The organism is Corynebacterium sp. CCUG 51687 (assembly GCF_024453995.1).
Classification (GTDB): domain Bacteria; phylum Actinomycetota; class Actinomycetes; order Mycobacteriales; family Mycobacteriaceae; genus Corynebacterium; species Corynebacterium pseudogenitalium.
This window is the reverse complement of sequence record NZ_JAGPYT010000004.1, coordinates 1-57,671: the sequence shown is the minus strand read 5'-3', so window position 1 is coordinate 57,671 and position 57,671 is coordinate 1. Positions and strand designations below refer to the sequence as shown.

Sequence of the window (57,671 nt, the reverse complement as noted above, 5' to 3'; positions counted from 1 at the left end):
CACCACTGGGCAGCTTGCAGCTGCTCGACCGCCATCATTTGATCCACCGCCTGCTGAATCTCTTCCTTGGACGGCTGCTTCGATTCTTCAGCGGTCAGGGTGCCGTTTGTGGACCTTGCCAGGTAGTCCCACATCTTTGGGGTTGGAAGCATGGCGCGTGTTTCCTGCAGCAGCGGTGACTTTGCTTGCACAGCACCAGGGTTCAGCATGCGGCTGATGACGCCTTCACCTTCGACACGGGTTTTCCCGACTGCCGTCATGGCGTCCGCGCCAGCCTGTCCGGCGAACTCGAGGCCCGCTGGCAGATCACCAACGCGTGCAGGCGGGGGAGTGACAGTTGGGTTGGTGCCAGCTTGTGCACTGACCTTGCGCGACCAGTACTGGTATGCCTTCAGCGGGGTGTTGCCCATGTGATACTTGGCGTCATTGAGTGCTACCCAGGCGAAGTATTCGTTGAGTGCTTTCTCGTATGCTGCCTGTTGGTCGCTCGCGATGCCGTTCCAGGAGCGGGTGGGGTCCATGGCAGAGTCAAGCACTACTTTGTCGGTGTGCTGTGGAAATAGGGTCGCGTACACGGAGCCAAGATAGGTGCCGTAGGAGACACCGAGGATAGAAACCTGCTGGTAGCCCAGAGCGCGTCGAACTTCTTCCCAGTCGCGTGCGGTGTTCTCCGTGGTGATGGTTTCGGGGTAGCCAGGCTTGTTACCCTGGCAAGCCGAGCGGTTGAAACCTCCCGCGTTGAACAGGCTGTCAGCAGTGAGCTTGGCTATCTGGCCAGGATCGCTCACATCGGGAATTGCGCACTCGAGTGCCGTGGAGCCGGGCAGGCCACGGGGTTGCACACCGATGATGTCCCACTCGTTGTTGAGCTCTTTCGGAAACTCGAGGATATTGCCGGCGGCGTAAGCGTAGGCGTCGCCACCTGGGCCACCGGGGTTGGTAAACAGTGCACCACGACGAGCTTGGGTTTTGGCAGGCACGCGTACGAACCCGACCTGGATCTTCGCGCCATTCGGCTGGTTGTAGCGCATTGGGACGTCGACTTGCCCACATTGCGCTGTCGGATCTTTCACTTCTTTCGGGCACTTGGTCCACTGCACAGCCGGTGCTGGCTGCGCGGCGGCAGGCGTGGCGACGGCCATGCCAAGCAAACTGAGCGCTGCAATTACTGAAGCTGAGATGCGCACTGCATTCCTTCCGTTCATGGGCGAAAATGACTAACCCTACCGATGCGCTGACCGGTAGGGCAAAGTCGATGGTGTGCTGTTACTGCACAACCATCACGATCAGGTCGCGGGGTCCGTGGACGCCTTCGACACGAACGAGTTCGATATCGGAGGTCGCGGAACCACCAGAAATCATGGTAGCGGGTTTCTCCGGATCGATGCGGGCGATCATTTCGGGCACGCCGTAGACCACTGACTCTGGGCGGACGATCACCACGTGGCGGTCGGGGACGAGCGACAGCGCACGGCGTCCGCACAGCTCGCCAGCTTCAAGCACGATCGAGCCGGTCTGAGCTGACGTGACGTGCGAGTCGGTCACCGCGGCACCGATGGGACCGAGTTCCCGCGGGTCACTTGACGGATCGTCAGGGCGGGCACTCCCGTCGAACTTCTCGAACAGCGCGGCGTCAAGACCTGGTGCGTAGACAATGTCGGTTGCCTCGCGCTTCGCCAGAATATCGGCGATGTCTGCGGCAAGGGTCTCCTCGGTTGTCTCTACAACCGTCGCCTTGTAGTCCAGCAGGCGGTCGATGAGAATCTCACGCAGCTGCTCAGGGGTGTGATCGCTGGTCGTGCGGTACTCGCGCACTGGCTCCACGTGCTCAGGGGTATGCGAAAGCTTTTGTGCAGTGCGGATGCGGTCAAGAATCTCGCGCTTCGCGCTTTCATTTCGGGTGCTTGACATTGTTAGCCATCCTTCCTGACATTCGCTGGGATCCCTTCGCGGCGGGCCTCAGCGAGGAGGTCCTTTGCTTCGTCCGTGTTCCACCACTGGCGGAACGACTTCTTCGGTGGCACTGCCACGTCGCGGTAGTCAGTCCAGCCCGCAACGAAGCCTGGCATTGAAGAAATCTCGCCCTTGAAACCGCCGAGTACGCGACCTAGTGAAACAACATGCATAGCAGCGTTCCACAGCGCAGGCTTGCCCCACAGTAGGGAAATAGCGCCGAAGGCTGTGGATTCCAGGAACGGCTTGTGCTCCTTTACCTTTTGGTGGCGAAGCTCAAGCAGGATGTCTGTGATCGGGATCTTCACTGGGCACACTTCGTTGCAGCGCCCACACAGGGAAGATGCGAACGGTAGCGACGCGTTCGGGTCCTCGGCAGACTCGATGCCGGTCAGCTGCGGCGTGATAATCGCGCCGATTGGGCCAGGGTATGTCGAGCCGTAGGAGTGACCACCAGCACGCTCGTAGACCGGGCACACGTTGAGGCATGCGGAGCAGCGAATGCACTTCAGTGCTTCGCGGCCGATCTCGTTCGACATCGCGTGGGTACGACCGTTGTCCAGGAGAACGATGTGGAAGTTCTGCGGGCCATCGCCCTCCGTCACACCTGACCACAGTGAGGTGTACGGGTTCATACGCTCGCCGGTGGAGGAGCGCGGGAGCAACTGCAAGAACGCGCCCAAGTCCTCGAACTTCGGCAGCAACTTCTCGATACCCATGACGGAGATCAGTGTCTCCGGCAGCGTCAGACACATGCGACCGTTGCCCTCGGATTCGACGATGGAGACCGTGCCGGTCTCAGCGATACCGAAGTTGACACCAGAGATAGCCACCTTGGCCTTCATGAACTGCTCGCGGAGGAAAATGCGAGAGGCTTCGGCCAACTCTGCCGGATTGTTCGTCAGCGAGTCGTCGGTGTTGGGCATCTTGTCCACGAAGATGTTTCGGATCTCTTCGCGGTTGCGGTGGATCGCTGGCACCAGGATGTGTGATGGGAAGTCTTCGCCGAGCTGAACGATGAGCTCCGCAAGGTCAGTTTCCTGTGCATGGATGCCGCGCTTCTCCAGCTCCTCGTTGAGCGCGATCTCCTGCGTTGCCATCGACTTAATCTTGACAACTTCAGTCTCGCCAGTCTCCTCAATGAGCGAAGCTATGATGTCGTTGGCTTCCTGGGCGTCGCGCGCCCAGTGAACGTGGCCACCGCGAGCGGTGACGTTGCGCTCGAACTCCTCGAGCAGCTCAGGCATGCGGGCCGCAACATCTTGCTTGATAGTGGAGCCAGCGGTGCGCAGTTCCTGCCAATCGTCGAGCTCGTCGACAACGTTTTGACGCTTTACGCGAATTGCGGTGGTGGCGTAGTTGAGGTTGCGACGCTTCGTAACGTTGTCGAGTTCGTGGTGCGCAGCCTGTCCGAAGCGCTCCGAGCCACGCAGGTGGTTCGGTCCTTGCGCCACTGGGGGCATCGTTGGCTTGCCGAGTGCAACTTTCACAGCATTTTCTCCTTCGAGTACGCAGCGGTCGTTGGCGTCCACGGGTGTTCCTTCGTGGAGGCGAGAATCTCTGCAATGTGCAGCGCGCGGATGCCGTTGTGCTGACGGCTCATCGCGCCTGCGATGTTCATCAAGCACGAGGAGTCACCGGCGGTGACAAACTCCGCCTTTGACTCCTTGATGTGGCGCACCTTGTCGGAAACCATCGCAGCGGAAACCTCGGGCAGCTTCACCGAGAACGTGCCGCCGAATCCGCAGCATTCCTCGACGTTTGGCAGGTCCACAAGCTCGATGCCTTCGACGGCCTCTAGCAACTTGTAGGGGCGGTCGCCGACCTTCAGGAAGCGGCGAGAGTGGCAAGACTCGTGGTAGGTCACCCTGTGTGGGAAGAACGCGCCGAGGTTGGTCACGCCAGCGACGTCCACGATGAACTCCGTGAGCTCGTAGGTTTTCTTCGCTGCCTGCGTAGCGCCGTCGACAAGCGCCTTGTTTCCGTAGCGTTCGGCGAGGCGCACGTGCTGTTCGCGAACTGCACCAGCGCACGAGCCGGAAGGGGCCACAACATAGTCGATGGATGGGTCAGCAAACGCATCGGCATATGTCTGAATGATTGGCACAGCTTGTTCCTGGTAGCCCGTGTTGACGTGCATCTGGCCACAGCAGGTTTGTCCCTCAGGGAAGACTACGTCGTAGCCCAGGCGAGAGAGAACAAGTGCTGAGGCCTTGTGGGCGTCAGGAAACAGGGCGTCACCGATACAAGTAGAAAACAGTGCTACTCGCAATGTGGACTCCTTTGATGGTCGTGAACGATACAGATAATGGTAATACGTCTACGGTACAACAGTTGGAGCTAGAAAACTCAGTAGGTTGGTTTGTAGGAAGACAATCAGGCACACCGCAACCAAGAAGACCACGGAAAAGCCTGCAACTTTCTTAAAGAGTTCGGACTCTTTGCCCTCCAAATTCACAGCTGTCGCGGCAATAGCGAGGGATTGCGGCGAAATCATCTTTCCGACGACACCGCCGGTCGTATTTGCCGCCAGCATCAGGTCTGGGTTCAGCCCCAACTTATTCGCTGCAGTCACTTGCAGATTGGCGAAGAGCGCGTTCGCGGAAGTGTCGGAGCCAGTAACAGCGACGCCGATCCATCCAAGGACTGGAGCTGCGAAAGCAAATACTCCGCCCAAGTTCGCGAAGAACTCGCCGATGGAGACGGTTTGCCCTGAGTAGTTCATCACATAGGCCAACGCGAGCACCAACATGATAGTGGTGGATGACCAACGCATGCGCCAGAAAGTATCGACGAACTCACGTCCCACCTGTGCCCAGTTGAGCTGGTAGAGACCGTTTCCGTCAAAGATCATGTAGGCGATAGCGACGATGAGGCCAGAAATGACCAGGAGCGTGCCGGGGTTGTTGATGTAGGCGAAGGTGTAGTCGGTGTTGATTGGCTCACCCAGCTGGTTGAAGAGCAGTCCGCGCTCGATAACAGGCCATGTCAGGCTGATCTTGAACGAGCTCAGCCACTGCGGGATGGTTGTGCCCAGGTTCGCTAGACCGAAGACGACAACCACGACTGCGTACGGCATCAGCGCCATCCACACGCGGGTGCCAGGCAGTTCAGTATTGTCCTCGTACTCAGGCAAGCCGAGGCGTTCGCGGAGAGCGGCGGTAGTCGAAGGCTTCCAGAAGTGAAGCGCCACGAAGGCAGCCCCAAGGGCAACGATGCAGGCTACGACATCCGTGAGCTGGTAGGCGAAGTGGTTCGATGTCCACCACTGGGCAATGCCGAAGCTCAGTCCGATCGCCACCGCGATAGGCGCGGTTTCTTTGATGCCTCGCCAGCCGTCGATAATTGCTGCGATGATGAAAGGAACAAAGAATGCGAGCAGAGGGGTCTGGTGGCCAACGATCGCGGCGATGTTCTGCGTTTGCTCGAGGGTGCGGCCACCGACCTCGCCCGCGGTGGTGATGGGGATGGCGACGGCGCCGAATGCCACAGGCGCTGTATTTGCAATCAGGACTACCGTTGCGGCTTTCAAAGGCGGGATGCCGAGCGCCAGGATCATCGTCGCGGTAATCGCGACGGGTGCGCCGAATCCAGCGAGGGCCTCGAGTAGGCCACCGAAGCAGAACGCGATCAGCATTGCTTGGATGCGGACGTCGCCGCTGCCCATCTTGTCAAAGACCAGGCGAAGATCTTCAAAGCGACGCGATGCAACCGTAATTTGGTAAAACCAGATCGCGGTCAAGATCACCCACACGATTGGGAAGAGTCCGAACAATCCGCCGCGTAGTGCAGTCGCAAGTGCCATCTCGGTTGGCATGTTGAAGCCGAAGACGGCGACTGCAATAGCTGCGACCAGCGCTACTGCGCCGGATGTGTGCGCGCGGGCCTTGACCGCGAGCAGCATGAAGAAAAATGTGAGAAGGGGAATCGTGGAAACGAGCGCAGAAAGCCCGAGGCTTCCCCCTACTGCGTCGGTAATAATTTGAAACTTGTCCACTGAGACACTCCTTGGAGTCAGAGGGCTACACAAAATACCTCCCCAAAGTACTGTGGTGACATCTGCAATGAGAAAACCAAAAAGTATGCTAGGTCACACAAATGGATGAGGTCTGTAGAAGTTCAAGCTAGTAGCGTTTTCAGTACCTATGGTGGGGGTAGTCAAATGGGGGTCGCGCGGCATTTATGGGGGAATAGGGAGAATGTCCGGCACGTGAATTAGACTGTTTGCCCATGACTCCAGCTGATCTCGCTACAACAGTTCATGAAGCGACCGTCAAGGTGCTTTCCGACCACAATCTCGACGCATCCGTCGTGCCCGATGCAGTGACCGTCGAGCGTCCGCGCAACCCTGAGCACGGCGATTACGCGACGAATATCGCACTGCAGGTGGCGAAGAAAGCCGGTACGAACCCGCGCGAGCTTGCACAGTGGCTTGCCGACGCCCTCCTGGAAAACCCCGCAATCGCAGAAGCTGACGTCGCAGGCCCAGGGTTCTTGAACCTGCGCCTCGCCACGGACGCGCAGGGACAGCTGGTTGCGGACATCCTGGCGGCAGGCGAGACCTTCGGCAATTCATCTCTTCTTGACGGCCAGCGCATCAACCTCGAATTCGTCTCGGCGAACCCAACCGGCCCGATCCACCTTGGCGGGACCCGCTGGGCAGCTGTGGGCGACTCGCTTGGCCGCGTGCTAGAGGCGAGCGGTGCCGAGGTGACCCGCGAGTACTACTTCAACGATCACGGTGGCCAAATTGACCGCTTCGCACGTTCACTAGTAGCAGCGGCAAAGGGGGAGCCGACTCCAGAGGACGGCTACGGCGGCTCCTACATCAATGACATTGCCGCCGACATTGTGGCGAAGCAGCCGAATGCGCTTGATGGCAGCCCCGAAGACGTGCAGGAAACGTTCCGTGCCGCAGGCGTGGAAATGATGTTTGCTCAGATCAAGGAGTCCCTACACGAGTTCGGCGTGGACTTCGACGTGTTCTTCCACGAAAATTCGCTGTTTGAGAGTGGGGCCGTCGATAAGGCGATTGCAACGCTCAAAGACAACGGCAACCTGTACGAAAACGAGGGCGCCTGGTGGTTGCGCTCTTCCCAGTTTGGCGACGACAAGGACCGTGTCGTGCTGAAGTCCGATGGCGACGCCGCCTACATCGCGGGCGACATCGCGTACGTGGCAGACAAGTTTGACCGCGGTCACACACTGGCGATCTACATGCTTGGCGCGGACCACCACGGCTACATTGCGCGCCTCCGCGCGGCAGCGCAGGCTCTTGGCTATGACCCTGAGGCTGTCGAGGTGCTCATTGGTCAGATGGTCAACCTTGTGCGTGATGGCCAGCCAGTCAAGATGTCGAAGCGCGCCGGGACGATCATTACTCTCAACGATCTCGTGGACGCTATCGGCGTTGACGGGGCTCGCTACTCGCTCGTGCGCTCCTCTGTGGATTCCACGTTGGACATTGACCTTGACCTGTGGACTAAGCAGTCCTCCGACAATCCCGTGTACTACGTGCAGTACGGTCACGCGCGTCTGTGCTCCATCGCTCGCAAGGCGAAGGAAGCTGGCGTCACTACCGACGGCGCGGACGTTGCGTTGCTTGAGCATGAAAAGGAGGGCGACCTCATTCGTACCCTGGGTGAGTTCCCAGAGGTAGTGAGCACCGCCGCGCAGCTGCGCGAACCGCACCGAATCGCGCGCTACGCGGAGGAACTAGCTAGCTCCTTCCACAAGTTTTACGACGCCTGCCAGATCCTGCCGAAGCCTGGCGAAGAAGTTGAGCCGTTGCATACCGCCCGCTTCGCACTGGCGATGGCGGCGCGCCAGGTACTTGCAAACGCACTCGGCATGATCGGCGTGAGCACGCCGGAACGGATGTAGGAGGAAGTACATGACCGCAGCGTTTGATGCGCTTCCCGCGCACGTATGGCCACGCAACACCAAACGAGAAGAAGACGGGGTCGTGACTATCGCTGGCGTGCCCCTTCCAGAGATTGCCGAAGAGTACGGTACGCCCGTCATGGTGGTGGATGAGGACGACTTCCGCTCGCGGTGTCGCGATATGGCAAAGGCGTTCGGTGACCCAGCACATGTGCACTACGCGTCGAAGGCGTTCTTGACCACGCACATTGCCCGCTGGGTTGACGAGGAAGGCCTCGCGCTTGATGTTGCGAGCGAAAATGAGCTTCGCATCGCGCTTGCTGCAAACTTTCCGCCAGAGCGGATTACGGTGCACGGGAATAACAAGTCGCGCAGCTTTCTGCAGCTGTGCATCGATTCTGGGGTAGCGCACGTCGTCCTTGATTCGCACCAGGAGCTTCGAGAGCTCAATGAGCTTGCCGGGGAAATGGGGACCACCCAAGAGGTCTTTATCCGCGTGAAGCCAGGCGTAGACGCGCACACACACGAATTCATCGCGACGAGCCACGAGGACCAAAAGTTTGGTATTTCCTTGGCGTCTGGCTCTGCCTATCAGGCGGCGTGTGCCGCGATCGATGCGGAGCATCTGCGCCTGACCGGCCTGCACTGCCACGTAGGCTCCCAGGTCTTTGATGCAGAGGGGTTCAAGCTCGCCGCGGAACGTGTGCTTGCGCTGTATGCGCAGATTTGGGCCGAGCGCGGCGTTGCGCTTGAGTACTTGGACCTTGGCGGCGGATATGGCATCGCGCAGCTTGAGGAAGAAGCGCCATTGGACGTTGCTGCGGTTGCGAAAGATCTGTTGGTTGCCGTCGACGAGGTTGCCGGTGAACTCGGCATCTCGTCGCCGACCGTGGTTGTCGAGCCTGGCCGTGCGATCGCCGGGCCATCCGCCATTACGCTATACAGCGCGGGCGTGGTCAAAGACGTCGAGATTTCGTACACCAAGACGCGTCGCTACATTTCCGTTGACGGTGGCATGAGCGACAACATTCGTCCAGCGCTTTACGACGCCGTCTACGAGGGCCGGGTGGTCAACAGGTTTACAGGCGGCCAGCCGGTGGCAACTCGTGTGGTGGGTTCCCACTGTGAGTCCGGCGATATTCTCATCGAGGATGCTCAGTGGCCGGACGACATCGTCAGCGGCGACCTGATCGCGATGCCTGCGACAGGAGCGTATTGCTACCCGATGAGCTCGAATTACAACTCATTTGGGCGCCCTGCCGTGGTCGCGGTCCGGGCTGGAAAGATCAAGCCGATGGTGCGGCGAGAAACTGTTGAAGACATTCTCTCGCGTGAATATAAATAAGAATGTATTCTGCGCGAAATAGACAAAGCGGTACACTGCGCCGTAGCTGAACGTACCAGTATCGAAGTAGGAGAGAATCTAGAGATGTCGGTCGAATCTGCAGAGAGCCGTAACGGTAATTACCCAGGTAAGGGAATTGGTCAGCCGGTCGGTGTCGCTATTTTGGGGAAAGGCACTGTGGGCAGTGAGGTGCTTCGCCTCATTCGGGAGTTTTCTGACAATCTTGAGCAGCGTATCGGTGGCCCACTTGAGGTGCGCGGTGTTGCGGTCTCCAACGTGGAAAAGCACAAGGATGCGCCTGAGGTGCAAGGCATTGAGCTGACTGATGACGCTCGCTCGCTGATCACTCGCGATGACGTTGATGTTGTAGTCGAGGTCATCGGCGGCATCGACTACCCGCGTGAACTGGTGTTGTCTGCTCTGAAGGCAGGTAAGTCCGTTGTTACGGCAAACAAGGCGCTGGTTGCAGCGCACGGTTCCGAGCTTGCCGACGCCGCGAATGAAGTAGGCGTCGATCTCTATTATGAGGCAGCGGTTGCTGCGGCGATTCCAGTTGTTGGTATGTTGCGTCGCTCGTTGGCCGGTGACCAGGTTCAGCGCATTTCCGGCATTGTGAACGGTACGACTAACTTCATCTTGGACGCCATGGCTTCGACTGGAGCGACCTACGAGGAGGCACTCGCTGAGGCGACCCGTTTGGGGTACGCAGAGGCTGATCCGACTGCCGACGTTGAGGGGCACGACGCGGCTTCCAAGGCAGCGATCCTTGCCTCGATGGGCTTCCACACACGAGTCACGTTCGACGATGTGTCCTGCGAGGGCATCACGAAGATTACTGCTGAGGATATTGCTGCGGCGAAGCAGTCGAACCAGACGATTAAGCTGCTGGCGATCTGTGAGCGCCTCTACGACGAAAACGGTAAGACCACTGCTGTTAATGCTCGCGTTCACCCGACGCTCATCCCGAACGAGCACCCGCTGGCGAGCGTTGATAAGTCGTACAACGCCATCTTCGTCGAGGCTGAGGCTGCTGGCCGCCTGATGTTCTACGGCAACGGTGCTGGTGGCGCTCCTACCGCGTCTGCAGTGCTGGGCGACCTGGTCGGTGCAGCCCGCAACAAGGTGCACGGCGGCCGTGCACCAGCGGAGAACCCGTACGCGAACTACCCAGTGGTCGGCTTCGACGAGGTGGCGACTCGCTACCACGTGAACATGACCGTCAACGACCGCGTTGGTGTGCTGGCGGAGCTGACCCGAAAGTTTGCGGAGGCAAACGTGTCGCTCTCCGCAGTGCGCCAGGAGGAGTCCGGCGATGAGGCGCACCTGATCGTGGTGACGCACAAGGCGCTGGAGAAGGACCTACGTGACATCGTGGAGCGCCTCTCGCAGCACCCGGATGTGCAGCAAATCAACTCGGTGATCCGCCTAGACGCCTAAGCTGAGATACCTACAGACAAGGAGCACATCATGGCGACAGACATTGAAGTAGGCCTAAAGGCGACTGTGACGGTGCCGGGTTCGTCGGCGAACTTAGGACCGGGCTTCGATACGTTGGGGCTCGCTCTCTCCATTTACGACACTGTCGAGGTTGAGGTCATCGAGTCCGGGCTTGAGGTGGAGATCTTCGGCGAAGGCGCCGAGGACCTGCCGCGCGACGGCTCTCACCTCGTAGTCAAAGCGATTCGTTCTGGCCTCAAGGCTGCTGATGTTTCTGTTCCAGGCCTTCGCGTGGTGTGCACGAACAACATCCCGCAGTCTCGTGGGCTTGGTTCGTCGGCCTCTGCGGCTGTCGCAGGCGTTGTGGCGGCAAACACACTGGCTGGTAACCCGCTTTCCACAGAGGAAGTTGTGCAGCTTTCCTCGGCGTTCGAGGGGCATCCTGATAATGCTGCCGCATCTGTGCTCGGCGGGGCGGTTGTCTCCTGGACCGAGATTCCTGTCGATGGTGTATCGCATCCGGTCTACCGGGCTGTCGGGGTCCCCGTGGATCCCTCGATTCGTGCGGTGGCGCTGGTGCCGAACTTCCACGCCTCGACCAACGCGGTGCGGCAGGTGTTGCCGAGCCACGTCACGCACACGGATGCGCGTTTCAACGTGTCGCGTACCGCGGTGATGACGGTTGCCATCCAGTCCCACCCCGAGCTGCTCTGGGAGGGCACCCGCGACCGCCTGCACCAGCCGTACCGTGCTGACGTGCTGCCGGTCACCGCTGAGTGGGTCAACCGCTTGCGCAACCGCGGCTACGCAGCCTTCGTCTCTGGTGCGGGCCCGACCGCCCTGGTTCTGACCACGACGGACGTTGACGAGGAGTTGCTTGACGACGCCCGCGAGGCCGGACTACGCGTCATCGAGCTTGAGGTAGCGGGTCCGGTACGTGGCGAGCTGACCCGCGCTTAATCTGTCCTGGCTGTTACAGGCCTGAAAGGGAGGCGGAACTGTTCGACGCCCCCGCGCAGGCTCGCTGTGCCGGTCACGCCGCGCGCATCGAGCGCTGCAACAGCTTGCGCTGAGCGCGCCCCTCGGGCGCACACCACAATGGTGCCGGGCTGCGCTTCTGGCGGTGTGTAGCCATCGATAATGGTGCCGAGCGGCACGTTGATGGCGCCGTCAAGGTGGAAGTCAGCGAACTCCTCGGGCTCGCGGACGTCGAGAATCGTGGCGCCTTCCGGAATGGTGGTGACCTCCGCCGGTCCTTGTGGAGGTGCGCTCGTACGCACGCGCTCAGTGACCTCTGGGTCTGCGACAAGCGGCACGTACTCCCACATACCTGTGAGTGAGTCGAAGTAGCCAATCTGGCCAATCAGCGGCGAACCGAGTCCGGTGATGAGCTTGATCGTTTCCATTGCCATCGCGGACCCGACAACGCCTACAAGTGGACCGACCACGCCTGCCTGGGAACAAGAGGGCACGCTGCCTGGTGCTGGTGGAGCGGGGAAGAGGTCCTCGTAGATTGGCCCGTGGCCTGCCCAAAACACCGTGAGCTGTGCTTCAAACCCGAGGATTGACCCCCACACGTGCGGCACGCCCAGGCGCGTGGCCGCGTGCGATGCGATGTGGCGAGTCTGGAAGTTGTCGGTGCCGTCGACGATGATGTCAGCGTCACTGAACAGCTGCAGTGCGTTATCCCACGTGAGGCGGTCAGATACAGTGCGGACGTTGATATCCGGGTTCAACGCCAGCATCTGTGTCTTTGCCGACGCCGTCTTTGCGGTACCGATGGCAGCGGTGGTATGGATGACCTGCCGGTGCAGGTTGGACAGATCCACCCGGTCGTCGTCGATGACAGTGATCGTGCCGACGCCGGCACCAGCTAAGTACAGCAGGGTCGGAGACCCCAAGCCTCCGGCGCCAAGAACAACGACGTGGGCGTCGAAAAGCTGTTGCTGCTTCCTCTCGCCGATGAGTGTGGTTTGCCGTAGGTAGCGCTCATCGAGCGTCATCGATACCAACCCACTGCGTTGCGCCGTCCGCCATGGACTGCTCTTTCCATATTGGGACCTGTGATTTCACTCTGTTGGTGACCTCTTCACAGGCGGCGAATGCCTCGGCGCGGTGCGCACTGGCCACGAGGACCAGGAACGCCATCTCGCCGATCGGCACGGAGCCGACTCGGTGGGCGGCCCAGATTCGCACCGGGTGTTGTTGGGCGATGTCTTCGACAATTGCGCGGAGCTCGTCTTGGGCGCTGGGGTGCGATTCGTACGTCAGCGAACGCACTGCCTGCCCGCCGTCGTGGTCGCGGACAACGCCCTCAAAGCGGACGAGCGCACCCATGGAGCGCGTCATTGTAGCCGTGGCCGCATCCGCAGCGAACTGCTCAAGCGGCGTTTCGGTAATGCGTGCGTCGATGACGGTATTGACCTGCTCGGCGACGAACTGTGGGTCCGAAGTAGAGCTTGGTTGTGAACTAGTGCTCATGTGATCCTTCTATGAGTGCAGTGATGTGGTCGAGCAGGGGAGCGAGCACGGCACACCCGTCCTTCACCCCGCCGCGTGAACCTGGCAGTGTCATGACAAACGTGCGACCCGCCACTCCGGCGACAGCACGCGACAGCACTGCCGTTGCGACTTGCTGCTGCCCATAGGCCCAGAACGCGTGCACGATACCTGGCAGCTGCCGGTCCAACAGAGGCTCCACAATATCAACCGTTTGGTCATCCGGTGTAATGCCGGTTCCGCCCGAGGTCAGCAGTACCGACGGGGAAGCACCGAGTGCCTCCTGGACCGCATCCGAAAGGTCGGCATCGGCCACGATGGTGGCGTCTGGGGTGTCGAACCCCGCTTCCCGCAGGAACCTGACCGCGATCGGACCTGACTTGTCCTCGTAGACACCAGCGGCTGCTCGCGTAGAAGCCACGATAACCCGTGCAGTACGTTGATTGGTATTCATAGGCACAATCTACAGCGGATAGACCATGACTGGTGTACCCGCGGGAACCGTAGCCGCGGCGGGAATGCGGATCAGGCAGGTCGCGGTGGCACCCTGGGTAAGCAGGTGCGAGCTTGTACCGTGGTACGGATGCACAAGGCCCTCTCGAATTTCACCGCGCAGGAACTGATCCTTGCCGGCGATTCCAACGACATCTGTATCTATAGCTACGCGTACAGGAGCTGGCGCGCGACCCAACACTGGTGCGACGTAGAGGACGAATGACACGATGGTGGAGATCGGGTTGCCTGGCAGGCTCAGTACAGGCACACCGTGAAACGCAGAGATGCCTTGTGGCCCGCCGGGCTGTTGAGCGACATGTCCGTACCAGCCATCCGTAAACACCTGACGGATGACCTCGAACTTGCCGTGGCTAATCCCACCCGAAGTCACAATCGCATCGGGTTGGTGCTCCTCGATTGCCGCTGCAACTTTCTGCCGGAGCAGTTTCGGGTCATCATTGGTCAAGAGACGTGCTGCCACGTCGATGCCGTGGCGAGCGGCTAGCGCCTCAAGCATCGGACCGTTCGAGTCCGGAATTGTCGCGGGGCCTGTGGCCTGGTCGCTCGGGGAGACCTCAGCGCCACCCGTGATCACTAAGATGCGCGCAGTGCGCTCGACCTCAACGGTCTCGATTCCCTGGCTGATCGCGGCGCCAACAAGCGCCGGTGTCACCCCATCACCGCGATGCGCAATGTAAGCCCCGGGCTGGATATCGCTGCCCGCAAGGCGCATGAACTGACCACGCTTGACCTCAGGGATCTTGACAGGTTCACCAGTTGCCCCGAACGTCGGCGGGGTGCAACGCTCAACTGGGACGACTGCTACCGTGCCACGAGGAAGCTTCGCGCCGGTCATGATCGGCGCCACAACGCCCTGCAGGCCTTCTGGATACAGTTCGTCGGGGTCAGTGCCTGCGGCAATCGTCGGGCCGATCGTCGCCGTGTGCGCTTCCACCTGTGTCAACGCGTACCCGTCCATTTGCGAGTTGTCGAAGGTCGGTTGCTCGCGTACGGCAACAACATCGGCCGCGAGCACACGCTGCTGCTTGCCAGCTTCAACGACGCTGATGCGCTCCGAAAGCCGAGGGCCGACGGCCTCGCGCACCGCACTCAGGTGCTCCTCAGTAGTTCGTGTCATGGCGCCTACTCTACGCGCCACCACCAGTTCGCTACCATGGACGACATGCAAATTCACTACTTTGCCGCCGCACGCGCGGCCACAGGCGTCGCACAGGAAGAAGTTGGGAACTTTGCCACACTGCAGGAACTGCTTACCGACGCCGCTTCGCGCCACAACGGCACCACCGACGCAGGCCAAACGCTCGCAGACATCCTGGCGCGCTGCACCTTCCTGATCGACGGAAAACGCGCCCGGCAGACTGACTCGCTCGAGTCCGCTGAGCGCGTTGATGTCATGCCACCGTTCGCCGGGGGCTAATCCGTCGGCTTTGGGTAGATGGCGATGTCATCCGTTTTGACGTAGCACGTTACAGATGCGCCGGGCTCAATGCCCGCATCGAGTGCCTCCTGACGCTGGACCGGGAGCGCCACAACCGCACCGTGGACGTCGAGCTCCACAGTGAGGCCACCTGAGGTACTGACATCGATTGTGGCCACGGTGGCCTCCAGTGAGTTGTAACCTCCCGGCGCTGCTCCGGCTGGGACGTGCAGCGAGACGTCCTGCGGCGCGAAGACTGCGACGGCATGCTCATGCTGCTCGCACTGCTCTGAGGCGACACCGGTGAGCTCACCGACTGTGGTTGCCACGCGCGCAACGGAACCTTGGTGCGCGGCACCCACCATGTGCGCTGGAATCCAGTTCACGCTAGCGGGCAACCAGTTCACACCAGCGAGCCGTGCAGAAAACTGTGTCGCCGGAACTTTGAGCTCCTCGGCCGTCGGCCGCAGGCTGATGACGTTGCCTCGGTCCATTACCGCGACGTATTCCGCAAGGTTGGCCACGTCCAATGGGTTGTGCGTAATCACGATCGTGGTGCGGTCGTGTGCCGTAGCCCGCAGTACCTGGCGCCAGTGATGCGCAGAGTTCACGTCGATCGCAGCGAGTGGCTCGTCAAGAATTAGCACGCGGGGGCGCGGTGCGAGCGCTCGTACTAGCGACACCTGTGATGCTTGACCGCCAGAGAGGGCGCGGACGGGGACGTCGACAAGGTCGCGCAGCCCCGCTGAGGTCAGCAGCTCAAGTGCGCGCTGTTTGCTGCCAGTGACCATCGCGACAGCCTTCAGTGGGGTCGACGTAGGTGGCAGACCGGGGTTCTGGGTAAGCAACACAACTCCGCGTTTGTGCGCCGGGACAAGCTTGCTCGACGACGTGCCCGCATCAACCACGCGGTCGCCGATCAAGGTGCGCAAACCGCCGAGGCGCCCTGCAATTCTGTCTACCAGAGTGGTCTTCCCCGAGCCGTTCAAGCCAATGAGCGCCGTCGTGGCGTTCGCAGGGAACGTTGTCTCACCGATGACGACGGGCACGCCCCCGTCTTCGGGGCTCGTCAGTAGGCGCAGCCGTTCCGTGTCCACCTCGTGGGTGGCGCGAGCGACTTCACGGGAGCGCGTACGCGAGAGGAAGACCGTCGGCAGCGTCGATGCGGCAAGTGTGAGCACCGCCAGTGCGATGAGGATGGCTGATAGCCCATACGCGACGTCCTGATCTACTTCGCGGGCAATATAGATGCCCAACGGCATGGTGCGCGTTGTGCCAGGCATAGAGCCGGCGAAGGTCAACGTGGTGCCGAACTCGCCGAGCGAGCGCGCAAACGCCAGCCCGGCCGCAGAGACGAGTGAGGGCGCGATTGCAGGCAGGATTATCTTGCGAGTAATCGTCGAGGGGCTCAGCCCCACGCCTGCGGCCGAGTATGTAATCTCCGGATCGAGTTGCCGCAGCGCCGCGTCAAGTGTGATGACAACGAACGGCAGCGCAATGAACACATGTGCAGCGACGACACCCGGAAACGCGAACGCGAACTGAATATGCAGCGCGTCCAACAGCGGCGCAGCTAAGCCTCGGCGTCCGAGAAACGCGCTGAGCGCTAAACCACCGACGACCGGCGGCATCGCTAGCGGAAGTAGCACGAGTACTCGCGCAAGGCCTGCACCTCGTCGCAAGTGTTGCATCCATAGCGCAAGCGGTGTGCCCAGCAGGAGTGTGATGACGCACGCCAGGACAGCGGAGCGCAGCGTGACGCGGAGCAACTGCTGTGTCGATGCGGAGGCAAGGATCTCACCGAGCTGGTCCCATGGCACACGTGCACCAAGCGCCAGGATCGGCAGCACAATGGCGGCGAGTGCAAGAAGCGCCAGGCCCCACACCAACATTGGTGTCTGGCGTGGGGCCTGGCGAAGCGTTGATTGCTGCATGAATACGGACTCTACCCGGTGGTTACTGTTGCGCAGCAGGGGTGAAGCCGTACTTCTCCCACACCACGGCCATTTCTGGGCTTGCAAGCAGTTCGAAGAGATTCTGCGCGGCAGCCTCGTCGGTGGTGTTGGTGGTTACAGCGGCGACGAGGGAGTTCGGCTTCTCATTAGCGTGAGGGATATTGAGAACCTCAACGCCATCACCAGCTGTAGCAGCGTCGGTGCGGTACACGAAGCCAGCGTCGGCCTCGCCGGAGACAACCTTGCCCAGGGTGTCGGAGACGCTGTGTTCCAGAGATACAGGGTTGATGGTGAGATTGTTCGCCGCGACAAGCTCGTTGGTCACCGAGCCACATGGGACCTGCGCATCACACACAACCAGGTTCACATCCTCTTTTTGGACATCCTCGACGCTCTTGATGCCCGCTGGGTTGCCCTTCGGCACCACGAGCACCATCGAGTTCGTCGCCACGACTTTCGGATCCTTTGCGACGCCCGCCTCGACAGCTTTGTCCATATTCTTCTGGTCAGCTGTGATCAACACGTCACCAGGTGCGCCCTCCTTCAGTTGCTGCACCAGGTCAGAGGAGCCGGCGTTGACGAACTCGAGGTTGCTCTCCGACATTTCCGAAAGGTCCTCGTTGAGTACGCGCGTGGAAGCCGCGCCCATCACGATGAGGTCGCTGGGTGCCTCAGCGGTCGGTGCTTTTGAGGCGGCGCTTTCGGAATCGGTGCCACCGGCGCAGGCGGTCAGACCGGTCGCGGCCAGGGCAGCCACGAACAATGTGGCAAGGCGAGTAGAGCGCATGAGAACTCCTTCGAGTACTGGTTTGAATATGAATATAAATTATCTTAAAAAAGGGGTAGACACGAAGAATGCCCCCGGAAGAAGAGCTCCGGGGGCAGCACTGGCGAGCGGGTTGAAGCACTAACGCTTCAATTGACGTCCGTTCGAGCGGATCGGCTCCCACTGGGCCTCAGAGCGGCGGCCCTGGACCTCTTCACCGCGCGAGCGGTAAACCACGTACGGCCTAGTGGAGTAACCCACCGGTGCAGAAAATGCGTGGACGAGGCGGGTGAATGGCCAACATGCAATCAATGTGAAGCCAGCAAGCACGTGGACCTTAAACTGCCACGGAGCCTGCACCATCAGGTCCGGCATCGGGTTGAAAATCAGCAGCTGGCGCAGCCACGGCGAAATCGTTTCGCGGTAATCGTATCCGCCGGGCACACCGAAGACCTGCGTCGAGACAGTCGCGATAAAGCCGGAGCAGATCGCGATTGTCAAGAACACATACATGAACTTGTCGGAGGTGGCCGTCGATAAGAACACCGAACGGTTGACCACACGACGGTAGAGCAAGCCGAGCAACCCCAACACCACGGCGATACCCGCAATCGTGCCAGGAATCGTTGCGATGAGGTGGTATGCGTGGTCGTTGATACCCATGCCTCGGGTCCAGGACTTAGGAATCGCCAGGCCCATTAGGTGGCCAATGACCACGAAGACCATGCCCCAGTGGAACAGTGGCGAGGAAAGCCGCAGCAACTTCGATTCGTAAATCTGCGACGAGTGGGTAGTCCAGCCCATCTGGTCATAACGCCAGCGCCAGATAATGCCGATGACAAACGCAGCGATGGCCAACCAGGGAAAGGCCACCCACAGGAATTCTTCAATACCAGTCATAGTGAGTTCAGTCCTTTAACTGTGGTTGGGAGAAGCCGTTGGAAACGGCAGGGGAGTAGTTTCAATACCGACCATCTCCGCAGGAGGGCCCTGGCGAATCAGGTTGATGTAGCGAGCGATAGTTTCCTCGTCAATGCTGGGCAGCAACATGCACACAGCCGTGAGCAAGTGAGCGTACGGGCTACCCAGTCCGACCAGAGCGTGACGCAGCACCTCGAGGCCGTCTCGGTGCGCGGCAATCATCTCTAACGCGTGCTGTTGGGAGTCGGAGTCAGCGAACGCAAGCGCTTCCAGGACGACGCAAAGGTGGTCCGGCAGCTCCTCCGAGATCTCTTCCATCCCTAGACCTTCCAACTGTTGACGAAACGCCAAGATCGCGGCACCGCGCTGGCGGGTATCACCAACCGAATAGTAGGAGAGGTGCAGCGCGCAGCGACGCCGCTGGTCGAAGGTCTCGACGTAGTGCTCCTGGAGCGGCAGGAGTCCGAGGATACGTGCCCTGCCGATGAACTCCGCGATTTCCGCAGCAATAGGGCCTGGAAGCAGCCCGAGCTGTTCCTCGATGGTCTCCAACGTGGAGAAGAACTCCTCTTCTGGGTACCGCAACGTGAGGCTGAGCGCCATCGCTGCGATCTGACGCTGCTGCGTATCACACGCCACTGGTGCCACTAGTTCCTCGGGTACAACCCCGATTTGGGTTCGGGTGCTCATTACTGCTCACCCTCGCGTCGCGCGACGTTGCCGTCAGCACTCGGTCCTTCCTCAACCGGGTTCGGCGTTGGAGTCGATGCTTCCGGAGCAGCATGGCGGTAGTTCTCGCTTGCAGTCTTCGGCTCGCGAGTCTTCAACGCGGTGGGGAACATCGCGTCAGGACGGTCGCCGGTCCACGACATGAGGGACACCTTGCCAGGCTGCGCGTTGTCGGCCTCTTCGTGGCAGGCGCTCGGCGCACCCATGCCCAGGTTGGCCATCAGGTCACCACTGGCAGGGTCGACGCCACCAAACGGATCCAGCGAGGCAACACCACGCGGGGTCTCCGGCGAGGTGGTCGGGATGACATAGCGGTCGTCATACTTGGCGATCGCCAGCAGGCGATACATCGCTTCCAGGTCTTTGCCAGTCATACCGACTGCGCTCGCAATCGCCTCGTTCGTCGGCTGGCCTAGGTTGATGTCGCGCATGTAGGAACGCATCGCGGCGAGCCTACGCAGCGAAAGCTCGACTGGGACGGTGTCACCTGCAGTGAACAGGCCAGCCTGGTACTCGAGCGGGATACGCATGTTGGAGATCGCGCTGAGCAGTACCTTGTGGTCTTCGCCGTCAGCACCAGTCTTGGTCACCTGATCGACGATCGGTGACAGCGACGGGATGTACCACACCATCGGCAGCGTGCGGAACTCTGGATGTAGCGGCAGCGCCACACCGTACGTGAAAATCAGATCGTAGATCGGGGAGTTCTGCGCAGCCTCGATCCAAGAGTGAGGGATGCCCTCTTCGGTCGCAGCCCGGACGACCTCAGGGTCGCGTGGATCGAGGAAGAGCGACTTCTGTGCCTCAAACAGATCCTTCTCATCGGGTGTCGACGCCGCTTCGGCAACACGGTCCGCGTCGTAGAGCAGCACACCAAGGTAGCGCAGGCGGCCCACGCAGGTTTCCGAGCACACCGTCGGCTGGCCAACCTCAATACGCGGGTAGCACAACGTACACTTTTCGGCCTTGCCTGTCTTGTGGTTGAAGTACACCTTCTTGTAAGGGCAGCCCGAGACGCACATGCGCCAGCCACGGCAGCTGTCCTGGTCGACCAGGACGATGCCGTCCTCCGTGCGCTTGTACATCGCGCCCGACGGGCAGGAAGACACACACGTTGGGTTCAGGCAGTGCTCGCAGATGCGCGGAAGGTAGAACATGAAGGACTCTTCAATTTCCTTCTTGACCTCCAGGTTCATCTTCTCCAGGACGCGGTCCTCGTCCATGGTCGCAGTTGAGCCACCAAGGTTGTCATCCCAGTTCGAAGACCAGGAGATTGTGTCGATTGGCTTGCCGGTGATCTGCGACTTCGGACGCGCAGTCGGCTGCGTCTTCTGCCCAGCCGGGGCGCTAATGAGCTTCTCGTACTCATAGGTCCACGGCTCGTAGTAGTCCTCGATCGTCGGCATGTTCGGGTTGTGGAAGATGGTAGCCAGGCGCTTGATACGCCCACCCTGACGTGGCTTGAGCTTGCCGCTGCCGTCAAGCTTCCAGCCGCCCTTCCACTTGTCTTGATCCTCCCACGAGCGCGGGTAGCCCACGCCGGGACGGGTTTCAACGTTGTTGAACCAGATGTACTCTGTGCCTTCACGGTTGGTCCATGCCTGCTTACAGGTCACCGAACACGTATGGCATCCGATGCACTTATCCAGGTTCATGACCATGGCAATTTGCGCCATTACTCGCATTAGTACTGCACCTCCTGGGAGCGACGACGGATGCGGGTAACCTCGTCGCGGTTGTTGCCGGTTGGGCCAATGTAGTTGAATCCGTAAGTCAAGTGACCGTAGCCACCAGCCACATGCAGTGGCTTAATGGTGATGCGGGTCAGCGAGTTGTGCGTGCCGCCACGTCGGCCGGAGCGCTCGTTCAGCGGTGTGCCCACTGTGCGTTCCTGCGCGTGGTTCATGATGACCGTTCCCTCCGGAATACGGTGGGTGACCACAGCACGCGCCGAGACAACGCCGTTGCGGTTGTAGAGCTCAACCCACTCATTGTCCTTGACACCGATCTTCTGTGCATCCGTGTCAGACATCCACACAACCTGCCCACCGCGGGAGATGGAGAGGACGTGGAGGTTGTCGAAGTACTGGGAGTGGATCGACCACTTGTTGTGTGGGGTGAGGTAGCGCACCGTGATCTCCGGGTTGCCGTCCTCACCCTTGAGGACCTCGCCTGGGCGAGTCTCGCCGTTGAGACGCATGCGGTCAAGCGGTGGCTTGAACACAGGAAGCTGCTCGCCGTAGTCGATGAACCAGTCGTGGTCGATGAAGTAGTGCATACGACCGGAGAGCGTGTTCCAAGGCTTATCCATCGCCAGGTTCAGGGAGAACGCGGTGTAGCGGCGTCCATCACGCTTGTTGCCGGACCACTCAGGAGAGGTAATGACTTCTTGCGGGCGTTCCTTGACCTTGTCCCAGACGATCTGGGCGTCCTCGGTGCCTTCCCAGAACTCGCTTGTGTCCGAGCCGAGCATCTTGCCCAGATTCTCGAAGCCGTTGCGCGCAACCTCACCGTTGGACACACCCGAAAGGTGAAGGATCGCCTGTGCTGCCTTCACGGCGGAGTTCAGTGCAGGCCGGTCACCCGCAGAGGCAGTTTCAGCGACGCCGTTCATGCCGAAGAGCTCACCAACCTGCTTTTCGACGTTAAACGGCGTGCCGTGTACATTCGTGCCAGCCTTCTCGGTCAGTGGGCCGAAAGACATCCACTTCTCGAAGATCTTGGTGTAATCACGCTCAACTGGAACCAACTTTGCCATCGTTTGGCCCGGAACCATGCCGACTTCCTTGACATCGGGCACCACGCCGTTTGCCATGTTCGGGTTGATCTCATCCGGAGCGTCGTGAGAGATAGGCGCAGTGACGACGTCCGTCTGCACTCCCAGCCACTTGCCGGCCATGCGGGAAACAGCGTCGGACATATCGCGGAAGATCTCCCAGTCGCTTCGAGCCTCCCACGGCGGGTTGATCGCAGCGTTAAAGGTGTGGATGAACGGGTGCATGTCCGTCGTGGACAAGTCGTTCTTCTCGTACCAGGTAGCCGCAGGGAAGACGATGTCTGACACCAGGGTGGTTGAGGTGTTACGGAAGTCCGTAGTCATCATCAGATCGAGCTTGCCCATCGGTGCCTCGTCGCGCCAGCGAATCGACTTCGGGCGCTCACCCTCGGCCAGCTCCTCCGCGGAGACATCCGAATCAACGCCCAACATGTGGCGCAGGAAGTACTCGGTGCCCTTCGCCGACGATCCCATCAGGTTCGTGCGCCAGTTCAGCAGGATGCGAGGCCAGTTCTCCGGGGCATCCGGATCCTCAGCAGCGAACTCCATCTGACCCGACTCGAGCTGGTCGACGATGTAGTCCTTCACATCCATGCCCGCCTCCTTGGCTTGCTCAGCGAGCAGCAGTGGGTTGCGGTTGAACTGCGGGTACGACGGCATCCAACCACGCTTCATGGCCTCGACCAGCGTCTCCGACAAGAACTTATCTTCCGACGCACCCTTACGCGCCAGAGGCGAGGCCATCCTTGAGGCCTTCGAGTTGTCGTAGCGCCACTGGGAGGTAGTCAGGTAGTAGAACCCGGTGGTGATCATGTGACGCGGTGGACGGTTCCAGTCATTTGCGAACGCGTACTGACTCCAGCCCGACTGCGGACGCAGCTTCTCTTGGCCCACGTAGTGCGCCCAACCACCACCGTTGACACCCTGGGTGCCACACATAGAAGTCAGTGCGAGGAAGGTGCGATAGATGGAATCCGCGTGGACGTAGTGGTTCACGCCTGCGCCCATGATGATTTGGGAGCGGCCCTTCGAGTCCAGTGCGTTCTGCGCAAACTCGGTGGCGATGCGTTCGATCTGCGCAACTGGAACATTGGATAACTCCTCGGCCCAAGCAGGGGTGCCGACCTCGGAGGCGTCGTTAAAGTCAGCCGGCCAGGAGCCTGGCAGCTGCAGCGTCGGGCGGTTCACGCCGTAGTGCGCAAGCATGATGTCGTACACGGTGGTGACGGTGCGGCCAGCAATCTCACGGACTGGGACACCGCGACGGTATACGCCAGCGCCGATAGGACCATCCGAGTCCAATGCCTCACGCGAAGCATCCATGTCGAAGCGTGGGAAGCACACCTCGGCGGTGCCGTAGGAGTTGGTATCCGCCATGGACATCACCGGGTTGGCGTTGTCATGGCGCAGGTTCCACTTGCCGGGTTCGGTCTTGTAGTGGTCCGCGATGGTGCCACCTGGATCGACAACAGTGCCGTCTGCTTCAATGTTGAGCAGGCGGTATTGTGCGTTATCGCTGTTGGCTAGTGTGGCGTCCTCAAGCTTGTCTGCAGTAAGGAACTTTCCGGGAGCGAACGTGCCGTCCTTGAGCTGATCGAGCTCCACCAGGAACGGTGCATCAGTGTACTTGAGCATGTAGTCCATGAAGTACTGCGGTCGCTGTGCAACGTGGAACTTACTCAAAATGACGTGGCCCATTGCGAAGGCGAGTGCGCCGTCGGTACCTGGCGACATGCGCATCCACTCATCGGCGAACTTCGCGGCATCGTTGTAGTCCGGGGAGACCACAACGATCTTGGTGCCCTTGTAGCGCACCTCGGTCATGAAGTGGGAGTCCGGGGTACGGGTCACCGGGATGTTGGAGCCCCACATCATCAGGTAAGAGGAGTTGAACCAGTCGCCGGATTCCGGCACATCCGTCTGGTCGCCGAACGTCTGCGGGGAGGCAGGCGGGAGGTCCGCATACCAGTCGTAGAAGGACAGCATCGCGCCGCCGATGAGCCCCAAGAAACGGGTACCGGCAGAGTAGGAGACCTGGCTCATCGCAGGAATCACCGTGAAACCTGCAATGCGGTCCGGGCCCCAATGCTTGATGGTGTAAACGTGTGCTGCAGCGGCGATCTCGACGGCTTCTTCGTAAGCAACGCGCACCAGACCGCCCTTGCCGCGGGCACCGACGTAAGCGCGACGCTTGACTGGGTCTTCCTGGATCGCACGCCAGGCGAGTACCGGGTCGCCGTCGTGCTGCTTCTTTTCGTGGCGGTACATCTCCAGCAATGCGCTGCGCACGTACGGGTAGCGGATGCGCGTAGGCGAGTAGGTGTACCAGGAAAAGGATGCGCCACGCGGGCACCCTCGAGGTTCGTACTCTGGGAAGTCAGGGCCAGTGGTGGGGTAGTCAACGGCCTGGGATTCCCAGGTGATGACGCCATCTTTGACGTAGACCTTCCAGGAACAGGAACCGGTGCAGTTCACACCGTGTGTGGAGCGCACCATCTTGTCGAAGGACCAACGGTTGCGGTAGAACACGTCGGCTTGGCGGCCACCTTCGAGGAAAATCTGCTGGCCGGAAGGCGTGACGTCGCCTTTGCGAACGAACCCACCAAGTTTAAACAGCGGGTTGGACTGTGTCGCATCAGTCATGGTTCACAATCTCCTTGAATGAAAGTGAGAAAACGGGGTCGTGAATGAAATGGCTGTTAGCCAGGGAACGGTGCGTTCGGGCGGGCGTAGTAGATCCATGCGAGTGCCGTAGCGAAGGTGAAGTAGACTACGCAGCCCCAGAAGAACGTGGGCGCACTCATCAGCGTGAGCAGCACACCAACGATGAACGGCCCGAATGCTGCGATCGCGCCGGTGAACCCGATAACACCGCCTGCCTGGCGCTTCGGCAGAATCATTGGCATCTGCTTGAATGTGCCAGCGTTGCCGATGCCAGCGAAGACAGACATGGCCAGCATGGTGTAGAAGAACGGTGCCGCGGCGTCACCACCACGAGCAAGGAAAATTGCGGCAATTGCAGTGGTGACCGTCATGCCAACACCAGCAACGAACGTCCAGATTGCACCGCCGTACTTGTCGCACAGTGGGCCCCACAGAGCGCGAACCAGGGCCCCGAGCAGGGCGTACATGAATGCCCAACCGAGCAGCTTCGTCGCGTTGTCGCCGAAGGAGTTCTTCATCAACAGTGCGAGCTGAGCGCCGAATCCGGCGACGGCGCCGAACGTCATCACGTAAATGATGGTGAGGATCCAAGTGTTCTTGTTTCCGAAAATATCGATCTGCTGGCGGAAGTTTGCCTTCACCGGAACGTCCTTCAGCATCAGCCAGGACACGATGACCATGATGATGACCCAAGGGACGAAGAAGGCCGGAACGTTATGCACGTTGATCGCGGTACCTGAACCATCCGAAGCCTCGATCGTGCCGATCATCGTGATGCCGATGAGCCAAGGTGCCAGCAGCAGCACGAACGACATGCCGAGGTTGCCCAGGCCTGCCTGGAGGCCGAGCGCCGTACCGGACTTTGCCTTCGGGAAGAAGTACCCCGTCGACGGCATAAAGCCTGAGAAGATACCGCTGCCGATACCTGTCATAAAGGACAGGATCATGAGCGTCGCGAATGAAGTCTCAGGATTCTGGACCGCAAAATACCAGCCGACCAGTGGGATGAGGAAGAGTGCTGTCGAAAGCGTAATGAGCTTTCGGGTACCAAGAACTGGTGGCAAGAACATCCAAATCAGGCGGAAGATACCAGCCGCCAGTCCTGGGACTGCAGTAAGCCAGTAAAGCTGTGCAGCAGTGAGGTCGAACCCGATCTCATTGAGGCGCGGCGCGACCGCCGCAACGATGTACCAGGTGACGAACCCGAAGAACATCGAAATTGTGGTGATCCAAAGTGTGCGCCATGCGATTCCGGCGTCCCACTTTTCTGGATCTTCAGTATCCCAACCGGTGAGTACCCGTTGGGAGGTGTCGAGCTTGGACATGGAGTGAATTCCTCTTCAAAAATGCGATAAAGGTCTATGTGCTCCGGGTAAATAAAAGTATTCGAAAAACCCGCAACTACGTTTAAGGATAGTGGCATTGAACTGCTACTATCAACTTATCCACGACAAAAGCCGTGTATAATTACGCAACATGTGTGTGTCGTAATTCGGTGATTTGTACAGATGCTGGTGTTTGTGCAGGGAAGGAACACTTCATGGAATCAACTACGGCCCCTACAGCGGTAGTTATCGTCGTTTCTGACCGGGTTTTTGGGGGTGAGCGAAAAGACAAAGCGTCCCCCGAAGCTAGTCGGTTGCTCACTGAAGCTGGATTTCAGGTCGCACAACCCGTGATTATTCCAGAAGGCGACGAAGCGCTCCGCAATGCAATGGCACAAGCGGTGGAAGGCGGAAATTCACTCATCCTCACTTGTGGAGGGACCGGGCTCGGACCACGCAACCTCACTCCCGAGGTCACCGAGGAGTTCATCAGCACGCGGCTCCACGGCATCGAAACGCAAGTCCTCATCGCGGGCCTGGAGCACTCCCCACGTGCTGGGCTGTGTCGGGGCGTAATTGGACTTACGTCGCGTGAACCCGGCGCGAGCCTCATCGTAAATACCCCGAGCTCACGGGGCGGAGTGCGTGACACCCTCGGCGTGATCCTCGCACTCTGGCCGAGTCTGACTGAATGGGTTCGCTAAGGAGAAGCTACTCGGCGGAAGGGAACGTGACGTCCCCGAGTGTGTGGAGTTCCTCGCGTGTATCGTAGTCGCGCTCAGCACCTGTGCCCTGGACGCGCGCCACGGATTTCACTGCGTCGAGGAGTCGCTTTGCGGGAATGTCGCGCGTTCCAGCAGTATCGAGCGCCGCTACCAAAGAGGTGCGGTTCCACACCGCGCACAGCGGTTGCAGGTAGCCGTCAACCGCTTCAATGACCGCAACGTCGGCGCCGTCGCGGACGCGCTGTGCAAGGAGAGGGAGCAGCTCAGGGGAGCGCGGTGCGTCGACGGAGACGACGGCGACGAAGGGGGCGTCGATACGCGAGAGCCCCGCAGCAATCCCCGCGACGGGACCCCCGAACGGTGGATCCTCACTCACCGTGGGCACTCCGAGCGGCCGTGGGCTCACCACGATGCGCGGCACCCCATCCGGGATGAGAGAGCACACCGCGTCAACGAGACGGGTGCCGTTGACTTTCACCTGCGCCTTATCAGCGCCCATCCGTGTGGATCGCCCCCCGGCGAGTACAACGACGCCGACATCCTCCCACTCGTCTCGCACGCTACGCCTCGGGGAGTTCCCGTGACCAGTCACCGGAGCGACCGCCAGACTTCGCGACGATTCCCATGCGGCGTACAAATGCGGACCGGTCAACGCCTTTGACCATGTCGACGATGGCAAGCGCCGCAACGCTGACCGCGGTGAGTGCTTCCATTTCGACGCCCGTCCGGTCGGCGGTGCGCACCGTGGCCTCGATAAACACGTGGTCATCGCGAAGTTCGACGTCGACAACGCAGCCGTGCACTCCAATCGTGTGCGCAAGAGGGAGGAGATCTGGCACGCGCTTCGCAGCCGAAATGCCTGCGACACGAGCAACCGCTAACACGTCGCCCTTCGGCACAGTGCCTTCGCGCAACGCCTGCATCACCTCAGGGGAGCAAGCGACCTCGCCTTGCGCAGTCGCATTCCGGACCGTTGGTTGCTTCTCCGTGACATCGACCATGTAGGCCTGGCCAGCAGCATCGAGATGAGTGAATTTCATGTTACGTCTTTCTATTTCTAAAACAGCATCACTGGGACACGGGCAGGGGCGTCGGTTCCGGGGTCAAGGACAGCGATCCCATCGACCGCAGGCAGGGAAGCCACAAATCCAGAGCCACCGTGTCCGCCAGCGTAGGCTTCAGCGCGCACGGCTCCACGTTCGGTGTGAAGGTGTACAGGCACGAAGACATGCCGCTCAGCACGTGGAGCAGGGAAGCGCGTATCGACGTCCGCCATCACCGTAGCGCGTTCGTCCACGGTGCAGCGCGTGTTGTCCCCAGCGCTCGCGCGCAGCAGCGGGATCGCGTACAACGCGCACGAGACAAATGCAGCAACGGGGTTGCCTGGTAGACAGATGAACGCAGTGCCGGACCAACGGCCCACGCCCTGCGGGCTTCCTGGGCGCTGGGCTACGTGGCCGAACCACATGTCTGGTGAGGACTCCGTGATGGCGCGGACCACGTCGTAGGCGCCCGCGCTGACGCCGCCTGTGGTGACCACGATGTCCGCTCGCGCCGCGGCCCGCTGCAGCAAGGCTGCTGTCGATTGTGTGTCGTCATCAGCGTGCATCGTGACCACATTGGCGTAGCCGCTTTCGCGCAGCAACGTTGCCACCATTGGCAGGTTTGAATCTGGGATCTGTGCGCCGTGAATGTCGCCGGGCCAAGCGACGAGTTCGTCGCCGGTAGAGACCACCGCGACAGTCGGGCGCTCGAACACATCCACTGTGGGCACACCAGTCGCGACAAGCGCTGCGAGCGTACCTGCATCAATCCGGGTCCCTTTGCGTGCAACTACGTCGCCGATACCAACGTTTTCACCCGCATGGCGAATATGCGACCGCCCAAGGTCTGCGGTCTTAATCTGTACCTCGTTAGGCAGCGGATGAGGGCCTCGAGGGATATTCGTCTGCTCGACGGGGACGACATGAAGACCGTCCTGTTGCGGCATCGGTGCGCCAGTCATGATTCGGACTGCGTGGCCAGCTGGACAATCGATTGCGTCATGTCCGGCCGGGATCTCACCAGCTACAGGCAGTACCCACGGCCCGTCACCGAATAGATCCGACTCGTGGGCTATGAAGCCGTCGACCGCCGAGTTTGAAAAAGGTGGCACTGGGAACCGTGCCACGACGTCGGCTGCGAGTACCTGGCCTACGCAGTCACCTAATGGGACGTCGCGCTTAATACGGGGCCGCGCCGCAGCCAGGACACGGGCCAAATGTTCGTTGACCGAAGGGAGAGTGTTCATTAGTTCTTAACCACCGATTTCACTCATGAGGCGCTCCGGCTGCAGGAAGCCCTCGTCATCAATGCCGTGTCCGGGCTTCTTCAGCCACATGGCTTTCGACCAGAGGTCCGCGAGCTCCGCGTCGGAGGCACCCCCACGCATGACGTCGCGAAGCGAGACCTCGTCGGCCGCTTTCGAGAACAGGCAGGACCGGATGGAGCCGTCAGTCGTGAGGCGGGTTCGGTCGCAGGCGCCACAGAAAGGGTGTGTCACAGACGCGATAATCCCAAGCTTGCCGCTGCGAGTACCGTCTGTGACATCCCATAGGGCAGCGGGTGCAGAACCCCGTGGCTCGACGGCAGGTGTAAGCGTGAAATCGTGGCGGAGACGCTCAACCAAGTCATGCGCCGTCACCATGTCGGTGCGCTTCCACTGCTCGCGTGGGCCCAGCGGCATTTGTTCGATAAAGCGCAGCTGCAGCCCGCGTTCCAGCGCAAAGCGCACGAGGTCTGTGACACCGTCTTCGTTGATGCCCGGCATCACTACCGCGTTGACCTTCACCGGCTGAAGGCCTGCTTCCACTGCTGCGTCGATGCCCGCAAACACGTCGTCAATGCGGTCTCTGCGGGTGAGCTGCGCGTAAAGCTCCCGATCCGTGGTATCGAGCGACACATTCACTCTGTCGAGGCCGGCGTCGGCAAGCCCCTGCGCCCGGCGCGCAAGGCCCAGGGCATTCGTCGTGACCGCAGTTGAGGGTGCGACGCCCTCGTCGGTGCGCATGGTCTTCGTCTCACTGATGATGCGTTCCAACGAGCGCCGCAGGAGTGGCTCGCCCCCTGTGAAACGCACCTGGCGGATGCCGAGGTGCTCCACAGCCAGGCGGATCAGCCGGATAGTCTCCTCGTCGGTGAGTGCCTCTTCAGTTGGCATCCATTCAAGGCCCTCTGCAGGCATGCAGTACGTGCAACGCAGGTTGCAGCGGTCGGTAAGGCTGACCCGGAGGTCTCGTGCCGTACGCCCAAAACGATCGTCGAGCGTGCGCGGGGCGGGCTGCTCACCTGGGTCCAAGCTGGCGTTTGGCGCGAGCGGACCGTCGGAAGCTGCGCGGGACGCTAACGGCGATGCAAGAGGAAGGTGAATGGGCATAGTGCTGTCAATAATAAGTACGAAATACGCCAGGTCAAGAATTAGCAGTGAAAAACCCGTATTTATTGCTCGGGTGTTTGTGCCTTCCTTCCGCGGTTACCCGGGCCAGGTAGCGCGATAATCTCATAGTCGCCCTTGGCGAGGTGTTTCCTTAGGTCCTTCTTGTCAAACTTGCCCACCGAAGTCTTGTCGATCACATCGACGAACGTCCAATACTCAGGTGCCATCCATGTTGGTAACACATCGGCGAGGTTCTTTCGCAACCGCTCCGCTGTTTCCGCGGTGCGCGGGATATCGTCCAAAAGCACGGTAATAGCCAGTGGGCGCTCGCCCCACTGGCGGTCGGGGAAGCCAATCACAGCGCACTCGATGACATCTTCGGCTTCCATGATGAGGTTTTCCACCTGCGCGGAATAGATCCATTCGCCACCAGATCGGATAACGTCGCGTGCACGGTCGTACAACGTCATGTAGCCATCGGCGGTGACTGTTCCGACATCACCAGTGCGCAGCCAGCGGTCTTCAGTGAAGTGGTGACGGGCGTCATTAATCTCTTTGCCCCGGAACGTCGAGGCCAACTCGCCCTTTTCTTGGGTTGGCGAGTGGTAGTAGCCGTTGGCAACCAAATTTCCTCGCACCTGCATCTCGCCTTGTGAAAGGTCAGTCGATGCCATCACCTCTCCATCGTTGACCACGCGGTATTCCAGCCATGGCACAAACCGTCCCTGGGACACACGATACGCCTGGCGAGCTTCGCCTGAAGCGCCTGATGGCGGGCGTGCCACCGTGCCGACAGTAGACGTTTCCGTCATGCCCCACACGTGGACGACGTCGACACCGTAGCGTTCCTCCCACACCTTGATCAGTGCAGGCGGGGCAGGAGAGCCTCCGACGAAGATCTCCTGCAAGCTCATGCGCTCAGGCGGTGTATGCAGATAGTGCACCATCAGCTGGATCCACAGCGTCGGTACACCGTGCGCCACGCGTGGGTGCGTCGAGGCAATAATCGTTGCAAGCGTCGGTGCGGAAACGTCGGCACCTGGTAGCACCATCGGTGCGCCGGTGACGTACGCTGCAAACGGTACGCCCCAGCTCAACACGTGATAGATGGGGATGCAGCACAGGAAAGACTCGCCGTGCGTAATCGCTAGTGAATCCGTTGAGCGAAGCGTCATCGCCTCGAGCCAAAGGGAACGGTGCGAATACGCCACGCCTTTTGGCGCGCCAGACGTGGCTGTCGAATACACCAGTGCGGCTGCAGTGTTTTCTGGCAGTTCCGGCCACGAGTACCGTGTTGCTTGGCCGTCGAGAAGCTGCTCGTAGCTATGCACCTTGGCAGCTCCGAACGACAACCCAAGGACGTCGTCGCTGAGCAGAGCGCCAATAAAGACAATGTGCTCAACCAGCGGGCACATCTCCATCACTCGGCCAAGCTTTTCAGCTAGCCGCGGATCAGCCACAATGACCTTCGCCTCTGAATGGTTCACCACATAGGCAATCTGGTCCGGCATCAACTGAATATTCAGTGGGGTGAAGACGGCGCCTTTCGCGGCGGTACCAAACATCACCTCAATATGCTCGGAGCAGTTAAACATGAACGTAGCCACGCGCTGGTCCCCGTCAATGCCCAGCAGGTTTTCCGCAGCGTTGGCAAAAGCGCTGGCCCGCGCGCCAATGTCCGCAAACGTGCACTCTTCGGCGCCCGTGGGCCCCCACGTCGTACACTTCGTCGAGGCGTGAGCGGTGCGCCCATACTCCAAAATGCGACCGACGGAAAACGGCACTTCCTGCATCGTTGAAAGCATGGGCACTACTTTAGCGCGAATTAAGCACGCGCAATTCAATCATGCGATACAATACGAGGCGGATCATGCGCATCGCACGAACTTTGCTGCGCAGCCAACCTCATCGATCCGCTTCCCCTTTTTGGCAATCTACGTGCAGTGGCGTAGTTTTATTACATGGTTTTCACTGACCATGGGGGAGCGCGCAGGCAATTCAGTTACTGCTAACGAAGTTGCAGCGCACAGTGAACGAAACGACACAATGCACACGAAAGCTTCGAATCAGTGTTCACTCTCTTTGCTGGCGAAGTGACGAAAGGACATCCGTGACAGATACGGGAAACGCAGCAGGAACTGACCTTCAAGCGCTGAAGATTCCTGAACTGCGCAAACTTGCTGCAGAAAAAGGCCTCAAAGGTGTCTCCGGTCTGCGGAAGGGCGAGCTTATCCAAGCAATTACTACTGGCACCGTGCCTGGAAAGGCTCCTGCGAAGGCAGTAGAACCTGCGAAGGCAGTAGAAGAGGAAACTCACAGCGACAACCGTCGCCGCGCCACCCGCAAGGCCGCAGATCCCGCTGAAAATAGTGAGGAACAAGGCGACAAGACGGGCAAAGAGGAAAAGGGCAAAGAGCAGCAGTCCGGGCAGCACGAGGGGCGCTATGAGTCCCGATCTGCGGCACGCCGTGCTCGCCGAAACCGTGCGCGACACAATCATGAGTCCCACGATGCCGACGCAGAACAGAAGCACTCGAACGACGAGAAGAACGATAAGCCCGAAAAGCACGATAACGGCTCGGCCGACGAGAAGTCTGAAAACAACAACGACGGCAACGGCGGCCGCGGACGCAACCAACGAAATGACCGCGGCGGCCGTAACAACCGCGACCATGACGAAGACGGAGGAGGCCGTCGTGGACGCCGCGGCCGTCGTGGACGCCGCGGCCGTGACAACAACCGTGACCAGCAGGATAACCAGAACATCCCACCAGAAGAGCTGCAGGAAGTAGCCGGCATCGTCGACGTCATTGACAACAATGCTGCATTTATCCGCACCACTGGTTACCGTCAGAGCAGCGCAGATGTGTACGTGAACAACCGCCTCGTTCGGGCGAATGGGTTGCGCTCCGGCGATGCGGTCATCGGTCAGGTGCGCGCGAACGGGCAGGGTCACCAGCATGGCTCTGGCCGCAACCGCCAGCGCTACAACCAGTTGGTCCGTGTCGATTCCGTGAACGGCATGACGCCAGAGGACGCTAAGCAGCGCAAGCAATTCCACAAGCTGACCCCGCTGTATCCGAATAAGCGTCTGCGCCTGGAGACAGAGCCAAACATCCTGACCACGCGAGTGATCGACCTGGTCATGCCGATTGGTAAGGGTCAGCGTGCACTGATCGTCTCCCCTCCAAAGGCTGGTAAGACGACAATTCTGCAGAACATCGCGAACGCAATCGCGAAGAACAACCCAGAGTGCTACCTGATGGTCGTTCTCGTTGACGAGCGTCCTGAGGAAGTCACGGACATGCAGCGCAGTGTGAAGGGTGAGGTTATCGCCTCCACCTTCGACCGCCCGCCGTCAGAGCACACCGCTGTCGCGGAGCTCGCGATTGAACGCGCCAAGCGCCTCGTTGAGATGGGGCAAGACGTTGTTGTCCTCCTCGACTCGATCACGCGTCTGGGTCGCGCGTACAACAATTCTTCGCCGGCATCGGGCCGTATCCTGTCCGGTGGTGTTGATTCCAACGCACTGTACCCGCCGAAGCGTTTCCTGGGTGCTGCGCGCAACATCGAGGAGGGTGGCTCGCTTACGATCATCGCTACGGCGATGGTGGAGACGGGCTCCGCTGGTGACACCGTCATCTTTGAGGAGTTCAAGGGCACCGGTAACGCCGAGCTGAAGCTTGATCGTAAGATCGCGGAACGCCGGGTCTTCCCAGCTGTCGACGTCAACCCGTCTGGTACCCGCAAGGATGACCTGCTTATGGGGCCGGATGAAGCGCGCGTGATGCACAAGTTGCGTCGAATCCTGTCGGCACTTGACCCGCAGCAGTCCATCGACATGCTGATCAAGCAGTTGAAGAAGACGAAGAGCAACGGCGAGTTCTTGATGGGCGTTGCCAACTCGGCACCAATGGTGGCTGATCAAGACGCAGAGGAGTACATCTAATGGCTGGCGAAGTTTCGCTCGTCGACGACTACGTCGCCGAATACGAGGGCATTCAGGCCCAGATGGGCGACCCAGATATTGCGGGCGACCAGGATAAATTCCGGAAGCTTTCAAAGCGCTACGCCGAACTGCAGCCGATCATCAAGGTCAACGACGCGCTGAACCAGGCGAGGGAAGATCACGAAGCTGCGGCTGAGATGGCGTACGAAGACAAAGAGTTCGCCGAAGAAGCTGAACGCCTTGCGAAAGAGATCGTCGCGCTTGAGGAGGAACTCGCGGACCTGCTCGCACCTCGCGACGAGCACGATGGTGATGACATCATCATGGAGCTCAAGGCCGGTGCTGGCGGTGAAGAGGCGGCCCTCTTTGCTGGTGACCTCGCCCGCATGTACCAAAAGTATTGCGAGAAGCACGGCTTGACCTGGGAAGTACTCGACTTGTCTGAGTCGGACCTTGGCGGCGTAAAGGATATGACCGTCGCGGTGAAGGCGAAGACGCCGTCACGTGACGGTGCATGGTCCAAGCTGAAATTTGAGGGTGGCGTACACCGTGTGCAGCGCGTGCCAGTCACCGAGTCGCAGGGCCGCATTCAGACGTCGGCCGCGGGTGTATATGTGTTCCCGGAGCCGGACGAAGTGGCGTCGGTAAATATTGATGAGAAAGACATTCGCGTTGATGTCTACCGATCCTCCGGCAAGGGCGGCCAGGGTGTGAACACCACTGACTCCGCCGTGCGTATTACCCACCTGCCGACGAATATCGTGGTGACCTGTCAGAACGAGCGCTCGCAGATTCAGAACCGCGCCCGCGCAATGCAGGTGTTGCAAGCTCGCCTTGACCAGCTCGAGCGCGAGAAGGCCGAGGCCGAAGCCGCCGAGGGACGCGCTTCCCAGGTGCGGACTATGGACCGCTCCGAGCGCATTCGGACCTATAACTGGCCCGAGAATCGTATCTCGGATCACCGCATCAACTACAAGGCGAACAACCTTGACACGGTGCTCGATGGCAACATGGACGATCTGATTACGGCGTTGCAGACACACGAGCGGCAGGAACGACTTGAAGCCGAGTAAACAACCCGCTCAACAGGTCATCGCCCGTGGCGCGCAGATGCTTGCGGCCGCGGGCGTTGCCACGCCAGCAGTCGACGCGAGGTTGATCGCTGCCTGGCTTCTCGACGACACCCCGATGAACGTGCTGTTCCTCGACGTTGACCAGGAGTTTGAAACAGCGTTTGAAGCAGCGGTTCAACGCCGGGCATCGCGCGAACCACTCCAGCACATCGTTGGAGCCGCGCCGTTTGGGCCTTTGACGCTGCGTGTCGGACCGGGCGTGTTTATCCCGCGGCCGGAGACCGAGGTCCTAGCCGATTGGGCAGTGAAGACATTGCAGCAGTCCGCCACTTCGCAGGCGCCCACTGTCGTGGATCTGGGCACTGGTTCGGGCGCGCTCGCGCTCTACATCGCGAATGCGGTACCGTGCGCCGAAGTGATCGCGGTGGAGCGGTCCGAAGCTGCTCGCGAGCATGCCCAACGAAATCGCGATGAACTCGGCTTGAACGTCCGGATCGTCGAAGGGGACATGACTGATCACAACTTGTTGTCTACGCTGCATGGCACCGTAGACATGGTGGTAAGCAACCCGCCGTACGTTCCCAATACCGACGGTCTGGACCCAGAGGTCTACGTAGACCCACCGGAGGCAGTCTTTTCCGGAGACGACGGTATGGATGCGATACGTGGCCTGGTGCCGGTGGCTGCGGCGCTGCTGAAACCGGGCGGAGTATTTGCAGTTGAACATGATGACGCAACTTCTGACCTGACTGTCGACGCCGTTACAGCATCCGGCACGTTCGAACGAGTGGAGCGGTTAGCGGACCTCACCGGAAAGCAACGCTTTGTCTGTGCCCGGAAGCGGAGCGAGTAAGCTAGTCCGGTACTGAACAAAGGAGACGAGGAGCATTATGGCGAGTAGGGTTTTCCAGTGCCTCGAACCAGAAGAACGCGAACAAGGACTGCAGGCAGCAGAAGCCGCAGTGAAAGAGGGGCGCTGCATCGTCCTTCCTACTGACACCGTCTACGGCATCGGCGCCGACGCATTTAATAACCAGGCGGTGGCGACACTGCTGGCAACGAAGCGGCGGTGCCCCGATATGCCAGTACCAGTGTTGGTAGGGTCTTGGGCTACTATCCAGGGGCTCGTGCGGGAGTTCACGGACACCGCTAAAACTCTTGTTGAAGCATTTTGGCCGGGAGGGCTTTCGATCGTCGTTCCGGAAGCCCCGAGCCTTCCCTGGAATCTCGGCGACACTCGTGGCACCGTGTTGTTGCGGATGCCGAATCAACCCCTGGCGCTTGAACTTCTGCAGCGAACTGGCCCGATGGCGGTCTCGTCGGCGAACCTGACGGGCAATCCACCAGCGCTCAACGCGGCTGCTGCACGCCAGCAGTTCGGGGAGGCAGTCGGCGTGTATCTCGAGGGTGGGCCCGCCGAAGTTGGCACCCCGTCAACGATTATCGATATTTCTGGCCCTAGCCCAGTCATCCTGCGAGAGGGAGCTATCAGCACGGAACGCATTGCTCAAGTCCTAAAACTTGACCCAGAGCAGTTGCGGAGGAAGTAGATGGGCGGCGCCGGAGTCCCGCTGCGTGAATTGGGCTTGGTTCTGCTTGTTGCCGCAGCGATCACCTACCTGCTCACAGGCGTGGTGCGCACAGCGCTCGTTCGGACGGGCAGGGTGGCAGAGATCCGCAAACGCGATGTGCATACCCAGCCGACGCCTTCTGTCGGTGGCCTTGCCATGTTTACAGGGCTCGTGTGCGCCCTTTTTCTTGCGCAGCAGCTCCCGGCGCTCACACGTGGGTTCGCACCGGTGACGCCCGAGATGACGGCAGTCTTCGCTGGTGCGAGCGGCATCGTGATTCTTGGAATTATCGACGACCTCTACGAGCTTGGGGCCGTCGTAAAGCTGTGCGGACAACTCTTGGTAGCTGGCCTCATGAGCTTTCTTGGACTGGTCTTTACCGTCTTTTACGTCCCGTTTGGGGAGGGGACCACGCTAATCCTCGATCAAGTGCAGGGTATGTTGCTGTCCGCGTTCTTCACTGTGTTGATTATCAACGCTGTGAACTTTGTTGATGGCATTGACGGACTCGCTGCTGGCCTGGGGATGATCGCCGGGGGAGCTATCCTTCTCTTCTCCCTCACTGTGCTCCACGACCAGGGTGGTGCTGTTTCGGCCTACCCGCCGGCGATCATTTGCTCGATTCTCGTCGGAATTTGTGCCGGGTTCTTGCCGCATAATTTCGAGCCTGCCCGAATTTTCATGGGGGACTCAGGCGCGATGCTTATTGGATTGCTGCTGGCAGCCGCGTCGACGTCAGCGTCGGGCAAGATCAACATGTCACTCTATGGGGCTGCGGACATGGTGGCATTAGTGAGCCCAATCATCGTTGTGCTTGCTGCAATTGCCTTGCCGTTGCTTGACCTGGTTTGGGCGGTCATCCGACGTGTGATCCGTGGCCAGCGACCGTGGGAGGCAGACGCCGGACATATTCACCACCGACTGCTTCGCCTTGGGCACACACACCGGCGCACTGTTTTAGTCCTCTACATGTGGATTTCAGCAGTAGCGCTCGGCGCAGTGAGCTTTTCGATAGTCCCAACCCGCTTTGCTGTCGTATTTACTGTCCTGTCCTTGGTCGTGGCCTTTGTCGCGACGCTCATTCCATGGTTGAAGGGCAAGATCGGCCCTGTAACTGTGTAGGATGTCCAAACGTGGATACTCCAAAGAACCCGGCGACAGCGAACCTCGAAGTCTCAGATACCGAGCAGTACGAAGACCAGCGGCGACCACTGCTGCGCGCGTTGCGTTTCGGAACTATGGCGTTACTGGCTTTGCTTATCGTCTCACTCATGGGGTGGGGCGCAGTAAGCGGTGCACCAGGACTGTGGGCAGTGCTTATGGGTGTTGGCATTGGCGGAGGTTTCGTCCTCTTGACCGCTATTAGCGTGCTGGTGACGTCGAATTCCACACCTACCGCGACCATGGCGGTGGTCCTTGGGGGCTGGCTTATCAAGATGGTCGTCATTTCGCTCATCCTGCTCGCGCTTCGGGATGCGACGTTTTATGACTCGACAGCATTCGGCGTAACTACGATCGCGGCACTTGTTGTTGCGTTAGGCGCCGAAGCCATGGGGGTACTGAGCGTACGAACGGCATATATTCAGAAGCCTTAAGGCGTACAGACATTTGCGTTGCTACCCCCTCGCCTTGGGGTGGCAACGCTTTTCTATGTCGGAATGTAGGGGAATTACTACCGAATTTGTGGGTGTCTACCCCTTTTTGGAACGGGTGTGGGGGAAGTAACATTTTAGGTGAAAACGCCAGTACCAGCCATATTTAATGGCGTGGTACCGAAAAATGCTCAGAAGAAGCTTTGGAAGACCCCCTAAAGCGTGAAAATACGCTGTGACCTGTTAAAGTATCGGGCGGGTTAGTTAAGGTTTGCTGCTTCCTTATTTTTCGCTGGAAGAAGCACGAAAATACATCCCCTGTCCCGTGGTAGAAGATGTGCGACGGAGTCCGCCACGGAGACAGCTTGTTGGAGACGTCCATCGCACCGCACATTAAGTGCGGCCCGAGAACGGGAGAGAACGCTGAGCGTTACAACTTTGGCCATGAAGGGTACATTCCACGCACCCCAATTGGGTCCAGAATTTTTCCCGGGGCACACGTTCGACCAGTTTATTGGTGAAGATTTCGCCAATGGCTGGTTCGCGCTGGACCGTATCATGCTGGTTCGCCTGTTCATGGCGGCAGTACTGGTGGTCCTCTTTGTTATTGCTTTTAGGAAGCCAAAACTGGTTCCTAAGGGTCTGCAGAATATCGGTGAGTTGGGCGTGGATTTCGTCCGCATCCACATCGCCGAAGACACGCTGGGGAAGAAAGAGGGCCGGCGCTTCTTGCCGGTAATCGCGACAATCTTCTTCACGATCCTGTTCATGAATGTCGCCACGATCATCCCTGGCCTCAACATCTCGCCAAACGCACGTATCGGTATGCCGATTGTGTTGGCCGTTGTCGCCTACATTGCGATGATCTACGCGGGCGTGCAGCGCTACGGCGTTGCCTTCTTCAAGCACTCGACCGTGATTCCTGGGTTGCCGTTCGCTCTGCACTTCCTTGTTGTGCCGATCGAGTTCTTCTCGACGTTCATTCTGCGTCCGGTCACGCTGGCACTTCGTCTTATGGCGAACTTCCTGGCTGGCCACATCATTCTCGTTCTGCTGTACTCTGCTACGAACTTCTTCTTCTGGCAGATCTCGGCCTGGACGAGTGTGTCAGGGCTGACCCTGATCGCGGCGTTGCTGTTCACCCTGTATGAGTTAATCATTATCTTCCTGCAGGCGTACATCTTCGCTCTGTTGACTGCGGTGTACATCGAACTGTCGCTGCATGCAGACGCGCACTAACAAAGCGCAACCTACTGGTCAAACTGAATAAACCCCATACAAATTGTCACTCGTTTGTTTGCAGGAAGCGTTGCAAGCAAACACCAAGAAAGGGAACGACTTTCACATGAACGACATCATTCTTGCTCAGGCAGCAGCCGCTACCGAATACACCGGTCTCGGCACCATCGGCTACGGCCTCGCTACCATCGGCCCTGGCATCGGCATCGGCATGCTGGTCGGTAAGACCGTTGAGGGTATGGCACGTCAGCCAGAGATGGCCGGCCAGCTGCGTACCACCATGTTCCTGGGTATCGCCTTCGTTGAGGCACTTGCCCTGATTGGCCTCGTTGCAGGCTTCCTGTTCTAAAAAGAACTCACGAATTCCACGTACACTTTTTAGATCAGGAGCAACCAATGACTAACGTCAACGATATTTTCGTGTTGGCAGAGGGAGAGAAGCTTCCGCTCGAGACGGAGCCGTCGATTCTCCTGCCTGCCATGTACGACGTGGTTTGGTCGACCGTTGTCTTCGTCATCGTGTTCTTGCTCTTCTGGAAGTTTGTCCTTCCGAAGTTCCAGGAAGTACTGGCGGAGCGCGAAGACCGAATCAAGGGCGGCATTGAGCGTGCTCAGGTTGCCCAGGCCGAGGCTAAGGCTGCTCTAGAAAAGAACAACGCTGAACTCGCTGAGGCACGTGCCGAAGCTGCTGAGATCCGTGAAGCTGCCCGGGCAAAGGGCAAGGAGATTCAGGCAGAACTTCGTGAGCGCGCTGAGGATGAGTCTCGTCGAATTGTTGAAGCAGGCGAAAAGCAGCTTCTGGCTTCCCGCGAGCAGGTCGTCGCTGAACTGCGCAACGAGATGGGTCAGAACTCCATCAGTCTGGCAGAGCGTCTGCTGGGTACCGAGCTTTCGGATGATACCCGCCGCTCGAACACGATTGATGCTTTCCTCGCCGAACTCGACAACGTTTCTACGAGGAAGTAGGCGAAATGAAGGCAGCTAGTCGCGAAGCACAAACAAAAGTTTCTGAGCAGCTTGATCAGCTGATTCAAGGGGCAGGGGACACCGTTGCTGTTGCATTGCAGCTTGGTACGGAACTGTTCCTGACCGTGGATCAGCTGGACGCCGAGCGTGCACTGCGCATCGCTGTCGCTGATAACTCGCTTGATGCCGCGCAGCGTCGCGGGATCATCAACGATGTTTTCGGTGCCAAGGTGGCAGAGCCTACGGCACAGATCCTTGCTGCAGCAGCTTCCGAGGAGTGGTCAAACCCGCGCGAGTTCCGCGCAGGCCTGATCAACCTAGGTCGACGCGCGCTGATGAAGGGCGCGGAGGCTCAAGGGCAGTTGGAGCAGGTCGAAAACGAGCTGTACCAACTCTCCACCTTGCTTGAGAAGGAGCGGAAGCTTACTCAGCTTCTCTCCGACCGAACCGCTACAGCCGCACAGAAGCGCGGTCTGCTTGCGAATGTCATTTACGGCAAGGTCACCACGGTTACTGAAGCGCTAGCTTTGCAGGTCATTGGCCGTCCAGAACACCACCCGGTGGACGATCTCGCTGCTCTGGCAGCTGACGTCGCCGCGTTGCGTGGGAAGGCCGTGGCACGTGTGGTCACCGCACAGGCGCTCTCTGATGCGCAGCGCGATGCACTGGCACAGAAACTTGAGAACATTTACGGTCGTGAGATGGCGATCCATTCTGAGGTTGACCCCAGCCTCCTCGGTGGACTGACCATCCGAGTCGGCGATGAACTGATTGACGGGTCGACGCGCGGTAAGTTGAACCGCATGCGCACCGACCTTCTCGCCAACGCGACCCTTTAGTAAGAGATAATGCTGGAACAAACTACCGAGAGCAGGAAGAACATGGCGGAGCTGACGATCTCCTCCGATGAGATCCGTAGCGCGATAGCGAACTACACCTCGAGCTACTCCGCGGAGGCCTCCCGTGAGGAGGTCGGCGTGGTGACTTCGGCTGCAGATGGTATTGCCCAGGTTTCCGGGCTGCCAGGATGCATGACGAATGAGCTGCTCGAGTTTCCGAACGGCGTCATTGGCGTCGCACAGAACCTTGAGACCGATTCGATCGGTGTCGTGGTTCTGGGTAATTTCGAGACCCTCACCGAGGGCGACCAAGTAAAGCGGACAGGCGAAGTTCTGTCCATCCCGGTTGGGGAGGAATTCCTCGGCCGCGTTATTAACCCACTGGGCCAGCCAATTGACGGCCTTGGTCCAATTGAATCCAACGAAGAGCGCGCGCTTGAGCTGCAGGCTGCAGGCGTTCTCGACCGCCAGCCGGTTGAGGAACCAATGCAGACCGGTATCAAGGCTATTGACGCCATGACCCCAATCGGTCGTGGTCAGCGTCAGCTCGTCATTGGTGACCGTAAGACTGGTAAGACTGCAGTCTGCATCGACACGATCCTGAACCAGAAGCACTTCTGGGAGACCGGAGATCCGTCGAAGCAGGTTCGTTGCATCTACGTCGCGGTGGGCCAGAAGGGCTCCACGATCGCTGGCGTTCGTGCAACCCTCGAGCAGCACGGCGCGCTTGAGTACACCACGATTGTGGCTGCACCTGCATCCGACTCCGCAGGCTTCAAGTGGCTCGCACCATTCTCTGGTGCAGCGCTGGGCCAGCACTGGATGTACCAGGGCAAGCACGTGCTGGTGATTTACGATGACCTGACCAAGCAGGCAGAGGCATACCGTGCCATCTCGTTGCTGCTGCGTCGTCCACCAGGCCGCGAGGCATACCCAGGTGACGTGTTCTACCTGCACTCTCGTCTGCTGGAGCGTGCTGCGAAGCTCAACGATGAGCTGGGTGCAGGCTCGTTGACCGCACTGCCGATCATCGAGACGAAGGCTAACGACGTGGGTGCGTTCATTCCTACCAACGTCATCTCGATTACAGACGGCCAGGTCTTCCTCCAGTCCGACCTCTTCAACCAGGGTGTTCGCCCGGCTATTGACGTGGGTATCTCCGTGTCCCGTGTCGGTGGCGCTGCGCAGACTAAGGGTATGAAGAAGGTTGCAGGTAACCTGCGTCTCGACCTTGCTGCATACCGTGACCTGGAAGCGTTCGCTGCGTTCGCGTCCGACCTCGATGCAGCTTCGAAGCGCCAGCTCGAGCGCGGTCAGCGTCTCGTAGAGCTCCTCAAGCAGTCGGAGAACGCTCCGCAGCCTGTTGAGTTCCAGATCGTATCTATCTGGCTTGCAAACGAAGGCGCCTTTGACGTCGTTCCCGTCGAAGACGTGCGTCGCTACGAGTTCGAGCTGCAGGAGCACATTCGCTCCGTCGCTCCGGAAGTCTACGAACAGATCTCCGGTGGCGCTGCGCTCGACGATACGAGCAAGCAGACGCTGCTGCGCGTCAATGATGACTTCGCTCGCTCGTTCCAGTCCTCCACCGGTGAGCACATCGTGCGCGAGCCAGAGGCGGATCCGCTGGACAAGCGTGAGGTCAAGAAAAATACCCTTAACGTCGGCCGTCCCAAGAAGTAATTCTTGGAACAAGACGTAAACGTCTACATATAGGAAGGGAGGAGAGTAAACCATGGCAACACTTCGCGAACTACGTGACCGTATTAGGTCCGTAAACTCCACGAAGAAAATCACTAAAGCCCAGGAGCTGATCGCGACTTCGCAGATCACCAAGGCACAGCAGCGCGTCGAAGCGGCAAAGCCGTATGCCGACGAGTTGAAAGACGTCATGGAACGCCTCGCAGCTGCGAGCTCCCTCGATCACCCCATGCTCCGTGAGCGTGAGAATGGTCGAGTCGCAGCAGTCCTCGTGGTCACATCAGACCGCGGTATGGCCGGCGGGTATAACCACAACGTGTTGAAGAAGGCAGCAGAGCTCGAGCGCATGCTTGAGGAAGCTGGCTACGAAGTCGTCCGCTACATCACGGGCGGTAAGGGCGTAACCCACTACCGTTTCCGCGATATGGAGGTCGAAGGCTCTTGGACCGGTTGGTCCCAGAAGCCTTCGTGGGAAGCGACCCACGACGTTCGTCGCCACCTGATCGACGGCTTCATGGCGAGCTCTGAAGGGACCGCTAAGTGGCGCGAGGGCCTGCACGGCCCTGAGGGTCAGGAGGTTCGTGGCTTCGACCAGGTACACGTGGTGTACACAGAATTTGTGTCGATGTTGACACAAGAAGCCAGGGTGCACCAGTTGCTCCCAATTGAGCCGGTGCTTGAGGATTACGAGTACGAGCAGGAAGACATGCTCACCACAAGCGGGGATGTGCAACCGGACATGGATTTCGAACCTGATGCGGATACGCTGATGGACGAACTGCTTCCGGCGTATGTTTCTCGCTCGCTGTACTCGATTTTCTTGGAGGCATCTGCAGCGGAGTCCGCTTCACGTCGTACGGCGATGAAGAACGCTACGGACAATGCGACCGAATTGGCGAACAACTTGTCCCGTGAGGCTAACCAAGCCCGTCAGGCAAAAATTACCCAGGAAATCACCGAGATTATCGGCGGCGCTGGCGCGCTGTCTGGTAGTGGAGAAAGTGACTAAATCATGACTACTGCTCACTCTTACGACGAGCTCGGCGAGGAGCCAACGGGTCAGGCTCAGAATGAGTCCGATTTCGCTCAGAACCCGGCAGGGTCTGAGAATGGCCGCGTCGTGCGCGTCATCGGCGCAGTCGTCGACGTGGAGTTCCCGCGTGGCGAGCTGCCCGCTTTGTACAACGCGCTTGAGGTTGACATCGACCTCGGCGAAATGTCCCGCACCATCGTGCTTGAGGTGGCCCAGTTCTTGGGTGACAGCCTCGTCCGCACGATCGCCATGGCACCAACCGACGGTCTGGTTCGTGGCGCACAGGTACGCGACTCCGGCAATCCGATCTCCGTTCCGGTTGGCGACCAGGTCAAGGGCCACGTGTTTAACGCGCTTGGTCAGTGCTTGGACGACCCATCGGTCGGCGTCGGTGGTGAGCGATGGGGCATCCACCGCGAGCCACCAGCGTTCAAGGACTTGGAAGGTAAGACCGAGATCCTTGAGACCGGCATTAAGGTCATCGACCTGCTTACCCCTTACGTGAAGGGTGGCAAGATTGGCCTCTTCGGTGGTGCTGGTGTCGGTAAGACAGTTCTCATCCAGGAGATGATTACGCGTATTGCACGCGAGTTCTCCGGTACCTCCGTGTTCGCCGGCGTCGGCGAACGTACCCGTGAGGGTACGGACCTCTTCCTCGAGATGGAGGACATGGGCGTTCTTCCAGATACGGCCCTTGTTTTCGGCCAGATGGATGAGCCGCCAGGGGTTCGTATGCGTGTCGCGCTGTCCGGCCTGACCATGGCGGAGTACTTCCGCGATGTTCAGAACCAGGACGTGCTCCTGTTCATCGATAACATCTTCCGTTTCACCCAGGCTGGTTCTGAGGTTTCGACCCTGCTGGGTCGTATGCCATCGGCCGTGGGCTACCAGCCAACGCTGGCAGACGAGATGGGTGTTCTCCAGGAACGCATTACCTCGACCAAGGGCCGTTCGATTACGTCGCTGCAGGCAGTTTATGTTCCGGCTGACGACTACACCGACCCGGCTCCGGCCACGACCTTCGCTCACCTGGACGCGACGACCGAGCTTTCGCGTTCCATTGCTTCCAAGGGTATTTACCCAGCAGTGGATCCGCTGACCTCGACCTCGCGCATCCTTGAGCCAGGTATCGTTGGCGAGCGTCACTACGAGGTTGCACAGCGAGTTATCGGTATTCTGCAGAAGAACAAGGAACTGCAGGACATCATCGCAATTCTCGGTATGGACGAGCTTTCCGAAGAGGATAAGGTCACGGTTATGCGTGCTCGTAAGATCGAGCGCTTCCTGGGCCAGAACTTCTTCGTCGCTAAGAAGTTCACCGGCGACGAGGGCTCCTACGTACCTCTCGAGGAGACCATCGATGCCTTCGAGAAGCTGTGCAACGGTGAATTCGATGCATACCCAGAGCAGGCATTCAACGGCCTGGGTGGCTTGGATGACGTTGAGGCTGCCTACAAGAAGCTGCAGGGCTAGGAGGCAATAATGGCTGAACTTACCGCTCAATTAGTCTCGGTAGACCGTTTGCTCTGGAAGGGTCCAGCAAGCATCGTGACTGCTCAGACTACCGAAGGTGAGATCGGCATTCTGCCTGGCCACGAACCCATCCTTGGTCAGCTCAAGGACAATGGTGTCGTGACCATCCGCCCAATCGACGGCGAGCGCATCGTCGCCGCCGTCCAGGGTGGGTTCCTTTCCGTGCAAGGTGACAAAGTGACCATTCTTGCGGATTACGCCATCTTCGCCCACGAAGTGAATCGTGATGAAGCTCAGGCAGAGCTTCAGAACATTGATGACGCACTCGCGAAGTCTCGTGCAGAGGCCGAGCTTGCTGCCGTCCGTCGCAGTGAATCTCGCTAACGCGGTCACCGCGTAGGAGGAAGGTAGAGCGCCACGCTCAACCTTGTAAAGCCCCGCTGTTTTAGCAGCGGGGCTTTCCGTTTCTGCGTTGCTTGCACTGGCAGCGAAGGTCGCTAAAATGAAGCGCATACTTTCATCAAGGTCGGTTTGAACGAAGCAGAGGTGCAATGTGATCGTTTTACTGTACGTGGCATTGTTCTTTGTGTTCTTTGTTATTACTGTGTGCGTGTGGCGCTTTTTAATGTTCCGCAACTCCGGCGCGATAGGCCTGTTCCGACAACTCCCGGCCACCGGGGTCCACGGTTGGCGCCACGGTGTGCTGATCTATCACGCGGAGGAGCTCCGTTTTTATAAACTGCGGTCCTTGTCATTCCAGTACGACATGTGCATTGAGCGCACCCAGACCAGCTTCGAGGGAATGCGAGCGCTGAGTCAAGAAGAGCAGTCGTTCATGCCAGGGATTAAGGAAGCCGTACTGCTGCACGGTGCCGATGGCGATATTGAATTCGCGGGCCAGAAGCGCGCGCAGATGGCGTTGATTTCATGGATTGAGTCTGCACCTGATGAGCGGCAGGAAAAGGTTGATTACGAGGCGCTGCGTCGGCGTGCGCTGCGTGACCGCGGCCGCGATCAGCGCTACTAGCGGGATAATTCCGTACAGAATGACACGACCGGTAGCCTAGTATCCATGCGTCTTGTCATTGCTCGCTGTTCAGTAGATTATGTTGGTCGTCTCGATGCGCATTTGCCGTCTGCGCTTCGCCTTATTTTGATGAAAGCTGACGGGTCTGTGTCGATCCACGCAGACGACCGTGCTTATAAACCACTGAACTGGATGACACCGCCGTGCACGATACGTGAACAAGCCGTCGTGGATATTGATGGGGAAGACACGGGGGACGAGTTGTGGATCGTGGAGAACCCAAAAGGCGAGCAGCTTCGCATTACAGTCGAGGAGATCGTGTCCGATACCAACGTGGAGCTCGGTGAAGATCCAGGTCTTGTGAAGGACGGGGTGGAAGCGCACCTACAGGAGCTGTTGGCTGAGCATATTTCTACGCTCGGCGATGGGTTTACGCTCGTCCGCCGTGAGTATCCGACGGCGATTGGCCCAGTTGACCTGCTCGCCAAGGATGCAGACGGCAAGACAGTTGCCGTTGAGGTGAAACGCCGGGGAGGGATCGACGGCGTCGAGCAGCTCAGCAGGTATGTTGAACTGCTCAACCGCGATAGCGTACTTCGTCCAGTACAGGGTGTGTTCGCTGCGCAGGAGATTAAGCCACAGGCCCGCACGCTCGCGGAAGATCGTGGTTTTCGCTGTATTGTGCTGGACTATGACGACCTGCGTGGAATCGAATCAGACGAGCTGCGCCTGTTTTAGAGGAGCGATGTAGCAGTGCCGCGAAGAAATCGGCGTCAAAACATCCAGCCGAGCTATATACTCCCGCGGGATGGGTCCACGTTTATCGGCACCCAAGAAATGGAAGGGCCGCGGTGGACGCATGGTGAGATCTACAAAGTGCGTCAGATTGGTTCTTCCGCAGCGCGGAAGTTCTACGTGTGCCCGGGATGTAATCAGAACATTCCTCCAGGAGTAGCCCATGTCGTTGCGTGGCCGAAGGAAGTGGGGCGCGGGGCGGATGATCGCCGTCACTGGCATAAACATTGTTGGTCGAGGCGGTAGGGTATGAGGCATGATTGCAGCATTTTCAGTAGCACCAGCCGTCACTGACACGCCGAACGCGGAGATGTCGCAGGCCGTGGCACGCGCCGTGAAAGTAGTTCGTGAATCGGGGCTGCCGAATGAGACGACAGCCATGTTCACCACGGTTGAGGGTGAATGGGACGAAGTCATGGACGTTATTAAGCGTGCGACGCAGGCGGTGGAGGAAGTGTCTCCACGTGTTTCGCTGGTGATTAAGGCGGATATCCGCCGTGGGTTTACAGATATGCTCCACCAGAAGATGGAGTCTTTGAACAAGCATCTTGAGGAGAACTAGGACGTGACAGGACCACAATTTACGGCAGGGGCCGTTGATTTAGCTCAGGTAGCGAAGCAAGCGGAGGCCCGCGAGGAAATGCAGCGCGAGGGGTTTGTCCCAGTATTTACGGTTACTGAGGCAGATTTGGAAGCCAAGGTACTGCAGCGCTCAATGCAGATTCCGGTTGTCGTTCATGTCGGTAGTGCGCGTTCAGCTGATTCAGAGTCGCTACGGGCGACGTTGACCAAGTTGGCTACCGGTCAGCGAGGATTCGCGTACGCATACGTTGATGCTGATGCCACTCCGCAGATCGCGCAGGCGCTCGGTGTACGGATTGTTCCGACTACGCTCGCGCTTGCTGCTGGGCGCCCACTGACGAGCTTCGAGGGGGATCAGTCGGAGGAAGAATTGAAGCCTTGGCTCGAGGCATTGGTGAGCAACGTTGGCAGGCAGTTGCAGGGCCTAGACGAGGAGCCCGTTGAGGATGCTGCCCCAGCAGAGGACCCGCGTTTGGAAGAGGCAGCTCGTGCGATGCAGGCAGGTGATTTTGATCAGGCTACGGCTATCTACGATGCGATGCTGAGCGAGGAGCCTGGTAACAAGGAGGTTGCGCAGGCGAAGGCGACGGTGGCCGTCGTCAAGCGGCTTGACCCTGCGAACTTGACGGTTGATCCTATTGCTGATGCTGCGGAGCACCCTGACGATGTCGCGAAACAGCTGGTGGCTGCTGATGCTGAGCTCGTGTCCGGTGCGCCTGAGAAAGCATTCGACCGTCTGTTGGGCTTGATCAAGCAGTCTCCAGAGGCGAAGGAGCGACTGCTCGAGCTCTTCGGGCTTTTTGACGCCGGCGACCCGCGTGTGCTCGCCGCTCGTACGAAGCTTGCGAGTGCTCTGTTCTAGCGTGACATGCAAAAGCCCGGGCCTGCAGGAACTCCTGAGGCCCGGGCTCTAGCGTTCTAGCGGCTCAGCTTGTACAGCTGTGCGCTCATTGCTGGTACGTGCAGCTCGATCGAGTGAGGGAAGTGATCCCACTGAACATCGTCGCTGTGCACAGTGTGTGGCAGGTCGTTGTTGGCACCGCCGTAGACGCCTGCGTCCGTGTTGATGAGTAGCTCCCACTCACCGGCGACCGGCAGGCCGATCCGGTAATTTGGCTGGGAAGCTCCGGACATGTTGATGACGGCCAGCACAGGGTTGCCCTCCGTATCCCACCGGAGGTAGGCGAGGATGTTGTGCTGTGAGTCGTCGCCTTTGACCCACTGGAATCCGGCCGGCACGTTGTCCTGCGCGTACAACGCAGGGGTGTCGACGTACACTCGGTTGAGGTCGCGAACCAGTTGCTGGATACCGCGGTGGTACTCGTGGCCCCAGCCGTCGGAAATATTGTCCCAGTTGATTGAGTTCGCTTCGTCCCACTCGGTGGTCTGGCCCCAGTCACAGCCCATGAAGAGGAGCTGCTTGCCTGGGTGGGAGAACATATAGCCGAAGAGGGTGCGAAGGCCGGCGGCCTTGTTCCAGTCATCGCCAGGCATGCGCTGCCAGAGGGATCCCTTGCCGTGGACTACTTCGTCGTGGCTAAACGGCAGGACGTACTGCTCGGAAAACGCGTAGACCAGTGAGAACGTGATCTCATTGTGGTGGTATGAGCGGTGAATCGGGTCGAGGGAGAAATACTCGAGGGTGTCGTTCATCCAGCCCATGTTCCACTTCAGGGAGAAACCGAGGCCGTCGTTTTCCGTCATAGCGGTCACGCCTGGCCAAGCAGTAGACTCCTCCGCGATGGTCACGATGCCTGGGTGGTTGCGGTGAACCGTTGCGTTCATCTCTTGCAGGAATTGGACGGCGTCCCAGTTTTCGCGCCCACCAAACTGGTTCGGGAGCCATTCGCCAGGCTGGCGGGAGTAATCGAGGTAGAGCATTGATGCGACGGCGTCGACGCGGAGGCCATCGATGTGGAACTCTTCGCACCAGTACAGGGCGTTAGCGACCAGGAAGTTGCGAACTTCGTTGCGCCCGAAGTCGAACACGTAGGTGCCCCAGTCTTTTTGCTCGCCACGGCGCCAGTCGGGGTGCTCGTAGAGGGCGGTGCCGTCGAAGCGGGCGAGTGCCCAGTCATCCTTCGGGAAGTGGGCTGGCACCCAGTCGACGATGACCCCGATGCCTGCTGCGTGTAGGTCGTTGACGAGTGCGCGGAAGTCATCTGGAGTCCCCCAACGGGCGGTTGGGGCGTAGTACCCCGTGACCTGGTAGCCCCAAGAGCCACCGAATGGATGCTCGGCCACCGGGAGGAACTCGACATGGGTGAAGCCGTTTTCCACGAGGTACGGTACGAGCTCGTCGCGCATCGTCTGGAAGGTTGCGCCCTTCTTCCATGAGCCGACGTGGCACTCGTAGACGCTCATTGGGGAGTTGGTCGGGTCTGCTTCGCTACGCTTTTGCGCCCAATCCTCATCTGTCCACTTGAACTCGGAAGGGGCGGCAACCACGGAGACGGTCTCTGGAGGTGTCAGCGTTTGCTTCGCCAGAGGGTCGGCCTTGTCGATGCGACGGCCGTCGGACGTCTGTACTGCAAATTTGTACGTGGTGCCTGCCTCAATGCCCGGGATGAAGATCTCCCACACTCCAGTCGAACCGAGGACGCGCATCGGGTACTGGTTTGGGTTCCATGCACAGAAGTCACCGACGACGGCTACGCCCTGTGCGTTCGGGGCCCATACAGCGAACGAGGTACCAGTGACGGTGCCGAGCGTCGTCTCGTAGGTACGGACGTTGGCGCCGAGCACCTCCCAGAGGCGCTCGTGGCGGCCTTCGCTAATCAGGTGCAGGTCGAGCGTGCCGAGTGTAGGCAGGAAGTGATATGCGTCGGCGACGGTCACCGGGTCGCCCTCGGGATAGTGCACCTTGAAGCGGTAGTCGGGCGCAGTGGTGTCGGTCAAGCCGATCGCCCAAATATCGTCGCCAAGGGACTGCATTTGCCGGATCTCATCGTGGATGAGTAACTCGACGTTCGTTGCGCCCAGGAATCGGGTGCGAATGAGGGAGCCCTCGGGTGCTGCGTGCCATCCGTAGAAGTCGTGCGGTGCGTGGTGCTTGCATTCGAGGAGGCGGTGCCGATCGTGTGCCGGGATCAGCAGTGCTGGGTTGACTGAATTTGCAGACATAATGATCTTTCTAGCGTCTGTTTGGTCGCGGTTGTTATGGGCGGTAGTCGTGATCTGAAATTTGTCGGAATGCGAGCGCTTCTCGCTTCTGCGGCGCAACATCAGGCAGCTTCAGAATGTGAGCGACGTTGACTTCCGGTGCGAGGCGCACGTAGTTTTCTGATCCCCAGTCGTAGTACGAGTCAGTTACCAAGTCATGGACGGCAAACTGCGCACCATATTCGAGACCAACTGCCGGCGCGTCGAGGTACAGCGTGCCTTCCTGCGCGTTCCATGGGTCGAGATTAACGACGACGAGGACCGCGTTGCCAGAGATCGCATCGACCTTCGAGTACGCGAGGATCTGGTCGTTGTCCACGTGATGGAAGCGAATTTGACGTAGCTGCTGCAGCGCAGGCTGCGCCTTGCGGAAGCGGTTCAGCGAAGTGATGTAAGGCTCTAGAGACTGCCCGTTATCGAGGGCTGTCTGGAAGTCGCGCGGGCGCAGTTCGTACTTCTCGGAGTGGTTATACTCTTCGCTACCTTCTGCGACGGCCTCGCCTTCGAAGAGCTCAAAGCCGGAATATACGCCCCACAATGGGCTCATTGTGGCGGCAAGTGTGGCGCGAATTGCGAACGCGGCTGGACCTCCGTACTGCAGCGAGGCGTGCAAGATGTCAGGCGTGTTCACGAAGAGGTTCGGGCGCGAGACATCCGCGACGTCGACCATGTGCTCAGCGAAGTCGATGAGGTCACCCTTAGATACTTTCCAGGTGAAGTGAGTGTAGGACTGGGAGAACCCTGCCTTCGACAGCCCGTACATCACTGGTGGGCGGGTAAACGCTTCGGCCAAGAAGATGACGTCGGGGTGCGTCTCGTGGACGCGGGTGATCAACCAGTGCCAGAAGTTCACCGGCTTCGTGTGCGGATTGTCCACACGGAACGTTCGGATGCCCAGGTCTACCCAGTACATGACAACCCGGTAAATCTCCTCGTAGACCTTCTCCGGGTTGTTATCGAAGTTGATCGGGTAGATGTCCTGGTACTTTTTCGGCGGGTTCTCGGCGTAAGCAATCGTGCCGTCTTCCAAGATGGTGAAGAAGTCGGGGTGCTCGCTCGCCCAAGGGTGATCCGGCGCAGCCTGCAAGGCCAAATCCAGCGCTACCTCCAATCCGAGTTCGTGCGCATGGTCAAGCATCGCGCAAAACTCTTTCTCACCACCGAGCTGCGGGTGGAAGGCATCGTGCCCACCGTCTCGTGAACCGATCGCCCACGGGGAGCCGACATCACCCTCCTCGGCGACAAGTGTGTTGTCTTTGCCCTTCCGGTTGATCTCACCGATTGGGTGGATAGGAGGGAAGTAGACCGTGTCAAAGCCCATTGCAGCAACGCGATCGAGCGCCTTCGCAGTGGTAGCCCAGGTACCGTGAACCGGGTTGCCTTCATCGTCCCAACCGCCGGTGGAACGCGGGAAGAGCTCGTACCACGAGTTCACCAGCGCATCGCGTCGTTCTACGTAGATATCGCAAATAGGCCCATGGGTGACGAGCTCCCGAAGCGGAAAAGCATTGAGTACTTCGAGTACTTCGTCAGAAATGCCGGCGAGAATTCGTTCAGCCAGTGGCAGCGCGGGATTATCAAGCGCCGCAGCGGCCCGTTCGAGCACCTCGCGGTCTGGGGCCGGAGTCTGCGCAATTGCGGCTTCAAAAAGGTGGATGCCGTGGGCGATGTCGTTCGCCATTTCTTCGGTAGTCTGCCCGGCCTCCAGCTTCTTTGTGACGGCGTTGCGCCACGTCGCCATGACGTCACTCCACGCATCAACGCGGTAGCGCCACAGCCCCTGAGCATCGGGGACAAACACCGCATGGGTGTAGTCCGGGCGGTACGGTTCTTGCTGCATGTGAATGGAGTACTGTTCTCCATTCGGATCCGTAATAACCAAGCTTGCAGCGATAGCGTCGTGGCCTTCTCTCCACACCAGGGCAGAGACTGGCACAACCTCACCTACCACCGCCTTTGCCGGAAGAGTTCGCCCGGAAACTTGAGGGCGTACGTCGTCGATACCAAAGCGTGCAACCATGTCGTTTTTGTCCTCACATGTGGCCGATGGAAGTCGGACACACCTATAGGTGTGCTCTTTCTTCTCTCAGACTAGCTAACTCTCACGTTAAATATCGACATAAGGGTTCGCTTTCATCCGTGGCGATTCTCATACAACGATATGGTTACACTGAGAACTCAGTCGCTTGTTTTTCTATCCACCAAGACGCCGAAGTAGAAAGAAGCCAGAATGGTAGCCGTGAACGAACCAACCACTGATCCAGATCTGCTTATCGACTTCCGAGGAGTCGAGTTTATTCGCGGAGGCAACACGCTTGTTGGCCCTATCGACTGGCAGGTGGAGCTCGACGAACGTTGGGTCATCGTCGGCCCAAATGGCGCCGGCAAGACCACACTGATCCGAATGGCGGCTGCCCAAGAGTTCCCATCGCGCGGCGTCGCATTCGTACTCGGAGAGCGCATCGGTAAAACAGATATGCGTGACCTTCGCGCGGCAATCGGATTGACGTCCTCAGCGATTGCTTCGATGATTCCGCCAAGTGAAAAAGTTGGCGACGTCGTCGTCTCCGCAGGCTACGCGGTCGTCGGGCGTTGGCGCGAACAGTACGAGGACGTCGACTACGAGCAAGCACTCGAAGTCCTGGAACAGGTCGGGGCTATGCACCTTATCGACCGCACGTGGGGAACGCTCTCGGATGGAGAAAAGAAGCGCGTCCTCATCGCCCGCGCGGTCATGATCGACCCAGAACTGCTCATCATGGACGAACCGGCGGCAGGTATGGATCTCGGCGGACGCGAGGACCTCATCGCATACCTCGGCGACCTCGCACTCGACCCCGATGCGCCAGCTATGGTGATGATCACCCACCATCTGGAAGAAATCCCATATGGTTTTACACATGCCTTGCTGCTCGACGAAGGAACAGTGATCGCCCAAGGTCTTATCGAAGACGTATTGACCAGTGAAAACGTCTCTAAGGCGTATCACCAGCCAATCGAAGTGCAGCACGACGACGGCCGGTTCTATGCACGCCGTGCACGAAGCGCACGAAGTGGTGCGCACCGCGCATAACACCACGCGAGGAGGTGGAGCACCGTGTACCGCAAAACCGGCGCATTTTCTGTCGACGCAACAGACGCCGTCGACGCAACAGAAACCAGTGGGTTCAACGGGTCACGCCTGTCTGCCACCGTCATCCTCATCCGCGACACTCCCGACGGAATCAAGGTGTGGATGCAAGAACGAGTCATGAGCATGAAAAACTACCCAGGCATGACGGTTTTTCCCGGAGGTGGCGTCGATAGTCGCGACTTCCCACCCCGCGCCTGGAATGACGGCGACCTGTGGATTGGCAAGTCGGCAGTATCTGTTGCACGAAGGCTCGGCGTAACCAAATACAAGGCACATGCCCTGCTGTTTGCCGCTGTTCGCGAATTGTTCGAAGAAACCGGAACACTGCTCGCCGTTGACGACGAAGGAACCCTACTCGGCGACGCACGTCCTTTCCACGACCAACGGCTCAAACTCGTCTCGCACGAGATCTCACTTACGGACATGCTGCAGGCCAATGAACTCAACGTCTGCAGCGACCTCCTCATCCCGTTTGCACGCTGGGTAGGTTGCTCGCACCGAGGTAACTGGTTCGACACCTTCAGCTTCCTCGCAAAAGCACCCATCGGACAAGAACCAGACGCGGAAACCGGCGAGGCAGACGATGCAAACTGGTTCTCCCCGGAGCTACTCATGGAAGGATGGCGCGCCGGGCTCGTTCGCTTCGTGCCATCAACCTGGGGGCAACTCCAACAGCTGTGCTCCTGCGACACCTTCGAGGATGCGGTCAAACTTGCACGCAACGCCGACATGCGCCCGATCATCGGAGACCCCGCCGATGATCCGCGCTACCACGAGTTTTTCCACCAGCACCCGACAGATAGGATCGGGACGCCCAAATGAGTTTTACTTTGGACGAGGTTGGGTTCCTACGGGACAACCTGCAAAAGATTCTGGCGCTTGGACCGGACCTCGAACTCATTCCAAGTACGCTAATTCGCGACAGAGCCGTACTGGAAAAAGAATTCGGCGATCATGCCCGTGTCGTTTCGGAGTTACTCGCCGCGCAGCGCAGCGCCCGTGGGAAGATGCCCGAGTATTGGCTTACCGATAGCGACGCCGCGCAACAAGCAACGCCACAGCTCGTTGCCGAATACAGAGCGCAGCTGATCAAGGATTTCGAAGCAGCCACGGTCCACGACGTGACCTGTTCAGTGGGAAGCGAAGGGGCGTCGATAAGAAAACAACAGCTCTCTTGGATAGGCTCCGATCTCGATCGCGTACGGCTTGCAATGGCTCAAGCAAACCTTGCCGACGCCAACGTGCTCCTCTGCCAAGCCGATGCACTGCAACCCATTAGCCGCGCCGATGTCGTCGTGGCTGACCCAGCACGACGCGCCAACGGCCGACGAATCACCGACCCAGCAAAACTCCTACCACCCCTGCCAGACCTCGTGGAAGCACATCGTGGCAGAGAACTCGCAGTAAAGTGTGCACCCGGAATCGACTACAGCGAGTGGAGCGGGCTCGTCAGCGTCGTCTCTCTCGATGGCGGCGTCAAAGAAACCTGCCTGTACACAGAAGGTTTCGGATCCGGCATTCGCGAAGCGGTGGTGCTGCGCGCGGACGGTTCGCGAGAGATAGTGAGGTCGGACGAGCCTGACGACACCACTGTCGCCGAACCAGGTACTTGGATGATCGAGCCCGACGGAGCGATCATCCGCGCCGGGCTAGTTCGCCACTGGGCGCACCGGCACAAGCTGTGGATGGTGGACCCGCACATTGCATTTCTTACGGGTGATGAGCTTCCCGCAGCAACGAGTGGCTTCCGTTTCTTGGAGGCTGTGCCGTTCAAGCGACTTAAGGCAGCACTGGCCAACTACCAAGCGGGGGCGCTTGAGATCCTCGTACGCGGGGTAGACGTCAACCCGGACCAGCTTCGGAAGAAGATGAAGCTGAAAGGGCACCGACAGATGGCGGTACTTATTGCGCGAACAGGCAACAGCCCGACTGCATACATTTGCGAGGCAAGGGAGCATCAGCGCGTAGGGTAGTGCGCATGAAGTATCTCGATCACGCTGCAACTACTCCGATGCGTCAGGTAGCAATCGATGCCTGGGTTGAACACGCAGGTGCGTTGAATCCCGGTGCGCAACACGCAGCGGGACGCCAAGCCAACGCGGTGCTTGCCGATGCAAGAGAACAAGTCGCGGAGTTGCTTGGCGCGGACCCGGTTGAAGTGATTTTCACAGGCTCGGGCACCGAGGCAGACAACATCGCGGTCCGCGGTCTCTACGAAGCCATGCGTGGCAAGCAAGGGGACCGGGTGGTGTGTTCACCGGTTGAGCACTCGGCAGTGCTCGAGACTGTCAAAGCACTAGGAGCACAGCACGTGGATTGGCTCCCGGTAGGTGACGACGGCCACCTGTCGGACCTCGATGCGCTTGACACTCCGGCAGCTGTGGCCGCAGTGATGTGGGCAAACAATGAGACTGGCGCACTCCAACCAGTGAAGGAGGTTGTTCGCAGAGCTGCGCTTCAGAACACTCCTGTTCATGTGGATGCTGTGCAGGCCGTTGGCAAGGTCCCCGTTCACTTCCACGACCTCGGTGCCACCACATTGGCAGCGAGCGCACATAAGTTTGGTGGGCCACGCGGAACCGGCCTGCTGCTAGCGAAACGCTCGCCGGCGCCGACCGCATCGATTCACGGTGGCGGCCAGGAACGTGGACTGCGTCCAGGCACGGTAGACGTGGCCTCTGCCGCTGCAACAGCTGCAGCACTGGCGGAAGCATGCTCCGAGATGGAACGTGAACGCGAACGTGTGAAGGAACTTCGCGATGCACTCGTGGCAGGTGTACAGCGTGAGGTCCCGGACGTAGTGGTAACAACCCAGGAGCCAGCTGTGGAGGGGCATGCCCACTTCATGTTCCGCGGTGCCCACGGGGACGCGATGCTGATGCTGCTCGACTCGTTGGGCATCGCTGTATCAACCGGGTCTACGTGCGCCAGTGGTGTGACCCGAATGAGTCATGTGCTTGAGGCGATGGGCGTGGAGGAAGTGCTCGGCTTGGGCGCGCTACGAATTTCGCTGGGGCGAACGAACACACGTGAGGACGTCGACTACTTTGTCCAGAACATCGCTGATGTAGTTGCGAAGGCGCGAGCGGCGGGGAACATGTAGATCTCACGCGATAGTGGGCGAGTTAACGTCGATGTGTTGGCGTTGTTTGCCGGGCCCGAACCAGTACAAGCATCATGCTGGTTCGGGCCTTTCATACTTTCGACCCAACC

Annotated in this window: 51 protein-coding genes and 1 pseudogene (1 of these 52 running past the window's edge); 29 read left to right on the top strand and 23 right to left on the bottom strand. The window is 59.4% G+C overall.

Going from position 1 to position 57,671, the window contains the following annotated elements; genetic code table 11:
- From KBX13_RS05260 to KBX13_RS05240, 5 genes are all read right to left on the bottom strand, one after another.
- Positions 1–1,205, bottom strand: partial view of an alpha/beta fold hydrolase gene (locus KBX13_RS05260; protein ID WP_070976305.1) — the 5' portion only. It extends 391 nt beyond the left edge of the window; 1,205 of the gene's 1,596 nt are visible here — the first part of the coding sequence; the start codon lies at positions 1,203–1,205; the stop codon falls past the left edge of the window.
- Positions 1,206–1,266: 61 nt separating this feature from the next.
- Positions 1,267–1,911: an LUD domain-containing protein gene (locus KBX13_RS05255; RefSeq protein ID WP_070976307.1), complete on the bottom strand. Its 645-nt coding sequence runs from the start codon at positions 1,909–1,911 to the stop codon at positions 1,267–1,269.
- Positions 1,912–1,913: 2 nt separating this feature from the next.
- On the bottom strand, positions 1,914–3,443 hold the full coding sequence (locus KBX13_RS05250; protein WP_256000451.1) for a lactate utilization protein B: 1,530 nt from the start codon (positions 3,441–3,443) through the stop codon (positions 1,914–1,916).
- Complete coding sequence (locus KBX13_RS05245) at positions 3,440–4,225, bottom strand: (Fe-S)-binding protein (RefSeq protein ID WP_070362643.1); 786 nt, start codon at positions 4,223–4,225, stop codon at positions 3,440–3,442. Before KBX13_RS05245 ends, KBX13_RS05250 begins: the two co-directional genes overlap by 4 nt.
- Positions 4,226–4,273: 48 nt before the next feature.
- Positions 4,274–5,950, bottom strand: coding sequence for an L-lactate permease (locus KBX13_RS05240; RefSeq protein ID WP_256021117.1), 1,677 nt, complete (start codon positions 5,948–5,950; stop codon positions 4,274–4,276).
- A 233-nt stretch (positions 5,951–6,183) separates the two neighbouring features.
- On the opposite strand from KBX13_RS05240, the gene argS reads away from it, so the two are divergent.
- From argS to thrB, 4 genes are all read left to right on the top strand, one after another.
- Positions 6,184–7,836, top strand: a complete 1,653-nt coding sequence (argS, locus tag KBX13_RS05235) for an arginine--tRNA ligase (RefSeq protein ID WP_256021115.1) — start codon at positions 6,184–6,186, stop codon at positions 7,834–7,836.
- A gap of 10 nt (positions 7,837–7,846) precedes the next feature.
- Positions 7,847–9,181: a diaminopimelate decarboxylase gene (gene lysA / locus KBX13_RS05230; protein ID WP_256021114.1), complete on the top strand. Its 1,335-nt coding sequence runs from the start codon at positions 7,847–7,849 to the stop codon at positions 9,179–9,181.
- Positions 9,182–9,265: 84 nt separating this feature from the next.
- Positions 9,266–10,618, top strand: a complete 1,353-nt coding sequence (locus KBX13_RS05225) for a homoserine dehydrogenase (RefSeq protein WP_070362639.1) — start codon at positions 9,266–9,268, stop codon at positions 10,616–10,618.
- A 30-nt stretch (positions 10,619–10,648) separates the two neighbouring features.
- Entirely contained in the window at positions 10,649–11,578 is a 930-nt protein-coding gene (gene thrB, locus KBX13_RS05220; protein WP_070362638.1) for a homoserine kinase, read from the top strand.
- Here thrB and KBX13_RS05215 read toward each other — a convergent pair.
- From KBX13_RS05215 to KBX13_RS05200, 4 genes are read right to left on the bottom strand one after another with little or no spacing between them, the layout of a single operon-like run.
- Positions 11,575–12,621, bottom strand: a complete 1,047-nt coding sequence (locus KBX13_RS05215) for a ThiF family adenylyltransferase (RefSeq protein WP_256021112.1) — start codon at positions 12,619–12,621, stop codon at positions 11,575–11,577. The genes thrB and KBX13_RS05215 overlap by 4 nt on opposite strands.
- Entirely contained in the window at positions 12,608–13,099 is a 492-nt protein-coding gene (locus KBX13_RS05210; protein ID WP_256021110.1) for a molybdenum cofactor biosynthesis protein MoaE, read from the bottom strand. The genes KBX13_RS05215 and KBX13_RS05210 overlap by 14 nt, the downstream gene beginning before the upstream one ends.
- Entirely contained in the window at positions 13,089–13,571 is a 483-nt protein-coding gene (locus KBX13_RS05205) for a MogA/MoaB family molybdenum cofactor biosynthesis protein (protein WP_070479507.1), read from the bottom strand. The genes KBX13_RS05210 and KBX13_RS05205 overlap by 11 nt, the downstream gene beginning before the upstream one ends.
- Before the next feature lie 9 nt (positions 13,572–13,580).
- Positions 13,581–14,750, bottom strand: a complete 1,170-nt coding sequence (locus tag KBX13_RS05200; protein WP_256021108.1) for a molybdopterin molybdotransferase MoeA — start codon at positions 14,748–14,750, stop codon at positions 13,581–13,583.
- Between the two features lie 45 nt (positions 14,751–14,795).
- On the opposite strand from KBX13_RS05200, the gene KBX13_RS05195 reads away from it, so the two are divergent.
- Entirely contained in the window at positions 14,796–15,050 is a 255-nt protein-coding gene (locus tag KBX13_RS05195) for a MoaD/ThiS family protein (RefSeq protein ID WP_256006475.1), read from the top strand.
- On the opposite strand, the gene KBX13_RS05190 is transcribed toward KBX13_RS05195, so the two are convergent.
- The 7 genes and pseudogenes from KBX13_RS05190 to KBX13_RS05160 all read right to left on the bottom strand — a co-directional run bounded on the left by KBX13_RS05190 (position 15,047) and on the right by KBX13_RS05160 (position 26,186).
- A complete protein-coding gene (locus KBX13_RS05190; protein ID WP_256021106.1) occupies positions 15,047–16,984 on the bottom strand; it encodes an ATP-binding cassette domain-containing protein in 1,938 nt (645 codons plus the stop codon). The two genes, KBX13_RS05195 and KBX13_RS05190, sit on opposite strands and share 4 nt — an antisense overlap.
- Positions 16,985–17,006: 22 nt before the next feature.
- Entirely contained in the window at positions 17,007–17,792 is a 786-nt protein-coding gene (gene modA / locus KBX13_RS05185; RefSeq protein ID WP_256021105.1) for a molybdate ABC transporter substrate-binding protein, read from the bottom strand.
- A 120-nt stretch (positions 17,793–17,912) separates the two neighbouring features.
- Positions 17,913–18,671 (bottom strand): respiratory nitrate reductase subunit gamma, encoded by a 759-nt coding sequence (gene narI / locus KBX13_RS05180; protein ID WP_256021103.1) that lies wholly within the window; start codon positions 18,669–18,671, stop codon positions 17,913–17,915.
- 15 nt (positions 18,672–18,686) lie between these two features.
- The gene (gene narJ / locus KBX13_RS05175; protein ID WP_256021101.1) at positions 18,687–19,382 is read right to left on the bottom strand and encodes a nitrate reductase molybdenum cofactor assembly chaperone; all 696 of its coding nucleotides are present in this window, start codon (positions 19,380–19,382) and stop codon (positions 18,687–18,689) included.
- Positions 19,383–19,525: 143 nt separating this feature from the next.
- A pseudogene (gene narH / locus KBX13_RS05170) lies at positions 19,526–21,106 on the bottom strand (nitrate reductase subunit beta); the annotation flags it as partial.
- Positions 21,106–24,840 carry a nitrate reductase subunit alpha gene (locus KBX13_RS05165; RefSeq protein ID WP_256021098.1) on the bottom strand — a complete coding sequence of 1,245 codons (3,735 nt, stop codon included), beginning with the start codon at positions 24,838–24,840 and terminating at the stop codon, positions 21,106–21,108. The pseudogene narH and the gene KBX13_RS05165, both read right to left, overlap by 1 nt.
- Before the next feature lie 56 nt (positions 24,841–24,896).
- On the bottom strand, positions 24,897–26,186 hold the full coding sequence (locus KBX13_RS05160) for an MFS transporter (protein ID WP_256021096.1): 1,290 nt from the start codon (positions 26,184–26,186) through the stop codon (positions 24,897–24,899).
- A gap of 215 nt (positions 26,187–26,401) precedes the next feature.
- On the opposite strand from KBX13_RS05160, the gene KBX13_RS05155 reads away from it, so the two are divergent.
- Entirely contained in the window at positions 26,402–26,890 is a 489-nt protein-coding gene (locus KBX13_RS05155) for a molybdopterin-binding protein (protein ID WP_256021094.1), read from the top strand.
- A 7-nt stretch (positions 26,891–26,897) separates the two neighbouring features.
- Here KBX13_RS05155 and KBX13_RS05150 read toward each other — a convergent pair whose 3' ends face one another.
- From KBX13_RS05150 to KBX13_RS05130, 5 genes are all read right to left on the bottom strand, one after another.
- Complete coding sequence (locus tag KBX13_RS05150) at positions 26,898–27,470, bottom strand: molybdenum cofactor guanylyltransferase (RefSeq protein WP_256021092.1); 573 nt, start codon at positions 27,468–27,470, stop codon at positions 26,898–26,900.
- 1 nt (position 27,471) lies between these two features.
- Entirely contained in the window at positions 27,472–27,951 is a 480-nt protein-coding gene (moaC, locus tag KBX13_RS05145) for a cyclic pyranopterin monophosphate synthase MoaC (protein ID WP_070479519.1), read from the bottom strand.
- Between the two features lie 17 nt (positions 27,952–27,968).
- Complete coding sequence (locus KBX13_RS05140; RefSeq protein ID WP_256021090.1) at positions 27,969–29,201, bottom strand: molybdopterin molybdotransferase MoeA; 1,233 nt, start codon at positions 29,199–29,201, stop codon at positions 27,969–27,971.
- 6 nt (positions 29,202–29,207) lie between these two features.
- Entirely contained in the window at positions 29,208–30,326 is a 1,119-nt protein-coding gene (gene moaA / locus KBX13_RS05135; protein WP_256021088.1) for a GTP 3',8-cyclase MoaA, read from the bottom strand.
- Between the two features lie 62 nt (positions 30,327–30,388).
- On the bottom strand, positions 30,389–32,131 hold the full coding sequence (locus KBX13_RS05130) for a long-chain fatty-acid--CoA ligase (RefSeq protein ID WP_256021086.1): 1,743 nt from the start codon (positions 32,129–32,131) through the stop codon (positions 30,389–30,391).
- Between the two features lie 305 nt (positions 32,132–32,436).
- On the opposite strand from KBX13_RS05130, the gene rho reads away from it, so the two are divergent.
- The 19 genes from rho to KBX13_RS05035 all read left to right on the top strand — a co-directional run bounded on the left by rho (position 32,437) and on the right by KBX13_RS05035 (position 49,025).
- Positions 32,437–34,275: a transcription termination factor Rho gene (gene rho, locus KBX13_RS05125; RefSeq protein ID WP_070362622.1), complete on the top strand. Its 1,839-nt coding sequence runs from the start codon at positions 32,437–32,439 to the stop codon at positions 34,273–34,275.
- Entirely contained in the window at positions 34,275–35,348 is a 1,074-nt protein-coding gene (gene prfA, locus KBX13_RS05120) for a peptide chain release factor 1 (RefSeq protein WP_070362621.1), read from the top strand. The genes rho and prfA overlap by 1 nt, the downstream gene beginning before the upstream one ends.
- Positions 35,335–36,201, top strand: coding sequence for a peptide chain release factor N(5)-glutamine methyltransferase (gene prmC, locus KBX13_RS05115; RefSeq protein WP_305086020.1), 867 nt, complete (start codon positions 35,335–35,337; stop codon positions 36,199–36,201). Before prfA ends, prmC begins: the two co-directional genes overlap by 14 nt.
- A gap of 37 nt (positions 36,202–36,238) precedes the next feature.
- Complete coding sequence (locus KBX13_RS05110; RefSeq protein WP_256021084.1) at positions 36,239–36,898, top strand: L-threonylcarbamoyladenylate synthase; 660 nt, start codon at positions 36,239–36,241, stop codon at positions 36,896–36,898.
- On the top strand, positions 36,899–38,041 hold the full coding sequence (locus KBX13_RS05105; RefSeq protein ID WP_256021082.1) for an MraY family glycosyltransferase: 1,143 nt from the start codon (positions 36,899–36,901) through the stop codon (positions 38,039–38,041).
- A gap of 11 nt (positions 38,042–38,052) precedes the next feature.
- A complete protein-coding gene (locus KBX13_RS05100) occupies positions 38,053–38,514 on the top strand; it encodes a hypothetical protein (RefSeq protein ID WP_256021080.1) in 462 nt (153 codons plus the stop codon).
- A 441-nt stretch (positions 38,515–38,955) separates the two neighbouring features.
- Positions 38,956–39,750, top strand: coding sequence for a F0F1 ATP synthase subunit A (atpB, locus tag KBX13_RS05095; RefSeq protein ID WP_070362617.1), 795 nt, complete (start codon positions 38,956–38,958; stop codon positions 39,748–39,750).
- A 106-nt stretch (positions 39,751–39,856) separates the two neighbouring features.
- Positions 39,857–40,099, top strand: a complete 243-nt coding sequence (locus KBX13_RS05090; protein WP_070362616.1) for an ATP synthase F0 subunit C — start codon at positions 39,857–39,859, stop codon at positions 40,097–40,099.
- Positions 40,100–40,146: 47 nt separating this feature from the next.
- Entirely contained in the window at positions 40,147–40,716 is a 570-nt protein-coding gene (locus KBX13_RS05085) for a F0F1 ATP synthase subunit B (protein WP_070976342.1), read from the top strand.
- Positions 40,717–40,721: 5 nt separating this feature from the next.
- Entirely contained in the window at positions 40,722–41,555 is an 834-nt protein-coding gene (locus KBX13_RS05080) for a F0F1 ATP synthase subunit delta (RefSeq protein ID WP_070362614.1), read from the top strand.
- Between the two features lie 9 nt (positions 41,556–41,564).
- Positions 41,565–43,235, top strand: coding sequence for a F0F1 ATP synthase subunit alpha (gene atpA, locus KBX13_RS05075; protein WP_070362613.1), 1,671 nt, complete (start codon positions 41,565–41,567; stop codon positions 43,233–43,235).
- A 52-nt stretch (positions 43,236–43,287) separates the two neighbouring features.
- Entirely contained in the window at positions 43,288–44,262 is a 975-nt protein-coding gene (locus KBX13_RS05070) for a F0F1 ATP synthase subunit gamma (RefSeq protein ID WP_070362612.1), read from the top strand.
- 3 nt (positions 44,263–44,265) lie between these two features.
- The gene (gene atpD / locus KBX13_RS05065) at positions 44,266–45,759 is read left to right on the top strand and encodes a F0F1 ATP synthase subunit beta (RefSeq protein WP_070362611.1); all 1,494 of its coding nucleotides are present in this window, start codon (positions 44,266–44,268) and stop codon (positions 45,757–45,759) included.
- A gap of 9 nt (positions 45,760–45,768) precedes the next feature.
- Complete coding sequence (locus KBX13_RS05060) at positions 45,769–46,143, top strand: F0F1 ATP synthase subunit epsilon (RefSeq protein ID WP_070362610.1); 375 nt, start codon at positions 45,769–45,771, stop codon at positions 46,141–46,143.
- A 169-nt stretch (positions 46,144–46,312) separates the two neighbouring features.
- Complete coding sequence (locus tag KBX13_RS05055) at positions 46,313–46,786, top strand: DUF2550 domain-containing protein (RefSeq protein ID WP_070362609.1); 474 nt, start codon at positions 46,313–46,315, stop codon at positions 46,784–46,786.
- A gap of 45 nt (positions 46,787–46,831) precedes the next feature.
- Positions 46,832–47,524: an endonuclease NucS gene (nucS, locus tag KBX13_RS05050; protein ID WP_070479532.1), complete on the top strand. Its 693-nt coding sequence runs from the start codon at positions 46,832–46,834 to the stop codon at positions 47,522–47,524.
- A 15-nt stretch (positions 47,525–47,539) separates the two neighbouring features.
- On the top strand, positions 47,540–47,827 hold the full coding sequence (locus KBX13_RS05045) for a hypothetical protein (protein ID WP_071573411.1): 288 nt from the start codon (positions 47,540–47,542) through the stop codon (positions 47,825–47,827).
- A gap of 10 nt (positions 47,828–47,837) precedes the next feature.
- Entirely contained in the window at positions 47,838–48,143 is a 306-nt protein-coding gene (locus tag KBX13_RS05040) for an MTH1187 family thiamine-binding protein (RefSeq protein ID WP_070362607.1), read from the top strand.
- A 3-nt stretch (positions 48,144–48,146) separates the two neighbouring features.
- Positions 48,147–49,025: a tetratricopeptide repeat protein gene (locus KBX13_RS05035; protein ID WP_256021078.1), complete on the top strand. Its 879-nt coding sequence runs from the start codon at positions 48,147–48,149 to the stop codon at positions 49,023–49,025.
- 56 nt (positions 49,026–49,081) lie between these two features.
- On the opposite strand, the gene glgB is transcribed toward KBX13_RS05035, so the two are convergent.
- Both glgB and KBX13_RS05025 read right to left on the bottom strand, forming a co-directional pair.
- Positions 49,082–51,286, bottom strand: coding sequence for a 1,4-alpha-glucan branching protein GlgB (glgB, locus tag KBX13_RS05030; RefSeq protein ID WP_256021076.1), 2,205 nt, complete (start codon positions 51,284–51,286; stop codon positions 49,082–49,084).
- A gap of 34 nt (positions 51,287–51,320) precedes the next feature.
- Positions 51,321–53,345: a maltotransferase domain-containing protein gene (locus tag KBX13_RS05025; RefSeq protein WP_256021075.1), complete on the bottom strand. Its 2,025-nt coding sequence runs from the start codon at positions 53,343–53,345 to the stop codon at positions 51,321–51,323.
- Between the two features lie 210 nt (positions 53,346–53,555).
- On the opposite strand from KBX13_RS05025, the gene KBX13_RS05020 reads away from it, so the two are divergent.
- From KBX13_RS05020 to KBX13_RS05005, 4 genes are read left to right on the top strand one after another with little or no spacing between them, the layout of a single operon-like run.
- Positions 53,556–54,398: an ABC transporter ATP-binding protein gene (locus tag KBX13_RS05020; protein WP_070362604.1), complete on the top strand. Its 843-nt coding sequence runs from the start codon at positions 53,556–53,558 to the stop codon at positions 54,396–54,398.
- A 24-nt stretch (positions 54,399–54,422) separates the two neighbouring features.
- Positions 54,423–55,280, top strand: a complete 858-nt coding sequence (locus tag KBX13_RS05015; protein WP_256021073.1) for an NUDIX hydrolase — start codon at positions 54,423–54,425, stop codon at positions 55,278–55,280.
- On the top strand, positions 55,277–56,431 hold the full coding sequence (locus tag KBX13_RS05010; protein ID WP_256021071.1) for an SAM-dependent methyltransferase: 1,155 nt from the start codon (positions 55,277–55,279) through the stop codon (positions 56,429–56,431). The genes KBX13_RS05015 and KBX13_RS05010 overlap by 4 nt, the downstream gene beginning before the upstream one ends.
- A gap of 5 nt (positions 56,432–56,436) precedes the next feature.
- Entirely contained in the window at positions 56,437–57,561 is a 1,125-nt protein-coding gene (locus tag KBX13_RS05005; protein ID WP_256021070.1) for a cysteine desulfurase family protein, read from the top strand.
- Positions 57,562–57,671 lie beyond the last annotated feature (110 nt).

What these genes read in the sequence shown, in the direction of transcription:
- KBX13_RS05005 (WP_256021070.1), top strand. Translation starts at nt 56,437, where the DNA reads ATGAAGTATCTCGATCACGCTGCAACTACTCCGATGCGTCAGGTAGCA.
- KBX13_RS05195 (WP_256006475.1), top strand. Translation starts at nt 14,796, where the DNA reads ATGCAAATTCACTACTTTGCCGCCGCACGCGCGGCCACAGGCGTCGCA.
- KBX13_RS05010 (WP_256021071.1), top strand. Translation starts at nt 55,277, where the DNA reads ATGAGTTTTACTTTGGACGAGGTTGGGTTCCTACGGGACAACCTGCAA.
- KBX13_RS05155 (WP_256021094.1), top strand. Translation starts at nt 26,402, where the DNA reads ATGGAATCAACTACGGCCCCTACAGCGGTAGTTATCGTCGTTTCTGAC.
- KBX13_RS05080 (WP_070362614.1), top strand. Translation starts at nt 40,722, where the DNA reads ATGAAGGCAGCTAGTCGCGAAGCACAAACAAAAGTTTCTGAGCAGCTT.
- KBX13_RS05130 (WP_256021086.1), bottom strand. Translation starts at nt 32,131, where the DNA reads ATGCTTTCAACGATGCAGGAAGTGCCGTTTTCCGTCGGTCGCATTTTG.
- atpA (WP_070362613.1), top strand. Translation starts at nt 41,565, where the DNA reads ATGCTGGAACAAACTACCGAGAGCAGGAAGAACATGGCGGAGCTGACG.
- KBX13_RS05040 (WP_070362607.1), top strand. Translation starts at nt 47,838, where the DNA reads ATGATTGCAGCATTTTCAGTAGCACCAGCCGTCACTGACACGCCGAAC.
- moaA (WP_256021088.1), bottom strand. Translation starts at nt 30,326, where the DNA reads ATGCCCATTCACCTTCCTCTTGCATCGCCGTTAGCGTCCCGCGCAGCT.
- KBX13_RS05210 (WP_256021110.1), bottom strand. Translation starts at nt 13,099, where the DNA reads ATGAGCACTAGTTCACAACCAAGCTCTACTTCGGACCCACAGTTCGTC.
- KBX13_RS05060 (WP_070362610.1), top strand. Translation starts at nt 45,769, where the DNA reads ATGGCTGAACTTACCGCTCAATTAGTCTCGGTAGACCGTTTGCTCTGG.
- KBX13_RS05020 (WP_070362604.1), top strand. Translation starts at nt 53,556, where the DNA reads ATGGTAGCCGTGAACGAACCAACCACTGATCCAGATCTGCTTATCGAC.
- KBX13_RS05205 (WP_070479507.1), bottom strand. Translation starts at nt 13,571, where the DNA reads ATGAATACCAATCAACGTACTGCACGGGTTATCGTGGCTTCTACGCGA.
- narJ (WP_256021101.1), bottom strand. Translation starts at nt 19,382, where the DNA reads ATGAGCACCCGAACCCAAATCGGGGTTGTACCCGAGGAACTAGTGGCA.
- KBX13_RS05225 (WP_070362639.1), top strand. Translation starts at nt 9,266, where the DNA reads ATGTCGGTCGAATCTGCAGAGAGCCGTAACGGTAATTACCCAGGTAAG.
- KBX13_RS05085 (WP_070976342.1), top strand. Translation starts at nt 40,147, where the DNA reads ATGACTAACGTCAACGATATTTTCGTGTTGGCAGAGGGAGAGAAGCTT.
- atpB (WP_070362617.1), top strand. Translation starts at nt 38,956, where the DNA reads ATGAAGGGTACATTCCACGCACCCCAATTGGGTCCAGAATTTTTCCCG.
- KBX13_RS05255 (WP_070976307.1), bottom strand. Translation starts at nt 1,911, where the DNA reads ATGTCAAGCACCCGAAATGAAAGCGCGAAGCGCGAGATTCTTGACCGC.
- KBX13_RS05165 (WP_256021098.1), bottom strand. Translation starts at nt 24,840, where the DNA reads ATGACTGATGCGACACAGTCCAACCCGCTGTTTAAACTTGGTGGGTTC.
- narI (WP_256021103.1), bottom strand. Translation starts at nt 18,671, where the DNA reads ATGACTGGTATTGAAGAATTCCTGTGGGTGGCCTTTCCCTGGTTGGCC.
- thrB (WP_070362638.1), top strand. Translation starts at nt 10,649, where the DNA reads ATGGCGACAGACATTGAAGTAGGCCTAAAGGCGACTGTGACGGTGCCG.
- modA (WP_256021105.1), bottom strand. Translation starts at nt 17,792, where the DNA reads ATGCGCTCTACTCGCCTTGCCACATTGTTCGTGGCTGCCCTGGCCGCG.
- KBX13_RS05070 (WP_070362612.1), top strand. Translation starts at nt 43,288, where the DNA reads ATGGCAACACTTCGCGAACTACGTGACCGTATTAGGTCCGTAAACTCC.
- KBX13_RS05140 (WP_256021090.1), bottom strand. Translation starts at nt 29,201, where the DNA reads ATGAACACTCTCCCTTCGGTCAACGAACATTTGGCCCGTGTCCTGGCT.
- KBX13_RS05110 (WP_256021084.1), top strand. Translation starts at nt 36,239, where the DNA reads ATGGCGAGTAGGGTTTTCCAGTGCCTCGAACCAGAAGAACGCGAACAA.
- KBX13_RS05190 (WP_256021106.1), bottom strand. Translation starts at nt 16,984, where the DNA reads ATGCAGCAATCAACGCTTCGCCAGGCCCCACGCCAGACACCAATGTTG.
- glgB (WP_256021076.1), bottom strand. Translation starts at nt 51,286, where the DNA reads ATGTCTGCAAATTCAGTCAACCCAGCACTGCTGATCCCGGCACACGAT.
- nucS (WP_070479532.1), top strand. Translation starts at nt 46,832, where the DNA reads ATGCGTCTTGTCATTGCTCGCTGTTCAGTAGATTATGTTGGTCGTCTC.
- argS (WP_256021115.1), top strand. Translation starts at nt 6,184, where the DNA reads ATGACTCCAGCTGATCTCGCTACAACAGTTCATGAAGCGACCGTCAAG.
- moaC (WP_070479519.1), bottom strand. Translation starts at nt 27,951, where the DNA reads ATGAAATTCACTCATCTCGATGCTGCTGGCCAGGCCTACATGGTCGAT.
- KBX13_RS05200 (WP_256021108.1), bottom strand. Translation starts at nt 14,750, where the DNA reads ATGACACGAACTACTGAGGAGCACCTGAGTGCGGTGCGCGAGGCCGTC.
- KBX13_RS05160 (WP_256021096.1), bottom strand. Translation starts at nt 26,186, where the DNA reads ATGTCCAAGCTCGACACCTCCCAACGGGTACTCACCGGTTGGGATACT.
- KBX13_RS05215 (WP_256021112.1), bottom strand. Translation starts at nt 12,621, where the DNA reads ATGACGCTCGATGAGCGCTACCTACGGCAAACCACACTCATCGGCGAG.
- KBX13_RS05105 (WP_256021082.1), top strand. Translation starts at nt 36,899, where the DNA reads ATGGGCGGCGCCGGAGTCCCGCTGCGTGAATTGGGCTTGGTTCTGCTT.
- KBX13_RS05090 (WP_070362616.1), top strand. Translation starts at nt 39,857, where the DNA reads ATGAACGACATCATTCTTGCTCAGGCAGCAGCCGCTACCGAATACACC.
- atpD (WP_070362611.1), top strand. Translation starts at nt 44,266, where the DNA reads ATGACTACTGCTCACTCTTACGACGAGCTCGGCGAGGAGCCAACGGGT.
- lysA (WP_256021114.1), top strand. Translation starts at nt 7,847, where the DNA reads ATGACCGCAGCGTTTGATGCGCTTCCCGCGCACGTATGGCCACGCAAC.
- prfA (WP_070362621.1), top strand. Translation starts at nt 34,275, where the DNA reads ATGGCTGGCGAAGTTTCGCTCGTCGACGACTACGTCGCCGAATACGAG.
- KBX13_RS05025 (WP_256021075.1), bottom strand. Translation starts at nt 53,345, where the DNA reads ATGGTTGCACGCTTTGGTATCGACGACGTACGCCCTCAAGTTTCCGGG.